The following is a 56,042-nucleotide window of genomic DNA, read 5'->3' as shown; positions in this document are numbered from 1 at the left end:
CGGCGCCATTGCGCAACGCCTGTCGGAGCCACGGGACCTGGTGGTGCAAGGCGAGCTCTACTGGCGCCTGGCAGACCACGTGCAAGTCACCGCCGGCAGCCTCAACGCCCGCGGCACGGTAGCCGGCTTGATGGCGCGCAAGACGTTGAGCGTCGAGCAGGCCGAGGGGATCGGCCTGTTTGCCTGGGAGTGGCCCCACGGCCCAACGAGCTTGCCGGCCCGTATCGCGGAGCTGGAAAAACTGGGTTTCGCCGGTACCGCGCAGTACACCCAGGCCATCAGTACATTGACCGAGGTCGAACGTTGGCGGGATCACTGGTATCGCTCGCCCCTGCCGTTTGCCAGCGACGGGATTGTCCTGCGCCAGGAGCAACGCCCGCCTGCCGAGCGCTGGCAGGCAAAAGCGCCGTACTGGGTCGTGGCCTGGAAATACCCCTTCGCCCAGACACTGGCCGAAGTGCGAAAGGTTCATTTCCAGATTGGCCGCACAGGACGGATCACCCCCGTGCTGGAGCTGATCCCGGTGACCCTCGATGACCAGCAGATCAAGCGCGTCAGCGTGAGTTCCCTGCAACGCTGGCAAACCCTGGACATTCGACCGGGCGACCAGGTTGCCATCAGCCTCGCCGGGCTGACCATTCCCAGGCTCGATGGCGTGGTGCTGCGCAGCACCGAACGCTCGCAAATGAATGTGCCGCTGGCGGCCGACTTCCATCCATTGAGCTGTTGGCAGCCGACCCCGGGATGCGAAGGCCAGTTCCTCGCGCGCCTGACCTGGCTCAGCGGCAAGCATGGATTGGCCCTGCCCCATGTCGGCCGCGGCACCTGGGAAAAACTTCTTGAAACAGGTCGCCTGAACAGCCTGTTGGATTGGATGACCCTCGATGCTCAAGAGCTTGCTAACATTGACGGTTTCGGCGAGCGCAGCGCTGCACGGCTGGCCAATAGTTTCGACAATGCCCGGCAACGCCCATTCGCCCGCTGGCTCAAAGCCTTGGGCATGCCACCGACCGGCCGGGCGCAGCTCGGTGATTCATGGCAGGAGTTGGCGCTACGAGACATCGAGCAATGGCAGGCCCAACCCGACATCGGACCAGGACGCGCGGCGCAGTTGAGCGCTTTTTTCCGGGATCCGCAGGTCCTGGCCCTGAGCGAAACACTGCGCCGGGCCGGCACGGACGGATTTTAGTCCTGGCCCCGGTGATGCCCGTGTGCCCGGGAACCCAATAGTCCCGATGGGCTCAAACATGCCATCGCTGCATCGACACGAATGCCTTTTCACCTGGAGCTTTTATGAAATTTCTTCCACCGCTGGTCCTGTTGACCCTTTGCAGCGTAATGGCCACTCCCTTGATGGCTGTCGAAGACGCCCCGGGCCTGACCGGCTGCGCGGCCAAGAAACAAGGCATCATCAATCAGATCGAATTGGCCAAAGCCCACGGCAATGCCGACCAGCAGGCCGGCCTGGAGAAGGCCCTGAGCGAAGTGAGCGCAAATTGCACCGATGCCTCGCTGAAGAAAGAACGGGAAAACAAGGTGCTCGACGCCAAGCACGAAGTCAGCAAGCGCCAGGCCGACCTCGACAAAGCCATGAAACAAGGCGACCCCGAGAAGATCAACAAGCGCAAGGACAAGCTCGCCGAGTCCCGCAAGGAATTGCAGGAAGCCGTGGATGAGCTGGATAAATAAACGCGCTTTTCAAGATCAAAGGATCGTCCGCGTGCGGACGCCCCTTAGCCATCAATGATCGCGAAATTCCTTATGGCACGCACTGCAGGCATCTTCGACCTTCTGTACCGCCGGCCCCAGGTTACTGGCCTTGTAGGGTTGAACCTGGCTGGCGATCACCAGTTCGCCGGTGGCGGCTTCCAGGCTGCGAGCCATCTGCTCAAAGCGTGCCTGCTTCTCCCAGACATCGCTCTTGGCGCTGGTGTGGTCTTCTTCACGCACCTGCGGAAAATGTTTCCACGGCTCATGGGACAGCGCATCGAGTTTCACCGCGCCCTCAGCGAATTTCGGGCCATCGAACGCAATACGGCCACGCAACATGCCGCCCAGGTCTTCACCGGTCTTGAGCATCTGCTTGAAAATGGCCTTGCGCTGACCGAGGGGCGAGTTGGGGTCGACGCCGCCACAGGCGCCAAGCGCCAGGCAGGCCAGCAATACAACAGAAATTCTTTTAAGAGTCATGGTGGCTTCAGGTCTCGGAAAACGTCGGCCAGTATCCTCGCGTCACCGGCAAACACCAATCCCCCTATTATCAATACGGGTTGCATGAGCGCACTCGACACTCAGGCAACCGGCAAAGGAATTACTTCATGAACAGCCGTTTCAAGGCCTGGTGTCACCCCCTGGCCTGGACGCTTCCAGTCGTAGCCGTGCTCGCGGGCTGCACCGGCGGTGAAGACAAACAACCGAAGACCCACGCCCTGGCCACCTATTCCAGCGCCACCTGGGAAGCGTTGCCGGCCGTCTCCGACACCGATCTCGTCGCCGGTTTCGGCTCCTGGCGCAGCGCCTGCACCCGACTCAAGGCCGACCCGGTCTGGGGCGGTACCTGCGCAGCGGCGGCCAACGTGCCGCAGAGCGCCAATGACATTCGCGGCTTCCTCAAGCAGAACCTGGACGTCTATGGCCTGCGTGCCGCCAACGACAACCCCAACGGATTGATCACTGGCTACTACGAACCGGTCTACCCCGGCAGCCTGACCCAAACCACAACGGCGAACATCCCGGTGTACGGCGTACCCGAAGACATGATCATCGTCTCGCTGGATAGCATCTACCCGGAACTCAAAGGCAAGCGCCTGCGCGGTCGACTTGAAGGCCGCGTGCTCAAGCCTTACGACGATGCGGCAACCATCGAGAGCAAAGGGGTCAAGGCGCCGGTAGTGGCCTGGTTGACCGATCCGATGAACCTGCAATTCCTGCAGATCCAGGGTTCGGGCCGAATCCAGCTCGACAGCGGCCGGCAACTTCGCATCGCCTACGCCGACCAGAACGGCCACCCCTACCGTCCGATAGGACGTTGGTTGGTGGAGCAAGGCGAGCTGAAGAAAGAAGACGTGACCATGGGCGCCATCAGCAGCTGGGCCAAGGCCAATCCTTCACGCATTCCTGAACTGCTCGGCAGCAACCCGAGCTATGTGTTTTTCACCAGGAACCCGGACAGCAACGAAGGGCCGCGCGGCTCGCTGAACGTACCGTTGACGGCGGGTTACAGCGCGGCGGTGGATCGCAAGGTGATTCCGCTGGGCAGCCTGTTGTGGTTGTCCACCACCAAGCCCGACGGCACCGCCCTGGTACGCCCGGTGGCGGCCCAGGACACCGGCGGCGCGATTGCCGGCGAGGTTCGTGCAGACCTGTTCTGGGGCACTGGCGAGGCGGCCGGGCAACTGGCGGGCGACATGAAGCAGCAAGGGCAGATCTGGATGCTGTGGCCCAAAGGCGCGGCGCTGCCACAAGTGCCGCAAGTCGCCGACAAGCTTTAAAAGTCAAAAGATCGCAGCTCCTACATGATCCCTGCAGGAGCTGCCGCAGGCTGCGATCTTTTGATCTTGCCTTTAAGCCGACACCACAAAAAAGCTGACGATCAACCCCATCCCCACAAACCACACCAACGACCGCAAAATCGCCCAGTCCGCCAGATAGCAAATGATGTACAGCAGCCGACTGGTGATAAACAACACCGACAGCACATTGAGCGTCACCAGCTCCGCATTGCCCACCAGGTGCGCGACGATCACTGCCGCCGCGAACGCCGGGGTCACTTCAAAACTGTTCAGTTGCGCCGCATGCGCGCGCCTGGCCAAGCCATTGAGCGACTCGAGAAAGTCACGGGGATCATGGTTGTCACTCAGACGATACCCGCCACTGGCCTTGGCGATGCCTGTACAGACATAAGGCAGAAAAATCGCGATCAAAATGCACCACAGAGCAACCGTCATAAAGCAGTCCCTTCTTCACGTTTCAGAACAGTCAGAATTTCATCACCAGCATGCCGACAAGCACCAGCCCGCAGGCCAGGAGCCGTGGCCCACCGAAAGGTTCCTTCAGGTATCGCATGCCGAACAGCACCACCAGAATCACGCTGATCTCGCGCAAGGCAGCTGCTTCGGCAATCGAGCCCAGCTGCATGGCCCACAGCACCAGAGCGTAGCTGAACAACACGCAGAATCCGACCGCCAGGCCCAGGCGCCACTGCTCGCGCCAAAACAACTTGAAAGCTGGCCGTTTGCGTACCCAGGCCAGCAACGGAAACGGCCAGGCACTGAGCAATGTGACCCAGACCAGGTAATCCAGCGGATGCGACCAGCGCCGCAGCGCTTGGCCGTCGATGAAGGTGTAGCAACCGATGCACAAGCCGATCAGCGCTACCACCGGCAGCATCGACCACGGCAAGCGCGCACCGCCTCCCCCCTGCCAGAGCAGGCAAAGCATGCCAAGCGGGATCAGCAGGATCCCGAAAATCTGCTGATGGGTCAGCACTTCCCCGGCAAAAATCAGCGTCAGCGCCAACACCACCAGCGGCGATAAACCGCGCATCAACGGATAGACCAGGCCGAGGTCACCGACCCGATAGGCCTGGATCAGCAAATAGCGGTAGAGCAACTCGAACGCGGCCGAGGCAAGAATCCACGGCCAGATTTCCACCGGAGGCAGCTCCACAAATGGCAGCATCAGCGCGACAAAAAGCAGCGCCACGCTGTCCATGCAGGCCACCACCAGCAAACGCTCCGCACTGAACTTGATCAGGGTATTCCACGCCGCATGCAGCAGCGCTGCCACCAATACCAACGCCGTCGCAAGCACGCCCCACTCCTTTCGTTATTTCCCCGCCCGTGTAGGAGCGAGCTTGCTCGCGAAAAACGTCAGGGCGACGCGTTTAACCGGCAAGCACGCGTCATCGTTGACGTCCATCGCGAGCAAGCTCGCTCCTACAAGGTCTTCATAGAGAATTGATTCGCCATATGTTTGGGTCTGTTTATACTGCAACCGACCACGCCGCATTCAGTTGCGCACATCTAATTCCAATAAAAATGCCCCTGCCCGCTCTCATCGAGATCGGTCTTTGGCATGCGTATGCCTGATCAGAGCGTCAAGACTACAGACAGAGACCTTGCGCATGCCACTCGCCTTGCTTGCCCTTGCTGTTGCCGCCTTCGGCATCGGCACCACTGAATTTGTCATCATGGGCTTGTTGCCCGATGTTGCCCGCGACCTCTCGGTGAGCATTCCCGACGCCGGCCTGCTGATTACCGGCTACGCCCTGGGCGTGGTGTTCGGCGCACCGATCCTCGCGGTCGGCACCGCCAACATGCCGCGCAAAGCGACACTGCTGGGCATGACGCTGATGTTCATCCTCGGCAACATGCTCTGCGCACTGGCCCCCAATTACGCCACGTTGATGGCCGCGCGGGTGATCACCGCGCTGTGCCACGGTGCGTTCTTCGGTATCGGTTCGGTAGTTGCCGCTGGACTGGTGGCACCGAACAAACGGGCCCAGGCAATTGCCATGATGTTCACCGGCCTGACCCTGGCGAATGTACTGGGCGTGCCTCTGGGCACCGCGCTTGGGCAGTACGCCGGCTGGCGCTCGACGTTCTGGGCGGTGTCGGTGATCGGTGTGATCGCGGCCATTGCGCAGTGGCTCTGGCTGCCGAAGTACATCGCGATGGATAAAGCCGACCTGGCGAGCGAGTTCAAAGTGCTGGGCAAGGCCAACGTGCTGCTGGCCTTGGGCATGAGCGTGCTGGCCTCGACCAGCCTGTTCAGCGTATTCACCTACATCGCGCCGATCCTGCAGGACATCACCGGCGTCAGCCCCCATGGCGTGACCATCATGCTGTTGCTGTTCGGCGTAGGCCTGACGGCGGGCAGCATGCTCGGCGGGCGCCTGGCTGACAGCCGCCTGCTGCCTTCGCTGGTCGGCATGGCGCTGGCCGTGGTGGTGGTATTGGCCGCATTCAGCCAGACCAGCCACTCGGTGATCCCGGCAGCAATTACCCTGGTGTTGTGGGGCATTTTCGCCTTCGCCTTGTGCCCGATCCTGCAACTGCTGATCATCGACCAGGCCCATGAAGCGCCCAATCTTGGCTCGACGCTGAACCAGAGCGCATTCAATCTCGGTAACGCGGCAGGTGCCTGGATCGGCGGGCTGGTGGTCGCCAGCGGTGCCGACCTCGCGGACCTGCCATGGACCGGCGCGGCGGTCAGTGGCCTGACCGTGCTGGCCGCGCTGTATTTCATCTACCTGCAACGGCGCGCTGGCGCTGCGGTGAACGTGCCGGGCTGATTATTTTTTGAGCTTCTGCGGATCGGATTCTCCAGCCTGATCCGCGGGTTCTTTTGGCGGTCCGCTCTCGCTGCGAATCTGCGCATGGCTGATCAACGCGAAGATGAAGCTGCCCCCCACGATGTTGCCCACCAGCGTCGGTCCGGCGAACACCAGCCAGAAATCCTTCCACGGCAGCTCGCCGGCAAACACCAGGTAACCGACCTCCAGCGAACCGACCACGATGTGGGTGAAATCCCCCAGCGCCATGAGGTAGGTGATGAGGATGATGATCCACATCTTGGCGCTCTCCATGGACGGGATCATCCAGACCATGGTGGCGATCATCCAGCCCGAGATGATGCCCTTGGCGAACATCTGGCTGACGTCGTTTTCCATGACCTTGCGGCCGATGTCGAGGAAGGCCACATCGGTCTTGCTGTCGAAAATCGGCAACTCCAGCATGACGTAGGCCACCAGCAAGGTGCCGCAAAGGTTGCCCACCAGCACCACCGACCACAGCCGCAGCAATCGGCCGAAGTTGCCGAGCGTAGGTTTGCTCATGATGGGCAACACGGCCGTCAGGGTGTTTTCGGTGAACAATTGCTGGCGGGCGAGGATCACCGCGAGAAAACCGGCGCAGTAGCCAAAACTCGCGATCACCTTGAAGCCCTCGCCGTCCGGCAGCCGGGAGTTGAGCAGCCCCATCCCCATCAGCGACAGGCCCATGGTCAGGCCGGCGGCCAGCGCCGACCACCACAGTGCGGCGACGCTGCGCTCCAGTTCCTGATTGCCCTGGGTGCGGATGATTTCGTGCAGGACCGCCGCACGTGGCGGCTGGTTTTTTTCGACCTCATGCTGTTCTTTGGCCGAGAGGTCGGGGGTCTTGCCGTCTTTTCGAGTGTCCATGGAACTCCTGAACCGCTGGCTGCAATGTAGTTACGACCCGCGCGGTTCAGATTCCGTTCGTCATCCTCAAATTATTCGACGGCGCCTTCGTCCTTGAACTGGTCTTTGACGTATTTGATCTCGGTCCGGCCGTGTGGCGCCGGCAGCCCGTCTTCACCCAGGTTGACGAACACGATCTTCTCAACCGTCAGGATGCTCTTGCGGGTGATCTTGTTACGCACTTCGCACTTGAGGGTGATCGAGGTGCGACCGAACTCGGTGGCGGTGATGCCCAGCTCGATAATGTCGCCCTGGCGCGAGGCGCTGACGAAGTTGATTTCGGAAATGTACTTGGTCACTACACGCTGGTTGCCCAGCTGGACGATGGCGTAGATCGCCGCTTCTTCGTCGAGCCAACGCAGCAGGCTGCCACCGAACAACGTGCCGTTGGGGTTGAGGTCTTCGGGTTTAACCCATTTGCGGGTGTGGAAATTCATGTTCACTCCTGAGCGTCTTGCCGAATGATGGGCGCTATCTTGGCAGACCCCGGGCCAGAGCTCTATTGAGCATCGACTATGGTCTCGATTACCGTTCGGACATTGACCAACAGAAACCCTTTGGAAGATCAGCATAGCCCGCTATAATCGCCCCCGTTTCAAAACGGTAATCTTCACTTGCTACCGTTTTCCCGCCACCTGTCCGAGGGGCGCTGCAGCAGGCTAGGCCTGTCAGGCTCGGATGGGGCGTTGCTTGGTCATCATCGACCAGACACTAAACGCACAACGGCGCCCATTCGCATACATTACGAATGGAGGCTCTTCATGAGCGCTGTTATCACGCCTGCAGATTTTAACGATTACAAAGTCGCCGACATGTCCCTGGCTGCCTGGGGTCGTCGCGAAACCATCATCGCCGAATCGGAAATGCCAGCCCTGATGGGTCTGCGTCGCAAGTACTCCGAAGAGCAACCGCTCAAGGGCGCGAAGATCCTCGGCTGCATCCACATGACCATCCAGACCGCCGTGCTGATCGAAACCCTGGTTGCCCTGGGTGCCGAAGTGCGCTGGTCGTCCTGCAACATTTTCTCGACTCAAGACCAGGCTGCTGCGTCCATCGCCGCTGCCGGCATCCCGGTTTTCGCCTGGAAAGGTGAAACCGAGCAAGAGTACGAGTGGTGCCTGGAGCAGACCATCCTCAAGGATGGCGCGCCTTGGGACGCCAACATGATCCTCGACGACGGCGGTGACCTGACCGAGCTGCTGCACAAGAAGTACCCACAGGTTCTGGATCGCGTTCACGGCGTGACCGAAGAAACCACCACCGGCGTACACCGCCTGCTGGACATGCTGGCCAAGGGCGAGCTGAAGATCCCGGCCATCAACGTCAATGACTCGGTGACCAAGAGCAAGAACGACAACAAGTACGGCTGCCGTCACAGCCTGAACGATGCGATCAAGCGTGGTACCGACCACCTGCTGTCCGGCAAGCAAGCGCTGGTCATCGGTTACGGTGACGTGGGCAAGGGCTCGGCCCAGTCCCTGCGTCAGGAAGGCATGATCGTTAAAGTCTCCGAAGTCGACCCGATCTGCGCCATGCAAGCCTGCATGGACGGTTTCGAACTGGTTTCGCCATTCATCGACGGTATCAACACCGGCACCGAAGACAGCATCGACAAAGCGCTGCTGGGCAAGATCGACCTGATCGTGACCACCACCGGTAACGTCAATGTTTGCGACGCAAACATGCTCAAGGCCCTGAAAAAGCGCGCTGTTGTCTGCAACATCGGTCACTTCGACAACGAAATCGACACCGCTTTCATGCGCAAGAACTGGGCATGGGAAGAAGTGAAGCCGCAGGTTCACAAGATCCACCGTACCGGCGCTGGCGATTTCGACCCACAGAACGACGACTACCTGATCCTGCTGGCTGAAGGCCGCCTGGTTAACCTGGGCAACGCCACTGGCCACCCAAGCCGCATCATGGACGGTTCGTTCGCCAACCAGGTACTGGCGCAGATCTTCCTGTTCGGCCAGAAGTACGCCGACCTGTCGCCAGCCCAGAAAGCCGAGCGCCTGACCGTTGAAGTACTGCCGAAGAAACTCGACGAGGAAGTGGCCCTGGAAATGGTCCGCGGTTTCGGCGGCGTCGTGACTCAACTGACCAAGACCCAGGCCGACTACATCGGCGTGACCGTCGAAGGTCCGTTCAAGCCGCACGCTTACCGCTACTGATAGCTTGACTGACAACGCGGTGTGCCTGTTGCACCGTGTTGCCTGGTTCGCTGGCAAGCCAGCTCCTGCAGGAGCCACACGAATTTTGTAGGAGCTGGCTTGCCAGCGAAGGCGTCTTAACGGACACACCGAGTTTCCAAGGATATGACCATGTCCCAAGATCGTCGCTACAGCTTCGAGTTCTTCCCTACCAAGACCGACGCTGGGCATGAAAAGCTGCTCGCCACTGCCCGTCAGCTGGCCACATACAACCCCGATTTCTTCTCCTGCACCTACGGCGCCGGCGGTTCGACCCGTGATCGTACGCTCAACACCGTGCTGCAGCTCGAGAGCGAAGTCAAAGTCCCGGCCGCACCGCACCTGTCCTGCGTCGGCGACAGCAAGGCCGACCTGCGCGGCCTGCTGAGCCAGTACAAGGCCGCCGGCATCCAGCGCATCGTCGCGTTGCGCGGTGACCTGCCTTCGGGCATGGGCATGGCCAGCGGCGAAATGCGCCACGCCAATGACCTGGTTGAATTCATCCGTGAAGAGACCGGCGATCATTTCCACATCGAAGTCGCCGCCTACCCGGAAATGCATCCACAGGCACGCAACTTCGAAGACGATATCAACAACTTCGTGCGAAAAGCCAACGCTGGCGCCGACAGTGCGATCACCCAGTACTTCTTCAACGCCGACAGCTACTTCTACTTCGTCGAGCGTGTGCGAGCCAAGGGTGTGAACATTCCGATCGTGCCGGGGATCATGCCGATCACCAACTACAGCAAACTGGCACGCTTCTCCGATGCCTGCGGTGCGGAAATCCCGCGCTGGATCCGCAAGCAACTGGAAGCCTACGGTGACGACACCCAGAGCATTCAGCGTTTCGGCGAGCAAGTCATCACCGAGATGTGCGAACGCCTGCTGCAGGGCGGCGCGCCAGGGCTGCACTTCTACACCCTGAACCAGGCTGAAGCGAGCCTGGCGGTGTGGAACAACCTGAAGTTGCCGCGTTAAGCATCAAGGCAAGATCAAAAGATCGCAGCCTGCGACAGCTCCTACAGGGGAAATGTGTAATCCCTGTAGGAGCTGCCGCAGGCTGCGATCTTTTGCTTTCAGGCACTTTTATTGTGCGCCAATCCACGGAGTTAGAGCATCTGCTGCCAGTTTCTGGCTCTTTCGCGTTTCTCGTCGTAATCTCAAGCCCATGCCTTTGATCACGCAGTTCATCGCCCTGCTTGTTATCACTTGCCTTAGCTTTGCCGCTAGGGGCGAGAAATTGCGCATTGTCACCGAACCCTGGGCACCGTACGTGTACGAGGAAAACGGCAAGGCCCTGGGGCTGGACTACGAAACCACCGCTATCGTCTTCAAGCGCCTGGGCATCGAAGTGGAATGGCAATTCCTGCCCTGGAAACGTTGCCTGTCGATGCTCGAGACCGGCCAGGCGGATGGCGCGCTGGACATTTTCCATAGCGATGAGCGCGACGCGACCCTGCTCTATCCCAGCGAACCGCTCTCGGAAGTCCAGTTCGTGATGTTCTACGCCAACGCCCGGCCCCACCCGTTTCGCACCCTCGACGAACTGCGCGGCCTGACCATCGGCATCTCTCCCGGCTACCTGTATAGCCAGGACTTCCGGGACTCGCCCCTGTTCACCCGGGAACCGGCACCCAGCCATGAAGCGAATTTCGGCAAACTGGTGCGCGGGCGGATCGACCTGCTGATCACCGACCGCAGGGTGGGCCAGCACCTGCTCGACGAACTGAACATCCGCAACAAGATCACCGAAAACCCCACCGTCATCAGTCAGCAGAGCCAGTTTCTGGCGGTGCGCCGCAATGCCGGCATGGACCTGCTGGTGCAGCGTTTCGGCGCCGAACTCAAACGCTTCAAGCGCGAACCGGCCTACGCCGAACTCAGCGCGCGCTATGGCGCCGCCCCGGCCAATACCGCCAACCCCGCACGAACCACGGCCAACACGGAAAAAACCGTTGAGCAGCAGGAAAGCGGCGCGCAGTGATTGCTCTGTTATACTCCGGCCTTCCCGCCAGGCTCACGCCCGGACGCTCGGAACCGTTCAAGGCATCTCGACCCCGCTACAGCGCAGCTTTTCAGCCCGCGCGAGCGCTCCAGACGAGCCTTCGTGACCGAAGCAGGACCGGACGGGATTGCGTTCCCCATAAACGCCATTCGCGCCAGGCAAGACTCCCATTGGGCCAAGCCCTAACTTAGAACAGGATTACTCATGTCCTTTGCTTCCCTCGGTCTCTCCGAGGCTTTAGTCCGCGCCATCGAGGCAGCGGGCTATACCGAGCCTACTCCGGTGCAACAGCGGGCCATTCCCGCCGTGTTGCAAGGTCGCGACCTGATGGTCGCGGCACAGACAGGTACTGGTAAAACCGGCGGTTTCGCCCTTCCGATCCTGGAGCGGTTATTCCCCAACGGTCACCCGGACAAATCCCAGCGTCACGGCCCGCGCCAACCGCGCGTATTGGTCCTGACCCCTACTCGCGAACTCGCCGCGCAAGTGCACGAAAGCTTCAAGGTCTACGCCCGTGACCTGAAGTTCGTCAGCGCCTGCATCTTCGGTGGCGTCGGCATGAACCCGCAGGTCCAGGCCATGTCCCGTGGCGTCGACGTGCTGGTGGCCTGCCCTGGCCGTCTGCTCGACCTCGCCGGCCAAGGCAGCGTCGACCTGTCCCACGTGGAAATCCTCGTGCTGGACGAAGCCGACCGCATGCTCGACATGGGCTTTGTCCATGACGTGAAGAAGGTCCTGGCCCGTTTGCCGGCCAAGCGCCAGAACCTGTTGTTCTCGGCAACCTTCTCCAAGGACATCACCGACCTTGCCGGCAAGTTGCTGCACAACCCGGAACGCATCGAAGTCACGCCGCCGAACACCACGGTCGAGCGCATCGAACAGCGCGTATTCCGCCTGCCGGCCAACCACAAGCGTTCGCTGCTGGCGCACCTGATCACCGCTGGCGCCTGGGAACAGGTCCTGGTGTTCACCCGCACCAAGCACGGCGCCAACCGCCTGGCCGAGTACCTGGACAAACACGGCCTGAGCGCCGTCGCGATCCACGGCAACAAGAGCCAGAACGCTCGCACCAAAGCCCTGGCCGACTTCAAGGCCGGTACCGTGCGTATCCTGGTTGCTACCGACATCGCGGCTCGTGGCCTGGACATCGACCAGTTGCCACATGTGGTCAACTTCGAACTGCCGAATGTCGATGAAGACTACGTGCACCGCATCGGCCGTACGGGCCGTGCCGGCCGTTCGGGCGAGGCGATCTCGCTGGTGGCTCCGGACGAAGAAAAACTGCTGAAAAGCATCGAGCGCATGACCAAGCAGAAAATCGCCGACGGCGACCTGATGGGCTTCGATATCAGCGCCGTGGAAGCCGAGAAACCCGAAACACGCGAGCGTCCGGACATGCGTAATCCACGCAATCCACGTGGCCCGCGCGGTGATGGTCCGAATGGCGGCGGTGGTGGTGGCGGTCGCAAGGACAAAGGCAAGGACAAGGGCAAGGAAAAACCTGCAGCTGAGCGCGGTGAGCGTCCGGCCCGCCAGCAAAAGCCACGCGAAGGCACCCCGGCCCGCGAACAGCGCCAGCCAAGCCAGGCGCCGCGCGCCGCTGCCGATCGTGCTCCGGACGAGTTCCTGGACGACGATATCGATAACTTCGGTAACCGCGTCGACTACGTGCCCCAGCAGAAACCTGCCCAGGGCCGCGGCCGTCGTCCGGGTGCCCCGGCACAAGGCACAGCCGCCGGTTCCGGCGCTCCACGTGGCGGCAAGCCACAGGGCGGTCGCCAGAACGGTCCGCGCAACAGCGATGGCGCCAGCACCGGTACCCCGCCAGCCAAGCGCAGCGGTCCACGCAGCGGCGCACCACGTGACGGCCAGGCCCGTCGCGAAGACTCGTCGCGCAACCGCCGCCCGGCCCGTGACGAGCAGCCACGTTCGGAACCCGCCGTGCAGAACCCTCGCGGTCCTGCGCCGAAGATCATGCACAAGGAGTCGAAGGCCGATCGCTTCCCGACTCCTGAGCAGCTGGATCAACTGCCAAGCCGTCCTCGCGGTGAAAAACCGGCGTTGCTGACCCGCAATCGCTGAGTTATCGCTGCAATAAAAAATGCCCCGAACCGAAAGGTCCGGGGCATTTTTTTGAGCAATACAAACTGTAGGAGCGAGCTTGCTCGCGATGGTCGTGAACGATAACGAAATAAACCAGATGCCCAGCGGCGCCTATGGGTTTTTCGCGAGCAAGCTCGCTCCTACAGGGGGATTGTGTACGGCAATAAAAAACGCCCGCGCTCGGGAGAGCAGCGGGCGTTTTTTGTCAGGCGCGAAAATTATTTCGCTTTCACACCTTCAAACGTCACGTACATTTCAACTGCATCGGACGATGGGCCCAGGTCTTTCTGCTTGCCGAAATCGGAACGCTTGAGGCTGAAAGTACCCTCGAAGCCTGCACGGTAGCCGCCCCATGGATCCTTGCCTTCACCCAGGAAAGTGGCCTTGACCACGATTGGCTTGGTCACACCGAGGATAGTCAAGTCGCCAGCCACGTCAGCAGTGTCCTTGCCAGCGGCGTTTTTGCCGGTGGCTTTGACGCTGGTGGAAACGAACGTGGCTTTGCTGGCGTTCAGGAAGTCTTTGCTGGAGATGTGCTTGTCACGCTCAGCATTGTTGGTGAACACGCTGGCGGTGTTCACGTTGAATTCGATCTTGCTGTCTTCAGGCTTGGCAGCGTCAAAGCTGAACTTGCCGTCGATGTCCTTGAAGGTACCGGTGATGTAGCTGTAGCCCAGGTGGCTGATCTTGAAGTCAACGAAGGCGTGCTGGCCTTCCTTGTCGACCACGTAGTCAGCGGCCATGACGTTACCGGCGGACAACAGGGCGGAACCGATTGCCAGAGCGGCCAGAGTCTTTTTCAACATACTTTGTTTTCCTTTGGAGTCGAGGTTGAACTTCAGGCTTTGCGACCCAGCATGCGCTTGAGGGTCACATCACGGTCGATAAAGTGGTGCTTCAATGCTGCCAACGCATGGAGACCGGAAAAAATTACCAGCACCCACGCCAGGTACAGGTGAATCACACCGGCGGTATCTGCCTGGTCCGGTAGCCCGGACACCAGCGCAGGCACTTCAAACAAACCAAACACCGGGATACCGACACCTTCTGCGGTGGAAATCAGGTAACCGGCAATCATCACAGCGAACAGACTGAGATACAGAAAGCCATGGCCGAACTTGGCGCCCAGGCGCGTCATGCGGCTATAGCTGGTCAAGGTCGGTGGCGGCGGACTGACGAAGCGCCAAAACACCCGCAGCACCATCACACCCAGCAACACCAGGCCGATGCTCTTGTGCAGGTCCGGCGCGTCTTTGCGCCAGGTGCTGTAGTAGTCGAGCCCGACCATCCACAGCCCCAACGCGAACAGGCCGACGACCGCCAGCGCCACACCCCAGTGCATCAAAATGCTGACCCAGCCGTAGCGGGAAGTAGAGTTTCGTAGCTGCATTTGCCTAGATCCCTGTAAGTGCTGGCCCAAGACTATCGATTTACCTATCGAATTAAAGCGGAAAATTTCGCTTTGAAATATCGAGAAATGCGATCAAGAGCCTGAATCACGCGGGTTAAGGAAAGATTAAAGTCGAAATTGTGAAAAAAAGTGAATACAAACCAGAGAACACCTGTATCAATATTTTTATTCGATTTCGGCTCTCGGTTTTTTTCAGGCATAAAAAAACGCAGCCTTGAGCCTAATGCCAGTCAGTTAAGCTGACTGGCATTAGGCCCTAGAGCCGCGCTTTTTTACGCCTGAACGTTATTGCGCCTTGGTGACCGTGGTCGCCGCTGGCTTCTTCGCTTGCTCAGTCTTTTTCACCGGGGCCTTGGCCGGGGCTTTTTTAGTCTCGGTTTTCTTCGCCGGCGCTTTGGCCGGAGCCTTCTTCGCAGGCTCGGCTTTCACCGGTGCCGCAGGCTTCGGCGCTTCGACCGGAGCAGGTGCAGGCGTCGGTGCCGCGGCGGGGGCAGGCGCCGGGGCAACGGGTTCTGGAGCCTTGACCGGTTCTGGCTTCTTCTCGTCATCCGAGCCGCCGAACAGGTTGGTGAAGAAGTTGCCCTTCTTCGCCGCCACCGCGCCGGCTGCAGCGGCGGCGGCTACTGGAGCGGCCTTCGGTTCAAACGATTTGCCCGCCGCCAGGTCTTCAACCTGACTGGCCGCACGCTGGCCGGTGCGCAGTGCGCCTTCCAGGGTGCCCGGGTACAAGGTGTCGGTGTGCTCGCCGGCAAAGGCTACGCGCTGGATCGGGCGTTCCCACAGGCGCCAGAACTTGCTGATCTGGCCTGGGCCGAACGCCAGGTACGCGCCGCCCATGGAAGGGTCGGTGCTGTAGCGGCGGATTTCATAACCGGTAAACGAACCGCGTGCCTGTGGATAAAACGCGTGCAGGCGAATCAGCACCTGATCAACCATCTGCTTGTCGCCGAACGCCTGCATGACCCGTGCGTTATCGCCGGACAGGTTGATCACCACGTTGGCGCCGCCCTTCAAGGCAGGCTCGACCCACAACATGCCGAGGCCAGCGTTGCTGTAAATCTCACCGGACATACGCGCCTTGGGTTCCCATACCGGCGTCTTGAACTTCAGCATGATCTGGTCGCGCCAGCCGTAGTTGGTGCCCTTGATCGCAGCCAGGTGCTGGGCGTCCAGCGCCGGGGTCATCTGGATCTTGTTCAGCGCGCGCAAAGGCACGGCCAGTACGACGTAGTCAGCCTGATAACCAACGCTGCCGACCTTGACGGTGACGCCGTCCTTGTCCTGGGTGATGGCCGAGACCGGGGAGCTGGTCTTGATGGTTTTCAGCTGCTTGACGAAGGCCTGGGCCAGCACCGGGCTGCCACCGACCAGACGCGAAGCACGCAGGTCACGGTCGGACACGCCACGGTAAACGCGGCTCTGCTGGGCGAAGTACAGCAGCGAGATACGCGAAGGTTCGTCATAACGGGTACGAATCTGCTGGTTCACCAACTGCCGGGCAGTGGCCGGCAGGCTCAGGCGATCAAGCCAGTTGGACACGTTGATCTGGTCCAGGGCGTGCAGCGTGTTGTTGGCCGACGGGTTTTGCGGGTCTTCGATCGAGCGCGCCAGGTCGTCAACGGTCTTTTCGTAGCGCTTGAGCGCTTCGGCCGTGGTCGGGTCCTTGGTGGCCAGGTCGGCAGCGGTGTAATACACGCCGTCGATCAGGTAGCTCGGGGTCCGCACGAATTCAGGTGCCGGCGTGGTGCTCAGCTTGAACTCCGAGACGTACTTGTTCAAAACCGGTTGGGCCTTGTCGTTGCCGATCCACTCGCTGGTGGCCATGCCGGAACGCCCGCCCGGGCTCGCCTTGGCTTCCAGCAGCGTGACCTGCCAGCCTTTGTTCTGCAGCTCGTAAGCAGCCGTGAGGCCCGAGACCCCGCCGCCGATCACGATCGCGGTTTTATCCTTTGCCAGCGCAGACACGCTGAACAGCCCCAACATCACCAGCGCACAGGCGCGCAGCCAACCGACAGACATTCAGCGAACTCCGGAAATTCAGGAAAAATAGCGGTTTTGCGAGCCAGACGACTCTAGAACCGCGAAGGATACGTCAGCCGTCAGACGCCCGCCAGCAACGTCTATCGCCCTATACAAAGTAGCTCAATCGACACAATGGGTTGTTCCCGAGGCACGCATTGCATAGGCTTGCGCGATTGTATGTCCGCGCATGTCACGGACCGCCTCGAGGAGACTGAACATGGGCCTGAATAATCAGTGGATGCAACGCGATCTCGCGGTGTTGTGGCATCCCTGCACCCAGATGAAAGATCACGAACAACTGCCATTGATTCCGATCAAGCGCGGTGAAGGCGTGTGGCTGGAAGATTTCGAAGGCAAGCGCTACCTCGACGCGGTGAGCTCCTGGTGGGTGAACGTGTTCGGTCACGCCAACCCGCGCATCAACCAGCGAATCAAGGACCAGGTCGATCAACTGGAACACGTGATCCTCGCCGGCTTCAGCCATCAGCCGGTGATCGAGCTGTCCGAGCGCCTGGTGAAGATGACGCCCGAAGGCCTGACGCGGTGCTTCTACGCCGATAACGGGTCGTCCTGCATAGAAGTCGCACTGAAAATGAGCTTTCACTACTGGCTCAACCGCGGTCAGCCGAACAAGAAGCGCTTCGTCACCCTGACCAACAGCTACCACGGCGAAACCATGGCGGCGATGTCGGTGGGCGACGTGCCACTGTTCACCGAAACCTACAAGGCGCTGCTGCTCGACACCATCAAGGTGCCAAGCCCGGATTGCTACCTGCGCCCGGAAGGCATGAGCTGGGAAGAACACTCGCGCAACATGTTCGCCGCCATGGAACAGACCCTGGCCGAAAACCACGACACCGTTGCGGCCGTAATCGTCGAGCCGCTGATCCAGGGCGCTGGCGGCATGCGCATGTACCACCCGGTGTACCTCAAGCTGCTGCGCGAAGCCTGTGATCGCTATGGCGTGCACCTGATCCACGACGAAATCGCCGTCGGCTTCGGTCGCACCGGGACGATGTTCGCCTGTGAACAGGCCGGCATCCGTCCGGACTTCCTCTGCCTGTCCAAGGCCCTGACCGGCGGCTACCTGCCGCTGGCGGCGTGCCTGACCACCGACGAGGTCTACAGCGCCTTCTACGATGATTACCCGACCCTGCGCGCCTTCCTGCACTCCCACAGCTACACCGGCAACCCGCTGGCGTGCGCGGCGGCCCTGGCGACGCTGGATATCTTCGAAGAAGACAACGTCATCGAGAACAACAAGGCTTTGGCCCAGCGCATGGCCTCGTCCACTGCGCATCTGGTCGATCACCCGAATGTCAGTGAAGTGCGCCAGACCGGCATGGTGCTGGCCATCGAGATGGTCAAGGACAAGGCGAGCAAAGAGGCTTACCCGTGGCAGGAACGCCGTGGCCTGAAGGTGTTCCAGCATGCGTTGGAGCGCGGCGCGCTGCTGCGGCCGTTGGGCAGCGTGGTGTATTTCCTGCCGCCGTACGTGATCACCCCGGAGCAGGTCGACTTCCTGGCCGAAGTGGCCAGTGAAGGGATCGACATCGCCACCCGCGAGAGCGTCAGCGTGGCGGTGCCGAAGGACTTTCATCCGGGGTTCCGTGATCCGGGCTGATTTGTTTCACCCCGGTTTCCGTGGTGTCTGGTCTGCCGCTATCGCTGGCAAGCCAGCTCCTACAGAATAGGTGGTTGCAGCAAAACCTCTGACCTGTAGGAGCTGGCTTGCCAGCGATAAGGTCGGCACGACCTTCAGACGCTTCACACCTTTTTTCAGAGATCCCGCATGAGACTGTCCCGCTTCTTCATCGACGCCCCCCTGAGCACCGGCGAGCACGAGTTGCCCGAGGCCCAGGCCCATTACATCGGTCGCGTGCTGCGCATGGCCGAGGGCGATGCGTTGCAACTGTTCGACGGCTCCGGCCATGAATTTCGCGGCACACTGGTGGAAGTCGGGAAAAAACGCGTAGTGGTACAGATCAACGAACAGTTTGCCGGCCTGGTGGAATCGCCGTTGCAGATCCACCTCGGCCAAGGCTTGTCCCGTGGCGAGCGCATGGACTGGGCGATCCAGAAAGCGACTGAACTGGGCGTGACTGAAATCACCCCGATCTTCAGTGAACGCTGCGAAGTACGGCTCAAGGACGAGCGCGCCGACAAACGCCTGCTGCACTGGCGCCAGGTGGCGATCAGCGCCTGCGAGCAATGCGGGCGCTCACGGGTGCCGGTGATTCATCCGCCGGTGCTGTTGGCGGATTGGATCAAACAGACTGAGGCCGACTTGAAATTGGTGCTGCATCCGGTGGCCGAGCCGTTGGTGAGCCACGCCAAGCCCGGGACGCTGGCGTTCTTGATTGGGCCGGAGGGTGGTTTGTCCGATGCGGAAGTGGACCAGGCCAAGGGCGTCGGTTTTCATGCGGCTCGCCTTGGGCCTCGGGTGTTGCGCACCGAGACCGCGCCGGTTGTGGCGTTGGCGGTGGCCCAGCAGTTGTGGGGTGACTTCTAAGACGCTATCGCCAGCAGGCTGGCTCCCACATTGAATTTTGGGTGTTCACCTATTTCATCTTTACTGGAGATCTCCTGTGGGAGCCAGCCTGCTGGCGATGGCCGCGACTCGGTTTAAAGGACGTAAAAGAAAATCGCCACAAAATGCAGCAGACTCCCGGCGATCACGAACAGATGCCAGATCCCGTGGGCATGCCGCAATCTATGGTCGACGGCAAAAAAGATAATCCCGACGGTATAAAAAATACCCCCCGACGCCAGCCAGGCAAACCCGGCAGTACCGAGTGCCGCCAGCAACGGCTTGACCGCCACCAGCACAATCCAGCCCATCACCGCGTAGATCACGATCGACAGGACCCGCGCCTCCGACCTCGGTTTGATTTCCTGCAGGATGCCGATCAGCGCCAGCCCCCAGACAATCCCGAACAAGGTCCAGCCCCACGCCCCGCGCAGGGTCACCAGGCAGAACGGCGTATAACTGCCGGCGATCAACAGGTAGATCGAGAAGTGATCGACCTTCTGCATGATCGCTTTCTTGCGGCCGCGCACGCTGTGGTACACGGTCGATGCGCTGTACAGCACCAGCAAGGTAAAGGCGTAGATCGCCATGCTGACGATCTTCCACGGACTGCCATCGAGGCTGGCGACCACGATCAGCCACACTCCGCCGACAAACGCCGCCACTGCCCCGACCAGATGCGTCCAGGCGTTCAATCTTTCCCCGTGATACATCGTTTACCCCACCTCGAAAATCAATAACGCGCAATATCGCGCGATCCGTACAATCGGGTTATTCCAAAAAGAGTCCACCCCATGCTGATCGATGAAGAGTTGACCCTGAAAAAACTCGAGGTGTTCCTGGCATTCATGCGCACCGGCAACCTGGCCCGCGCCGCTGCCGAATTGCAGACCAGTAACGTTAGCGTACATCGGGCCATCCACTCCCTGGAAAGCGCCCTGCGCTGCCCGTTGTTCAAGCACGAGGGGCGTAACCTGACGCCACTGGAAAGCGCCTACGTCCTCGAAGAGCGGGCGCAGAAGCTGATTTCGGACGTGGTGGAAACCGTGCGCCTGACCCGCGAAGCCGCCGGCTTTTCCGCCGAACGCTTCAAGCTGGGTTCGCTGTATTCACTGACGGTGAAGACCGTGCCGCAGCTGATCATGGGCCTGAAGATCCGCCGCAGCGAACTCAATATCGACCTGATCCTGGGCTCGAACTTCGACCTGCTGTACAAGCTCAAGAACATGGAAGTCGACGCGATCCTGGTGTCCCTGGACGACAGCATCAACGACCCGGATTGCGAGCAGATCCCGCTGTTTTCCGACGACATCTTCCTCGCTACGCCCGCCGATTCCAGGTTCGCCCAGCGCACTGAAGTCGACCTGGCCGAAGTCCGCGATGAAACCTTCATCACCCTGACCCAGGGCTTCGCCACGCATCAGGACGGTAAACGGGTATTCGAGCAGGCGGGGTTCGAGCCGAAAGTGGCGATGCAGGTCAACGACATCTTCACCCTGCTGAGCATGGTCAGCTCGGGCGTCGGCTATGCGTTGCTGCCGGGCAGGATTGCAGCGGTGTACGAGAACCGGGTGAAGCTGATTGCGTTGCAGGAGAAGTATCGGTTGCAACAGCACATTGGCGTGGTGTTCCTGAAGGCCAAGGAGCGCGATCCGAATCTGCTGGCGCTGCTGGCGGAGTGTCGGATGTATGCCAATCGCCAGGCCTGAAACCGAATCGCGCCCATCGCCAGCAGGCTGGCTCCCACAGTGGGAGGGCAAACCCTATTGCCCCTGTGGGAGCCAGCCTGCTGGCGATGGCTTCAGCCCAGACAACTCAATATCTGAAATCAGCCAACAATCCCCCGAACAATGAAGTACAACAACGAAGGCCCCAACAAGCACCCAAGCCCGGTATGGAAGGTCGCGGTCAGCGCGCCATAAGGCACCAGGCGCCGATCCGTTGCCGCCAAACCGGCGGTCACGCCACTGACAGTCCCGGCCAAACCGCCGAACACCATCGCCGAACGCGGGTTATCCAGGCCCATCCAGCGCGCTGCGTCCCTGTTATCGGCCGCTGCACTGCAATGAAAAAGTCTTCAACCTCGCATTCAAAATGATCCACAAACTAATTTAACGCGCTGCTTTTCTAGAAACGAAGTCGACACATTAACTTTCAACTCGCACCAAAACGGCAGACCCAAAAACCTACACCTACCTACTTGTAGGATAATTCCCTTAAAGTAGGATTCGACCTACAAAATCACAAATATCCTAGGAAATTTCGGAAATTTTGTTTTTTATTTGACTGCAATCTGATTCGATACTTATATGAAACCGTCACAGATAGCTATCCATCAGTGGCAGACGGTTAGATACTCGGCCGTGCACTGTCACATATCTGCCGAGCTCTAACTTCAACGTTGTCAAACCGGAGTTATCCTGTGACTTGACCGTCACATTTCAGAAGGAGAAAGGTATGAATGACGAAATAGTTTATGATGAAAATCACTTAGATGAATTAGCCTCCGATGTTGAGGTTATGACTCCTGTTCCAGATGGAACATATGACATGGTTGCTGGAAAAACAGCGCCAGAGTTCTGATGAACTAACCAGGGCATCGTTTAACGATGCCCACTTCTAAAATCCAAGGCTGCCATAACATGAGAGTTTCAATCAATGAAGGTGTTTTATGCTTAACAGAACTCGGATATTGTTTTTTCCACAATGGCACACACCTCCTGAAAATCCCGAAAAAAAAATTTATTGAAGCACTGGATTCCCATGAAAAATCCTTGGCGCTAACAGAGCGATATCCAGCTTTTTTCAACATGTCTAAGGCCAACGAGGCAAGGAGTGCGTATGAACGAAGCGAAGTGGAACTCACTAAATACTGACAGTGACATTTATGATCCTACTCGACTAGCATTAGTTTCGCTACCATACGGCGAAGGTCCGCAAAAAGTAATGCCTCTGGGGCTGCAGAACATATCAGCCTACGTAAAAAAACATGTAGCAAATGTAAAATGCAAAATATTTGATTATTCTGACTTATACACCTCTGACACTCACGAATTAAAAGACTTGATAGACTGGCAACCTGCACTGGTAGGAATATCTATTTATAGCAGCCATGTTCAAGCAGCAATCGCTTGGGGGCAATTAATTAAAAGCGCGCTACCTGAGACAGTTTTATTCTGCGGCGGCCCGCATATAAGCCTTGCAGCGAAAGATTTTTTACGTGTATCAAACGGCATTTTTGAACTAGCACTTTATGGTGAGGGAGAACACTCGACAACCATATTACTAAACTTATTCAATAAATCGCGCAAGGAAGCCCCATCCTCCCTGCCAACAAAAAGCATTAATAAAAGCCCTACACCAAAACAGATACTTATAGACAACCACTTACAAGACATACCAAATGCAGTTTGGATCTCCGCAACCGGGAAAACGTACGAAACCTATAAACAGAAGATCCAATTACCCGCAGCCGAGTGGGAAAATCCATTATTGGAATATTGTTCCGAGCGCTTACAGAATCTCTATTTCACGGACAGGAGAGATGGCAAGAAAAGAAGATCAATAGCTCTCACCAGTAGCCGTGGCTGCCCTTTAGCGTGCTCATTCTGCGCTATCGTTGCGGCAGATAAAGATGGCCCTAAGTGGCGTGCTGTCGACGCGACCACTCTAGTTAATTGGATCGTAGAGGCTCACAAACAATACCCTTTTGAACATATTTACATGATGGACGCTAATTTTTTTGTACGAAAAGACAGAGTACTGGAGTTCTCTGAAAAACTATACAAGCTGTTCGGCGGCGAGGTTACATGGAGCAGTTCTTCTACAGTAGGATACCTGCTTAAGTTACGCACAGAATTGCCAAAATTAGTTACGCAAGGATTAAGACTGGTCGAGATGGGTATTGAGTCTGGCTCGCAGACTCAGCTCGATTACATGAATAAGAGAGTCACAGTAAAGGACAATATAGACGCAATTAGGGCCTTACAGATCAATGGTATTGACGTCGGCCTCGACTTTATCATGTTTTATCATGACCAACAGAAAAGAGAAATTATAGAAAACCTAAGCTTTCTGCTCAACTCTGGAATGACTGAGCATGAGTCCTTTGATCATTATTTCAACATCATGATGATATATCCAGGAACACCTGTTAGGGATAACCTTGAAAGAAAAATGGGCATTAAGTTTAACTTGATCGACTTACCTAACAGCAGACAACTTATAGAAAATCAAGAGGTGAAAGAAATCTACGACGCTTATATAGATTATTTTGCAAAACCTTTTCTAAATTATTTAGAGAGCGCAATTTCTATAAATATAGAAAAAATCTCACAAAGCGCCTCGCTAGGAGAAATTGCACACTTATCCTTGCTCAATATTTACCTAAGACATATGCCATTCAAAATTCTGTGGGGGCTCTGTCAGCGGACAGGGAACCGGACGGTGATATTTACAGGAAAAGAGTTCCTAACATATACCTCCATCTTAAAAAAACCTTACAGGGCAAAAAACAAAATAAGTCGCCGAAACCAGTTGCTTTAGAAACCTTTACGCTTGGTGTTGGCGGGAGAAAGGGTGAGTTAATCGGAAAATCTGCATAATTATCGTACGAGCAGGTGAATTTTATGGACATCAATTCGATAAGACTAGGTGTGAGCGGCGATATAAATAAACTTAAACAGTTTATTTATTTACATACAAGCACCACTAGCGTTTATGGTGTTGCCCCGATCAAGCACTTCAGCCTGGGCGTGCGCCCCTGGGATAGGTTGGAGAACTCAATTATTGATTTTTGCGCAACTGCTGACTTCACTATTTCCGTACATCCAGTAGATATAAACTTCTCTGGAGTGATCGACATGGCAGATTTAGCAAATCTGAAAAAAATAATTGATACTCTCCCGGTAAGTTACATCGAGGAAGACATAGGCATATGGAGAAATGGCAATCTTTTTCTAGGCGCCCATCAGACCAATCCACCATTAAACAAAAAATCATTACAAGCAACAATAATTAACGCCAACATGGTGAAGCACTTTTTTGAACTACCTATACTTTTAGAGAACCCTCCTGTATACAGCGAGTTCGGAAGCATACCGTTTTGGGACTTCTATTTAGAGTTATGCGTTCAGGCTGGTTGCTCGATGGCCTTTGACATAGGACATTACTTGGGCTATTGCAAAAGCAAAGATCTTGCTTTCGCTATACCTGACGCCAAACATGAAATATGGAGCTTCATCAAGACGATACATATTTCAGGAATAAAATCCTGGATGTGGAATGGTATTCCCGTGTGGCTCGACCAACACTCAGACCCCTTCAATATTGAACTGATGGAAGCTTTCAAACCAACCATCACTCAGGCATACAACACCGAAAATATCTTATTGGAAATGGAGGGCTCGTCCATTGAAGTTGAGCAAAGCAACATTGACCTCGTAAAAAAATCGCTCGCAGAGGTATCAGAAAATGACAACTAAAAACATTGATACTATCGACTTGATTTTCACTGCAATATATAACTCTAAAAATATTCTCAACCCCCCAACCTCCGCGCACGATAAACATTTCACATTTGAATGCGTCAGACGATACTTAGACATATCCAGGCATTTAAATAGAAGATGGCCCTATACGATTAGATACCTACAATCAATCTATGGAGATAAAATTTTAACTAACGTTTTTGAACAAATTTATACAAGCGGGAGCACTTACAGAAACCTCAACGATGCAGCCTGTGGTATTTTTTTTAACAATACCGCTAAAAACCCTCATATTGATTTCGAGCTATTACTTTACGAAGACTTTAGAAACGGCAAAGCTGGAATTTCAGCATACACAACTAAGCAACCTTCAGAGAAATTCACTCTAATCCCTTACGATCTTGATTCAATTTATACAACACTGATGTTTTACGGTCGTGCATACGCGCCGTCCGCTCTATATGTAAACCTCATCCTTGAGCCCGGCAAAACTTATAGAGTAATCGAATGAAATGTGCACACACACTTATCGCTAGATCAGATGCCTTGTATGGTGGCGTTGCAATGGGTGCAACAATTCTCGAACTAGCCTTAATTGCAAGCAATCCAAATTTAGGCCAGTTTTCTTTGGAATTCTCGCTTGCAACGCAGCTAATTATTTCCTTAATTGTAGAGTTTTACATTGGACACTACTTTGTAGCTAAACTAGGAACTGCCAATACCACGATCTATGGCTTTATACTAAAACTGGCATGCGCTATTTTCCTGACATTAGGGTTCTTGGCTGCATTGCTTGAATATTGGTACACAGGCTGGAGTTTAATTCTAATCGCGTTCGTATGCGACTCAGCAGGGACAGGCTGTTTAAAAGCATCTTTCCGACCAGCTTATAATGCCTTACATATAAAAATGACCGGCAAGACAGCCGACTATATCAAAGCATTCAACCACTTTCTATATATTCGAATTGGAACTCCTTTTATTTTATTACTGATAGCCTCCCTTGTAATAAATTCTACCTCCTATTTATATTCCACAACAGCAATAATGTCGACGCTGTTATTACTCAGAACAGCGCAAATATACATATCAAACAGTGATCTTCGCGCTACCAACACAAACAAAACTTTTTTAATACATTCAACCCAGCATGCATACCTTAAGCATTTCGCTGTTGCCGCTAAATATCCAGTGCAAATAATTGGATATGTTGCGGGAAACGTATTTGAATCTCTGATACTTATGTACGCAATAGGTTTGCTCTATCGGCATAGCGACCTCTTGGGTTTAGCCCATCAATTTTCTTGGTTAGGAAGCTCAGCGATTGCGTACATTGTCTTTTTGGTATCGACTGTATTAGGGAGGTTTGTGATATCTAAATTTATCATCAACAAATCCAGCACCACACTCGCAACCTCCTGTTTGTTTGCGACTGTTACCACATCTCTATTGCTGGTGCTAACCAACAAAGACATTACGTTTTTTTTATCACTCGCGTTTTTTTGCCTATTAGGGGTCGTGATCGGAACAATATTTACCCGACTAACATCAAATGAAGTTCTTCATGACGCGAACGATAGCGATGCAGTATCTTTTTTTCTTGTCAGCGAACTCGCCACAACATTAACCATCATCCTGATCATTACTGCGAGCAGCTTCAGTTTTGATCCTGAGAGGGTAATTGATGGCCTGAGTTATGGCCTGGTTGCACTCATGATGGCATATTGCCTAGCCATAACTCTTATTCGAGCCACAAAAAAAACCTCCTAATGAAATCAAACAAACATTTCAACCTCCTCATATAATTTCAGCCACGCCAATCTGAGCCGCCTCCAGCCTTGTGAAAGTTACACTTGAATAACTTCACATTTCACCAAGCTGCTCATGAAACCCGGTAAATGTGGAGGCAACCATTAACAAACTCAGAAAATCTACCCAACAATCCCGCGAACAATGAAGTACAACAACGAAGGCCCCAACAAGCACCCAAGCCCGGTATGGAAGGTCGCCGTCAGCGCGCCATAAGGCACCAACCGCCGATCCGTCGCCGCCAGCCCCGCCGTCACCCCGCTCACGGTACCGGCCAGACCGCCAAACACCATCGCCGACCGCGGATTATCCAGGCCCATCCAGCGCGCCGCCATCGGGGTGCCGACCATCACCAGAATCGCCTTGATCAACCCGGTGGCAATCGACAGCGCCACCACATCCGAAGTCGCGCCAATCGCCGCACCGGTCACCGGCCCGACGATGTAGGTCACCGCCCCCGCGCCAATCGTCGTCATGCTCACCGCGTCGCGATAACCGAACACCCAGGCCAGGCACGCGCCGACAATGAACGGCAGCACCGTGCCCAGCAGCAGCGCGATCACGCCGATCAACCCGGCCTTTTTCGCTTCGGTGGCCTGCACTTCGAACGCCGTGGCGACAATCGCGAAGTCGCGCAGCATGGCGCCGCCCATCAGGCCGATGCCGGAGAACAGCGTCAAATCCGCCAGGCCTTTTTGCCCACCGGTCATGGTGCCGCCGACCCAGGCCAGGACCAGGCCGATGACGATCGCAATCGCCGAGCCATGGATGCGCCCGAAGGTCAGGCGCTTGGAGACGATGACAGACACCCACATGATCACGCCGACGAAGGCGAAGGCCGTGACCAGGCCGTTGTGTTCCAGGCCTTTCTCGATGAGATCCCACATATCAGCGACCTCCTACTGGCGTGCCGACGGGGGAAACTTCCGCCGGTTCGTCAGGCAAGGGTTCGCCCTTGTGGGTCCGGCTGATCAAGGCAATGGTGCAGCCGCAGACCACCACCGAGCCGATCGCCGCCAGCACCGCCACCGGACCGCCGTGCAAGGCCGTGACCACATTCTGTTGCGCGGCCATCGCCACCACCACCGGAATGTACATGGCACCCCAGAAGCCGACACCCATTTCGCAATCCTTGGTCATGCCACCGCGTTTTTGCATCCACAACCGCGCGCAGATCAACAGGATCATCGCGATCCCGACCCCGCCGACGTTGGATTTGACCCCCAGCAAGACACCGAGCATGTCACCCATGATCACCCCTGCCAGCGTACAGATCGCCAACAGCGCCACACCGTAAATAATCATTGTTGTCGTCCTCAAAGTGCATCGTCGAATGTTGTTCTTGTTGTTCGAAGCCTCAGGGTGTCTAGGGGTGGCGCAGTCCCTCCTCACGCAACAGCGCCTGCAGGGTATCGAGCCGGGCACCGTCGAAAGCGATCACGGTGCCCTGCTCGAACACCCGGCGCGCCAGCCCGGTCAGCACCGCACCGGGCGGCAGTTCGATCTGCAGGCGTACGCCGCGCTCATAAGCGCTTTGCACCGTGCCGCGCCAATCCACCACGCGGCACATGTTGAAGGCCAGGTCGTCGCGCAAAGCGTCGACCTTGATCACCGGACGCGCGCGACTGCCGCTCAGGTAACCGATCTTCGGCGTTTGCAGCGTCACATTGGCGAACGCCTCGGCCAGGGTTTGCGCCGGCGCATCCAGCAGCGGGCAGTGCGACGGCACACTCACCGCCAGACGCTTGGCCATCCCTGCCCCACGCGCTCTTGCCAATTCAGCCAGCGCTTTCATTCCAGTGTCACTGCCGGCAATCACCACCTGGTTGTCGGCGTTGATATTGGCCAGGTAAACCGGCGTATCGACGCTGTGAACCTGGGCCAGCAAGCCCTCCACCACCGCCAGTTCCAGGCCGATGATCGCGGTCATCCCGTAACCCTGTGGATACGCCCGCTGCATCAACTCACCACGCAGGCTGACCAGATGCAGCGCATCGCAAAAATCCAGGGCACCGGCGACTACCGCGGCCGGGTAGGCCCCGATGGAAAGCCCGGCGACGTAATCGGCCGGCAATGACAACTGCCGTGCAGCCGCCACACCGGCGATCAGCAGGCAGAGCTGCACTGCCCTGGTCGATTGCAACGCTTGGGCAGAGTCCAGCAACCGTACGTCTTCGCCCAACACATCGCTGGCTTCGCTCAGCGTTTCCCCAGGCAAACCCTGGAGCATGCCCGGCCGCTGCGCACCCTGGCCCGGGAACACCAGCAAGCTGCTCACGCTGCCTGCTCCTGTGGGTTCCATGGGTCGATCACCAGGCAGGCTGCCGTCGCATTCTTGAGCAGGACCCGAGTGGAAGAGCCCGCCCATTCACGCAAGGCAACGGCGCCAAACGCGGTCTGCAATTGCATGTCCACCACACAGGGCGCCGCATCGAGCAACGCCACCAGCTCCCGAGCCTGATTACGTGCCAGCGGTTGTGGCGTGCGCAGAATTAGGTCCAGATCGCTGGCCTCATGCAGCGCTGCAAAGCCGCTGGCCAACTCGAACCCGGCGCTGCCGCTGACACCCCAGACCCAGCCGCAGGCATCGAGTGCCGGGCGCAATTGAGCCAAGGCCTGAAGCGCCGGCAGGTCTCGGTGAATTTCGACGTGACAAAGCTCTTCTGGACTGACCCGACGCGTTATCGCCGCAATCGCCATCGAAGTCCCATAGCGCTGCTCACGCAGACGGCCACGCACGCCGACCGCAATCCGATCCGCCGTCGAAAGCGCACGTCGCACCACCACGGGCTGACCGGTGCCGATCGACTCGACCACCCAGGCAGGCGCATCCACGGGCAGCTGCTGCGGGGTCATGCCCCACAGCAAGTCGTGGGCCAGGAACCTGCTCACCACTGCTCTCTCAGCAATTGGCGGACCTTGCTCGAGGCCGCACGATTGGCCGCCCCGAGGCGACCGCTGAGATCAGTGCCATTGCGCGCAACATCGTCAATCGCCTGCGCCAGGCACTCGCTCACCCGCGCCAGATCCGCCGCGGTTGGCTGTTCGATCTGCTGCACCGCCAGGGTTTCCCAGAGCAGGCCGAGGCTGGCATAACTGTCGATGTCATAGGCCATCGGCGGCACGCTGGCGGCCAGGGTTTCCAGTTCTTCGACACTGCGCAAGGTCACCCGCGCCGCCGAGGCCTTGCCCATGGCGTGCACCATCACGCCCGGATCGCGCAGAGCGATCAGCCGGTTGGCCTGATAGCCATGGGCGAGAAAGGCCCCGGACATGGCCTTGCCCACCAGCAGACCGATCACGGCATGCCCAGCCAAACGGGCGCGAGCATAGCTGTCGGCGGCACCGGCCAGCGCCTGATGAATGCCGAGTGCTTCTTCACGGCGGCCATAGGCCTGGCTCGGCACATCGACGATGGCGATCAAGGCGCGTTTTTGCGATTGGCCCTGGTCGGCTGCGATGACTTCGTCCACCGCCTTGGCCAGGCCCCAGCCTTCGAGCAGACCGACTTCGCCATGACGGGCGCGGACAAAACGGTTGTCCGGATCGGCCACGACGGCGATAAACCGCACAGCTTGTTCACCTAGAAATCCATCCGCCACTTTCAGCGAGGCCGGCAGGCCGTCGACTGGCCGGGCATCGGCAGCCAAGGCGTTGAACCAGTTCAAGCCTCTGAGGGAATAGGCACTCATGAGCGCTCTCCTTGATACAGGTCGCGAACCGTAGCCGGCTCGATTTGCGGTTCGGCGTCCAGGCGCGCCAGCCGATGCAGAAACAGCTCGGCCTGAGAACTGCGTTGCTGGGCAGGCAACCCTTGCTTGAGCAGTTCGCCGACCTGCTGGCGAATCTGCGCCACGTCGTCCTCGGCATAGCGATCCACCAACCCCGTGGCAAAACGTTGCTCGCCTCCGGTCAAGCTCCAGATGAAGGGGCGATCCCGCGAATCGTATTCCTCGAGCCCCGCCTCCTGCTCGATGACCTGCGGGCCGTTCAGCCCGAGCCGCGCTTCCTGGGTCACCAGCAGGTAGCTGCACAGCCCGGCGGCAATCGACATGCCGCCAAAGCAACCGACGCTACCCGCCACCACGCCAACCACTGGCTGGTACCGGCGCAAATCGACAATCGCCGCATGAATATCGGCAATCGCCGCCAACCCGAGGTTGGCTTCCTGCAAACGCACGCCACCGGTTTCCAGCAGCAGCACGGCGCGGGTCGGGATGCCCTTGCGGTTATCCTCGGCGGCCAGTTCCAGTGCACCGGCAATTTTCGCCCCGCCGACTTCACCGAGGCTGCCGCCCTGGAAGGCCCCTTCGATGGCCGCGATTACCACTGGCAAACCCTCAAGGCTGCCCTTGGCGATGACCACGCCGTCATCGGCCTGCGGCACCACACCCTGGCGCGACAGCCATGGCGACATGACCCGCTGGAACGGGTCGAGCAATTCACGAAAGGTGCCGGCATCGAGCAAGGCTTTGGCCCGTTGCCGCGCGCCCAGTTCGACGAAACTGTGCTTGTGTAGAAGCGCTGTGCTGTCAGTCATGGCCGATCTCCTCGAAGCCCTGCTCCAGGCGCAGGCGGACTACGCCGGGTGTGGCGCCGAAATCGTGGATATCGATGTCCATTGCCGGCGGGGTCTGGCCGTCGAACATCCGTGCGAACAGGTGCTGCCAGCGTTGTTCGCTGCCATTGACCGAGGTCTGCACGGTGATGGTCAGCTTGCCGGCCTGACCCGGTTCGATCAGCACTTCCAGATCGCCCGAGCCGACACAACCCACCAGGGTGCGACCGCGCGGCGGCTGCCCGGCGGGGAATTCAAAGGATAAGGTTTCCATCAAAACGCTCCCTGGGTGATGTCGTCGCCGGACTCGATACGATCGATGAACAGGCAGGCTGCGAGCAAGTCGGCAGCACCACCGGGCGAGGCATTCAATGCGATTAATTGTTGGTCCAGCTCATGAAGTCGACGACGCCCGGCGAGGCTGGCGCTGCCGCCCGCGTCGAGCACGGCCTGGGCGCCGAGTTGCATGGTGTGCAGGCCCTCTTCACCGGCGCGATACAGCACGCAGGTGTCAGCCAAATTGGTCATGATCGCCAGCAACGCATCGAGCCGGGCGTTCTGTTCGCCATGGCCGGCCGCGCGGCTGCACTTGAGTTGCGGCAGCGCGCGCTGGGTCACCGCCGGGAAACCGAGCTGTGCTTCTTCACGGGCACCGCGCGCTCCGTAGCGTTGAGCGACCTGGGCGCCATGGCTCAGCGGACGCGGTGCGTAACGATCATCGAGCAAGGCCAGGCGTGCGGCGCGCAAGGCGACAGAGCCGGCGGCGCTGGATTGCGGCTCAAGCGCAACCGCGGCGACCAACAGGCCCAGCGCCCAGATCGCCCCGCGATGGGTATTCACGCCGTTGGTGGTGGCGAGCATCGCCTGTTCGCCTTCACGACCGATCAGGCCAATGGCCTCGCGCAGCGGCAAGCCGACCTCGCCAATCTCGATAGCGATTTGCGCCATTTCCTTGAACGCCGGCCACAAGGCCAGCGCCGAGGCGTGCATCAGACCCAGGTGCAAATCGGTATGGGCACCATTGCCGCGACGGTCGACCAGCGCCGGTTTCGGCGACAGGTCCGCTTCGTCGATCAGCGCGTCCACTGCCAGGTCCGCCAGTCGCTCGGCCAGGCTCAGGGTTTTCACTTGCAGGTTGAGTGCGTGCATTACCAGCTCCTGAACTTGGCGGGCGGGTTATAGAGGCCACCCGACCACTCCACCAGATCGGCCACGCTTTTGGCCGCGAGCAATTCGCGGGTGGCGTCGGTGCGGCGGATGCCGAGGTCTTCGGGCAAGGCGATCAAGCCTTCGCGGCGCATGCGCGCGGTGTCCTTGGGGTTGTGGCGCAGGCCGATGGCGGTCACCCCGGCCACGGCGGCGATCATGGCCCGGCGCTCTTCCAGCGAACGGGCCTTGTACAGGTAGGCGATGCCTTCTTCGGTCAGCAGGTGGGTGACGTCGTCGCCGTAGATCATGATCGGTGCCAGCGGCATGCCGCTTTTCCTGGCCACCTCCACCGCGTCGAGGGTTTCGACGAAGGTCGGTTTGCCGCCCTCCTGGAAGGTCTCGACCATTTGCACCACCAGCTTCTTGCCGCGTTCGAGCATCGGCTCGGCCGCATCGGCGTGGCGCATGTCGAGCCAGGCTGGCGTGCCGTGCCGGCGACCGCGCGGGTCGTGGCCCATGTTCGGCGCGCCACCGAAACCGGCCAGGCGACCGCGGGTCACGGTGGAAGAATGGCCATCGCCGTCGACTTGCAGGGTCGCACCGATGAACAGGTCCACCGCGTATTGCCCGGCCAGCTGGCTGTACATTCGGTTGGAGCGCAGAGAGCCGTCGCGCCCGGTGAAGAACACGTCCGGCCGAGCGGCGATGTAGTTTTCCATGCCCAGTTCGGTGCCGAAGCAATGCACGCTTTCGACCCAGCCACTTTCAATCGCCGGGATCAAAGTCGGGTGCGGGTTGAGCGTCCAGTTGCGGCAGATCTTGCCCTTGAGGCCGAGGGATTCGCCGTAGGTCGGCAGGATCAGCTCGATGGCGGCAGTGTTGAAGCCGATGCCGTGGTTGAGCGACTGCACGTTGTGTTTTTCATAGATCCCGCGAATCGCCATCATCGCCATCAGCACATGCACCGGCTTGATGTGCCGGGGGTCGCGGGTGAACAGCGGCTCGATGTAGAACGGCTTGTCCGCCACCACCACGAAATCGACCCAGGACGCGGGAATGTCGACCCGCGGCAAGTCGCTGACATCGTCCACCAATTGATTGACCTGGACGATGACGATGCCGTCGCTGAAGGCGGCCGGCTCGATCAGCGCCGGGGTGTCTTCGGTGCTCGGCCCGGTATAGATGTTGCCGGCGCGGTCGGCCATGAAGCCGGCGCTGAGCACCACGTTGGGAATCAGGTCGACCACCAGCCGCGCATAGAGCTCGATGTAGGTGTGGATCGCGCCGATTTCCAGCAGGCCGTCTTCGAGCAACTGGCTGATGCGCAGGCTCTGGGTGCCGGCGAAGGAGAAGTCGAGCTTGCGCGCAATCCCGCGTTCGAACAGGTCCAGGTGCTCGGAGCGACCGACGCTGGGCATGATCATGTGCAGGTCATGCAGCTTCGCGGGGTCGGCCTTGGCCAGGGAACGGGAAAGAAAATCCGCCTGCTTCTGGTTGTTGCCCTCCAGCACCACACGATCGCCGGGCAGGATCAACGCCTCCAGCGCCGCCACGATCTTGTCGGTGGGCAACACCACACCGTCGGCCAGGTCTCGCACCTGCGCAAGACGCCGCTGCTTTTCGCTGCGCCGCCGCGTCCATCGCGAGTCGGGGGATATTGTTGTTGTCATGACCACTCCACGGGTTCGCTGTCGTGGGGGACACAGTAGGAGCGTTGGGTGGGGGCATCAATCAAGCAGAGTGGTGGATTGTTACGCTCAGGTTAATGAACCGGGAAAATTGCGTTGTCAGGGCTGACGCCTTCGCGGGCAAGTCGAATCGTCGCACCGCCGCTCCTACAGTGTCCGTGTATTGCCAATCATCTGCGGCAACCTCAATACCTGTAGGAGCGGGCTTGCCCGCGAATGGGCCGCAATAGTCACAACTGCTTTCGATGGCCGGAATTAAATAGTCGAATAGTCCCAAAAAAGGACCGATCGGTCCCTTTTGGGGACTCTTGTACCTTGGAGACTCTTCGCCAGCCGATCGGGTTTTGTGTTTAAACATTTGTCCGCGAAAAGGATGGAAGGCTACAACGCCTGACATCGCTGCCTACAGAAATGCAGGAACGCGCTGACTGGTGCGCTTTTGCGTTGATCTTTATTGTTTGGAGTGTCGCTGCCAATTCAGCGACCGGGCCTGGAAACCCGAGGTGATAACGAGGCAAAAACGCCTTTCATAACGTATGCTTGCGCACCTTTATTGAGTGCACTCCGTTATGGCGGCTGTGCGCGGGAGACCTTTGGGTCTGCCGGGTTTTGTCCGTTTGCCCGGGTTTCCAGCCCGCGTACAGCTGCCACCCCTTCGCCTGGTAACCGAATGGAGCAGCTGAAACTCATTAAGCGGAGATTCAGCATGTTCAAAGTAACTCCCAATCCCCCAGACACAGATCCCCAAGCTTGCGTCGAAGACGAAAAACTCAAAGAAGCCGCCGACCGCGCCCTCTCCCATTACTTCCCGCCTGCTCACGAAAAACCGGCCAAGCGCCGAAAATTCCAGCTGTTCACCGTCTCTCCCGATATCGGCACCGAGGCGCTTCTGGCCAATGCCTCTGAAGACCTGCTGTCCATCAGTGCCATTGCGGCTGACCTGGCGGACGGGGTGGAAGGCTCGCGGCGTTCGGTAGCCCTGGCGCTCAGCCGGATGGCCGATGGCGTGCATTTGTTGGTGGAGCGGGCGTTGGATCACCATGAGGCGTTGGCGCAGGCCAAGGTTTAGCAGTCAGGTTTTCGGTGAATTGTAGGCCGCCTTCGCGAGCAAGCCCGCTCCCACATTGGAATGCGTACCCCTGTGGGAGCGAGCCTGCTCGCGAAGGGGCCTTTCAGACGAGCCCGGCACTCACCAACAACTCTTCAAGCGCCAGCAAATCCGGCACCTTCGCCACTTGGTCCGCCACCTGCACCGCCGCTTTCTCCAGCGAACACAACGGCACATCCACGTAGCTCAGCTGACTGTCGAGCTTGTACGAGCGCGGAATCCCCTGCACCAGTAGCGCGATGAATTTCAGCTCATGCCTTCCGCCGAGGGCATTGAGAATGACAATTCGCGCGCGCTCACCGATGACGATTTTCTGCCCGCAGGCCGACTCGAAACTGAGCAACGGAATCTGCCGGTCCCGCCAGGCGACCCGTCCCAGATACCAGGGCGGTGAGTCCAGGTCGAAGGCCGCGGGCTGGTAGTCGATCAGCTCGGCCACCGCGACGTTGGGCAGGATCAGGTTGCGGTCGGCCAGGGGCAGCAGCAGGCCGGTGAGCTGGCTTTCGCGCGAGTCGTGGCGACGCTCATGCATGGGTCTTGCTCCACAGGGCGATGCTCTCGAGCAATACCGATTCCTGGTACGGCTTGCCAAGGTAGTCGTTGACGCCGATGGCCATGGCCCGGTCGCGGTGTTTCTGACCGGTGCGTGAGGTGATCATGATGATCGGCAGGTGCCGCAGGCGCTCATCGTTGCGCACCTGGGTCGCGACTTCGAAGCCGTCCATGCGCGGCATTTCGATGTCCAGCAGCATCAGGTCCGGGCGGTGCTCTTCGAGCAGCAGCATGGCGTCGACCCCGTCCTTTGCAGTCAGCACGTTCATGCCGTGGCGTTCGAGCAAGCGGCTGGTGACCTTGCGCACGGTGACCGAGTCGTCGACCACCATCACCAGCAACGGTCGCTGCGGCTCGACCTCGACTTCGTGGCTAACCGGTCGCTGCGGCGTACGCGCTTGCATGGCGCGAACCGGCGCCAGCAGATCCAGGATCAGCACCACCCGGCCGTCCCCCAGAATCGTCGCCCCGGACACCCCTTGCACCGCCGCAAACTGCGGGCCGAGGCTTTTCACCACGATCTCGCGCGTGCCCGCCATGGCATCGACCTGCACCGCAATGTGCCGCTCGTTGCATTGCACCAGCAACACCGGCAGCGGCAGGCTCTGGCCCAACAGCCGTGGGCGCGGACTGGTTTTCAGCAGCTCGCCCAGGTAACACAATTCATAGCGCTGCCCGGCGTATTCATAGGTCGGCGGATCAAGACGCAAATGCCCTTCGAGTTCGTTGGGCAACACACGGACGATGCCATCGATGGTGTTCAGCGGGATCGCGTATTGATCGTCCGCGCATTGCACCATCAGCGCCCGGTTGACCGACACTGTGAACGGCAGGCGAATGCGAAAATGCACGCCCTGCCCCGGCACGGAGTCGATGCTCATGGTGCCGCCCAGTTGCCGCACTTCTTCGTGCACCACGTCCATGCCGACCCCACGCCCGGAGATCTGGGTGATTTTCTCGGCCGTGGAAAACCCCGGCTGCAGGATGAATTGCAGCACGTCGTGGTCGCTGATGACGCTGTCCGCGGCGAGCAGGCCGCGCTTGATCGCCTTGCGCCGCACCGCCTCCAGGGGCACGCCGGCACCGTCGTCGCGAATATCGAAAATGATGTCGCCACCCTCGCGCAACAGGTCCAGGGTGATCCGCCCTTGCGCCGGCTTGCCCGCCGCTATTCGCACACTGGCGGGCTCCAGGCCATGGTCGACGGCGTTGCGCAGCATATGCTCCAGCGGCGCCGCCATGCGTTCGAGCACGTTGCGATCCATTTCGCCTTCGGCATTGCCGACGATGAATTCGACGTCCTTGCCCAGCTCACTGGCCACCTGGCGGACAATGCGCTTCAAGCGCGGCAGCATCCGCTCGAACGGCACCATGCGCGAGCGCATCAGGCCTTCCTGCAATTCGGTGTTGATGCGGCCCTGCTGCTGCAACAGGTTTTCCGCGTCCTGGTTACGCCGGTCGAGGGTTTCCTTGAGGTCGAGCAAGTCGGAGGCGGATTCGAACAGGGCGCGCGACAGTTGCTGCAATTGCGAGTGACGGTCCATTTCCAGCGGATCGAATTCTTCGTAACCCAGGCGATCGGCGTCGACCTGCTGACGGCTGAGGATCCTGCCCTGGGTTTCGGTATCAAGCCTGCGCAACTGGTCGCGCATGCGCTCGATGGTGGTTTCCATCTCGTTGAGCGCCACCTGAGCGTCGTTGACCTGCTGTTCGATGCGACCACGAAAGATCGAGGTTTCAGCGGCCAGGTTGACCAGGTCATCGAGAAGCTCCGCCGAGACCTTGACCATGTCCGCCGCGGCATCGGGTTGCAGCAGCGGTGTCTCGGCTTTCGCGGAAACGGTGAGCGGCGCCGGGCTCCCAGGCAGTACCGGGTGACTGAAGTTCTGGATCGCGTCGATCAGCCGGTCGGCCGGCGGTAATGGCTCACCGGCACGCGCCGCGTCGAGCATCTGTGCCAGCCGGTCGTGGCTGCGCTGCAGCAGTTCGAACAGCGCCGGCGTGGGTTGCAGAACGCCGGTGGACAGACCTTCGTAGAGAAATTCCAGCTCATGGGCCAAATCGCCGATCGGGGCGATTTCCACCATGCGCGCACCGCCCTTGAGGGTGTGCAGGTCGCGCAGCAGGGTTTCCATTTCCTGGCGGCTGGACGGCTCGGCCTGCCAGCGCAGCAGGGCCGCGCCGGAGCTTTCGATGATGTCGAAGCCTTCCTCAAGGAAGATGTCCAGCAACTCGCTGTCATGGTGGGCCGAGTCGTTGCCGGCCGCCGCTTCGAGCACTTCGGCGTTGCTTGCGTGGCCTTGCCTGAACGCGCGAATAGCCTCGATCAGGTCACCGGGGTCGCCCAGGGCTTGATGGTCCTGCAGTTGTTCAAGCATCTGCGCGAGGCGGTCATGACTCTGTTGCAGCAACTGCGCCAGCGCTTCGCTGTGGCTGTAACGGCGATCCGCCAGGCCCTCATAGAGGCTTTCCAGTTCATGGGCCAGGTCACCGACCGGCTCGACCTCGGCCATCCGCGCGCCACCCTTGAGGGTGTGCAGATCGCGCTGCAACGACGACAAGGATGCGGCGTTCTGCGGGTCGCTGGGCCAGCGTTGCAGGGAATGGTTGGCACTTTCGAGGATATCCTCGGCTTCCTCAAGGAAGATCGAAACGATGTCGTTGTCCAGGCCGGTAGCGCGGCCCCCTGTAGGAGCTGGCTTGCCAGCGATGGACTCATAGGCGCCGCGTTTCTCCAATGACAATGCGTCATCGTTGACGTCCATCGCTGGCAAGCCAGCTCCTACAAGGGTTTGTGCCAGTTCTGCGGTGGCATCGCCCAGTTCGCGGATGCTCAAGGTGCGACTGCCGTCACTGCGAATCAGGCCCATGGCCGAGGGGTCGAGACTCTGGTCGAGCAAGCCGTGCAAGGCCCGAACCCGCTCCGGGCGTGGGCTGACTTCCTGGCCGGCCGCCAGCTCATCAAGCATGTTGATCAGCGCTTCGTGGGCGCCTTGGGCCTCATGGAAAAACGCTTCGCTGACCGCCAGGCTGCTCTCTTCCACCGCACCGTAGAGGTCGAGCAAGGCTTCGCAGAGTTCATCCACCGGGTGCAGGTCGGCCAGGTGCGCACCTTCGCCGAGGGTGGTCAACTCGTCCAGCAGGGCACTGAGTTCCTGACGCTCGCCCGGATGCTGCTGCCAACGCCGCAACAGGCTTTCGGCGTCCAGCAGGATGTCCATGCCCTGGGCCAGGAAGTTGTTGATCAGCTGCGGATCGCGCTTGATCCGCAGGCCGCTGCTGGGCGTGTTCGAGAGGGTTTGCAGGCGCTCGGCGAGCAGCGCCCGGGCACGCTCGATCAAGGCGCGGGCACCGGGGATTTCGGCCAGCGGATCGCTCTTGAGCTGGCGCAAGCCAAGACGGAACAGACCTTCGGCCTCCAGCAGCACTTCGACTTCGTCCAGATCGAGCGCGATCAGGTGGGCCTTGTACTCCCGGGCCAGTTGATCCAGCGGCGTCGCCAGCTCGGCAATCGGCAGGACCCCAGCCACCGAGGCACTGCCCTTGAGCGTGTGCAACGCACGTTGCAGCTCATCACTGGCCTGCAGCGGGAGGTGTTCGGCGGCCTGGTCGAGAAAACGGTTGAGGCTACCCAAATGGGTTTCGGCTTCCTTGCGGAAGATTTCCAGCAATAGCGGGTCGAGGGCCGCGACGTCCAGGGTGTCCTCGTCGGCTGCCGTAGCGTCGCCCTTGGCCAGGGCATGGGCACGGGCCGCCAGCTGGTCGACATCGTCACGCTGGCGCTGGGCATCGGCGGCGTATTCGGCCACCAACTGCGGGAGCAGATCGAGAACATCGCCGATTAGCTGGTGCACGCTGGCGCCAGGCTCCACGCTCTGTTCCAGCACGCGGTTGAGCAGGTTTTCCATGGCCCAGGCCAGTTCGCCCAGCACCAGGGCGCGCACCATCCGGCCACTGCCCTTGAGGGTATGGAAAGCGCGGCGCAGTTCGCTCAGGGCCGAGCGGTTGGCAGGATTGCCCGACCAGCGTGGCAAATACTCACGAAGAACCTCCAGCACTTCCTCGGTTTCCTCGAGGAACACTTCACGCAATTCCTCATCCACCGGCGCTTCGCCCGACGGCGGCGGCAGCAGGCTGCCCGGCGTGTCGACGGCGGGCGGATTCAGGGCCGAGACCGGGTTGGCCAGCACATCGGCCAGGCTCTGGACGATGGCCGGGGCCTCCCGTTCCTGCTGTTGCCGCAGGGATTGTGCCTGGGCTGGGCTCACGATATCCGCCAGCACCGGCACCTGTTGTTCGCTGGGGAAAACCCCAAGTGCAGCCAGGCTTCGCTGCGCCACGTCGAGCTGTTGTTCACCGGGCGCCTGGGGGTCGTCGCTGAGGCGCTCAAGGTAATACTCGATGCTGGTGATGGCGTCGGCCAGGCTGTCCAGCGCCTGCCAGCCGGGCTGCCCCGGTTCGAGCAGCAGGTGCTCGCGGATGAAATGATTACAGGCTTCGATCAAGCTCGCCGCCCGGCTCAGCGGTATCATCGCCAGGGCACCGCGCACCTGGGTCAGCAAGGCCGGCAGTGCCAGCAGGTGCTGTCGGTCCCAATCGGCGTCGATGTAGTCGACGATCATGTCCTTGGCCTGCTGCAGGCAGATGCGCGCTTCCTTGATGACGATCTGGTGGATCTGCGTCAGGTCGGTGGTGGGCAGGCGACTGTCTTCCTGGCTTTCCGGCTCCACGGTGCCGACCATGCCGGCCAGGGTCGCTTCGACGTAAAGCAGGGCCCCGGCCACGTCCATGAGGATTGCGTCATCGGGTGCGCGCTGGCCCTGGGCCAGGCTCAGCACCACGGCCAGCTGATCGATGATGACCTTGCGTGGCTGGCCGAAACCCAGCACCGCCAGGGTGTCGGCGATTTGCCGCAGGGGCGCCAGCAGGCTGTCGAGGTCCGAGGCGTGTTGGCGGTCGCTGCGCACGAACAGGTCGAGGCGCTCCTTGACCCGCACCAGTTCTTCGCACAAGGCCGCCAATACCGAGCGCATGGCGTCACGGTCGGGACCGGCCAACCTTGCGCGTTCTTCGTCGACCATCGCGCTGTCAGGCAATGCATCATCCAGTGCGTAGCGATCTTTCATGGTCAGCATCTGCCCGGTGGGATGTTCGGCCTTGGCAATATAGAACAGCAAACTCTTGAGCAGCTCGGGTGGCGGCGGCTGATTGATGCCCTGCATACCCTGTTCGAGCAGACGCTTGAGCTCCTTATCGGCCTCCTTGAACAGGCTGCGCAAGGCCGGGCTGTTGCCGATGGCGCCAGCGCGCATGCCTTCGACCAACGCCGAAGCGACCTGCCACAGCGGGCTCAGGGGTGCTGAATCGCACAGGCTTTCCAGACGGGTAAAGACCCTGGCCAGATATTCCAGGTGAGTGTCGTCGTCCTGTTCACGCAGCAAACCGACCAAGGCCATCTGCAGCATCTGCCGCAATTTTCGCAGCATGTTCGGCAAATCCGCCGGTACCAGTCGCGCCAGGGACGCTTCGACCAAGGGCACCAGGACGGGCAACTGCGGACTGAACAGGCTGGTTTCCGACAACAGGCTTTCGCCTCGGGCGCTGCGCAGGTCGTTGATCAGCGGCAACACCACCAACGGCAAATCGCGGCGGGCACCTTGCACGCGATCCAGGTAGATCGGCAACTGCCCCAGCGCTTGCAGCATCAGGTGCAACGCCTCGTCGCGATGATGGACGCGATTGTGTTGCAAGGCGGTGACCAGTTGCTCCATTTCTTCGGCGAGCAAGGCCGCGCCGTAGAACTCGACCATCTGCAGGCTGCCGTGAACCTGATGGATGCACGCCAGGCATTCGCTCAGGGCGTGCGTCGCCTGCGGGTCATCAAGCTGGGTTTCGATCGCGTGATGAGCCTGCTTCAGCGTTTCGGCAATTTCGCCTTTGACCCATTCGAGGGCCACATAGTCGTGCCGATCACCCATAACCACTCCAATCCCCACTTCAATCAAGATAGCCATGCCCGGGGGCAGTTCAAGCTTTGTCCGTGACCTGTGCCTTGGTGGCCGGCAAGGTGAACCCGGACACCGAACGCCGCAACTGGCTGGCCATTTTTGCCAGGTTGCCGATGCTCTCGGCGGTGGCGGTAGAGCCGGACGAGGTTTGCGTGGTGATCTGCTGGATCACGTTCATCGTCAGGGAAATCTGGCCGGCAGACGACGTCTGTTGTTGCGCGGCGTTGGAAATGCTCTGGATCAGCGCCGCCAGGGTCTTGGATACCCCTTCGATTTCTTCCAGGGCCACTCCGGCATCCTGCGCCAGACGCGCGCCGCGCACCACTTCGGTGGTGGTCTGCTCCATGGAAATGACCGCTTCGTTGGTGTCGGCCTGGATCGCCCGCACCAGGGTCTCGATCTGTCGCGTCGCGGCTGAAGAGCGTTCCGCCAGGCGCTGTACCTCGTCGGCGACCACCGCGAAACCACGCCCGGCGTCACCGGCCATGGACGCCTGGATCGCCGCGTTGAGGGCGAGGATATTGGTCTGGTCGGCAATGTCATCGATCAGGCTGACAATATCGCCGATTTCCTGGGACGACTCGCCCAGGCGCTTGATTCGCTTGGCGGTGTCCTGGATCTGCTCGCGGATGTTGTCCATGCCGTGGATAGTGTTGTGCACCACCTCGTTGCCCTTGTTGGCGATTTCCACCGAACGCTCGGCCACTGCCGAGGATTCGGCGGCGTTGGCCGACACCTGGTCGATGGACTCGGCCATGTCGTTGATCGCGGTGGAGGCTTCGGAAATCTGTTGGGCCTGGTGTTCCGAGGCCTGGGCCAGGTGCATCGCGGTGGCCTGGGTCTCCTGCACGGCGGCAGCGACCTGGCCGGCCGTGAGGTTGATCGTGGCCACCAGGTCGCGCAGTTGGTCCACGGAATAGTTGATCGAGTCGGCAATGGTCCCGGTGAAGTCTTCGGTCACCGTGGCGGTCACGGTCAGGTCGCCGTCGGCCAGGTCTTCGATTTCGTCGAGCAGACGCAGGATCGCGTTCTGGTTGCGTTCGTTCTTCTCGGCGGTTTCGCGCAGCTGGCGATTGGTTTCACGCACCATTACCAGGCCGATGAGGATGATCGACATCAACGCCGCCAAGCCCAGGACATAACCGCCGATGGTGTCGGTGTCACGTCCCCCGGCGAGATTTTCAAAACCGCTGGCCAGGTGGGAGGCTTCGTCGAGCAGGGTTTGCGACAGGCTGAAGATATTGGTCGCCGATTCACGGACCTTGAGCAGCTCCGGTGAGGTTTCGAGGATTTCGTCCACGGAGCCGGAAACGAACTCGAACAGCTCTGAAATTTCCATCAGCCGGGCGCGCGCATCATGGTCCTCGACCTGGCTGACCCGCAGCGCTGTATTGCCCTGGAGCATGCCGTTGAGCACCTGGCCGAAACGCGCCGCGTCGCGGCCGAACGCATCGGCGGCCTGCTGTGAGTTTTCGTCGCCGGACAACACGGTATTGACCGCGCCTAGAATTCGTTCGGCCAACAGTGATTGACGCTGGGCCATCGCCACCTGCGCAGCCGGGGCGCCGCGTTGCAGCAGGGTTTCCACCACTTTTTCGTATTCGACCTGCAACTGCGGCACGGTTTCGGCCAGGGTCGCGGCGACCTGATGCAGCGACAACACCGTCTGCTCGCTGGACAGGATGGCGTCGGTGTTTTTCAGCAGGCGTTCCCAGTCCAGCTGCACGGCGCGCATTTCCGGGCGCACGCTGGCCGGTGCCGGTGGCAGGCCGGTGGCGGGGTCGCCTTTCTTCAGATAGCTCCAGCGCCGGGCAAAATCATTGCGCGCATCGCTAAGTAACTTGAACGCGGCGGCCTTTCCGGCAGCGGCTTCGGTGGCGTTCTTGGCAATGCGCTGGGACAGCACGCGCAGTTCACCGGCGTGGCCGATGTACTGTTTGTCGTAGGTGGCCTGGGTGTTGAGGTACGCGAAGTTGGCGAACAACAACATGATGAAGATGATCAGGGCGATGAACAGCGCGATGATCTGCGATCGACTGCGCGACGCCTCCATTGGCTTGCCTGCTTTTGCTTTTGTCATCGGTCTTCGCCTGTTAACCCACACCCTTCAATACTCGCCGAAGAACCTGTGGGAGCGAGCCTGCTCGCGATTCAGGCGCCGCGGTATCCGAGGAACACCGCGTTATCGTTCAATCGCGAGCAGGCTCGCTCCCACATGGGTCCGCGTTTACAGCGCTACGTTCATGAATCCCTGCGACCGCGCCAGCGCAAACAGGCTGAACACCTGCCAGGTCTGTTCTCGCTGAAACCGGCCCGTGATGAACGGTGAAATCGGGCTGCTCACCGTGTCTGCCGGCTCCAGGCTGTCCCGGGCAAAGTGCTGCAAACCAAAGACTTCATCGACCAACAACCCGGCAAACACCTCGTCATGCTCCACCACCAACACTCGCCGCTGCTTGCGCGCCGCCGAGGTTTCGTGGCCGAAAAAACCGGCCAGATCCATGATCGGCAACAGGCGCCCGCGCAGATTGGCCACGCCCTTGACCCACGGCTTGACCCCCGGCACCTGGGTAAAACGCGGCTCGTGCAACACCTCACCGACTTCGCCCATGGGCGCGACGTACCCGTGTTCGCCCAGGCGAAAACCGATGCCGCTCCAGCTGTCCTGCCGGGTCGGCTGGGACGGCAGGTCCGCCGCCAGCAAGCGACAGCGCCGGTCGATCTGCAGCAGCAGTTCGAAGGCGGTCAGTGATTCGTTCATGGCCGCTGAATCAACCGGCCAACACGTTGTTCAGGGTCTTGATCAGGGTGTCTTCGTCGACCGGCTTGGTCAGGTAGTCCCTGGCGCCCTGGCGCGTGCCCCAGACCTTGTCGGTTTCCTGATCCTTGGTGGTGATGATGATCACCGGGATATGCCCGGTGTCGGGATCCTTGGTCAACTGGCGCGTCGCCTGGAAACCGTTGAGGCCGGGCATGACGATGTCCATCAGCACCGCGTCAGGTTTTTCCTGGCGGGCCAGGGCCACGCCGTCTGCGCCGTTTTCGGCCTTCAATACTTCATGACCGTGCTTTTCCAGCATGCCGGTCAGTTTGTACATTTCAGTCGGCGAATCATCGACGATCAGGATACGTGCCATGGTCTTCCCCATTCTTGTCGGCGCAGGGCCCAATGGCCGAGCGTCTCTGTAGGTGTCTTACTGCGGCAAAACAGCGGCAAACCCCGGAACATGGGCCTGGATCGCGTTCAGCAGTTCTTCCTTGCTGAAAGGTTTGGTCAGGAACTGGTCGGAGCCGACGATGCGCCCCTTGGCCTTGTCGAACAGCCCGTCCTTGGACGACAGCATAATCACTGGCGTGGACTTGAAGGCACTGTTGTTCTTGATTAAAGCGCAGGTCTGATAGCCATCCAGGCGCGGCATCATGATGTCGACAAAGATGATCCCGGGGTGGTGATCGGCGATCTTGGCCAGGGCATCGAACCCGTCGATGGCCGTGATGACCTCACAACCCACGTTCTTGAGCAGTGTTTCGGCGGTGCGGCGAATCGTCTTCGAATCGTCGATCACCATGACCTTCAAGGCGCTGGGTTGCTGCTGCATAGTGGCTCCACCGTCGCCTTTACGAATCTATTTGTCCCTCTGCGGGCCGTCGAACCCTCGAAAGCCTTGATGTTCAAGGCCCGGCACGACATGGCAGCCTTTTTAGCACAGTCTCCAAATCCAATCTATCGGTCGGCCCTGGCAGTGGTTTTTCCTTGACCGGGAACACACTCAGCGCCACTCTGACGCCACTTTTATACGCTGATCCTCTGTAGGAGCGAGCTCGCTCGCGATGGTCGTCAACGATAATGCGTGCTGTCAGGATGAACGCGTTGCCCTTGAGTTTTTCGCGAGCATGCTCGCTCCTACAGGGGATCGACACTGCCCCCAAATTTCGAGGAATAACCCATGAGCGTTCGTGTCGGGATTGTCATGGATCCTATCGCCAGCATCTCCTATAAAAAGGATAGCTCGCTGGCCATGCTGCTGGCCGCACAGAAACGCGGCTGGGAACTGTTCTACATGGAGCAGCGCGACCTGTACCAGGCCGAAGGTCAGGCTCGGGCGCGGATGCGTCCGTTGAAAGTGTTCGCCAACCCGGAAAAATGGTTCGAGCTGGAAGCCGAGCAGGACAACCTGCTGAGCGACCTGGACGTGATCCTGATGCGCAAGGATCCGCCTTTCGACATGGAGTTCGTCTATTCCACTTATCTGCTGGAACAGGCCGAGAGCGCCGGCGTGCTGGTGGTCAACAAGCCGCAGAGCCTGCGCGACTGCAACGAAAAGCTGTTCGCCACGCTGTTCCCGCAGTGCACGCCACCGACCATCGTCAGCCGTCGCCCGGACGTATTGCGCGAATTCGCCGACCATCATGGCGATGTGATTCTCAAGCCCCTGGACGGCATGGGCGGGTCCTCCATCTTCCGTCACACCGCCGGCCACCCGAACCTCTCGGTGATCCTCGAAACCCTGACCCTGCACGGCCAGCAGCAGATCATGATCCAGGGCTACCTGCCGGCCATCGTCGATGGCGACAAACGCATCCTGATGATCGACGGCGAGCCGGTGGACTACTGCCTGGCGCGCATCCCCGCTGCCGGCGAAACCCGTGGCAACCTCGCCGCCGGTGGCCGCGGCGAAGCCCGCCCATTGACCGAGAAGGATCGCTGGATCGCGGCGCAAGTCGGCCCGACCCTGCGCGAAAAAGGCCTGTTGTTCGTTGGCCTCGATGTGATCGGCGAGCACCTGACTGAAATCAACGTCACCAGCCCGACTTGCATCCGCGAAATCGACAACGCGTTCGGTACCGATATTGGCGGCATGTTGATGGATGCCATCGATCAGAAGCTCAAGGCCCGTTGAAAAGCCAAACCAACATTGCGTTATCATGCGCGGCCTGTGAAAACGCGATGTTGGTTTCCTTGTCATGACCCTCCCGTCCGATCTGCCTCCCGAACTCGCCCATTACGGCGTGCGCCCGGCTGATCGCCTCGGTTTTACCCTGTTCCTGGCGGCACTGATCCACCTGGCATTGCTGCTGGGTGTCGGGTTCACGATGGTGGAGCCCAAGCAGATCAGCAAAACCCTGGAAATCACCCTCGCCACCTTCAAGAGCGAAAAGAAGCCGGAAAAGGCCGATTTCCTCGCCCAGGAAAACCAGCAAGGCAGCGGCACCCTGGACAAGAAGGCAATCCCCAAGACCACCGAGATCGCGCCCTTCCAGGACAACAAGGTGCAGAAAGTCACACCGCCACCCGCCGCCAAGCCTGAAGTCCAGGAAGCCGCGCCCAAGGCTGCCGTGACCACCGTCGCGCCGAAGCCGAAAAAAGCTGCCGCAAAAACCGAAGAGCCCAAGCCCGTCACCAAACCCGCCGTGGCCGCACCGACCTTCGACAGTGAACAACTGTCCAGCGACATCGCCAGCCTCGAAGCCGAGCTGGCCAACGAACAACAGTTGTACGCCAAGCGCCCGCGCATCCATCGCCTGAGCGCCGCCTCAACGATGAAAGACAAGGGCGCCTGGTACAAGGACGAATGGCGCAAGAAGGTCGAGCGCATCGGTAACCTCAATTACCCCGACGAAGCCCGACGCAAGCAGATCTACGGCAATTTGCGCCTGATGGTCTCGATCAACCGCGATGGCTCGCTGTATGAGGTGCTGGTGCTGGAGTCGTCCGGGCAACCGCTGCTGGATCAGGCGGCCCAGCGCATCGTGCGCCTGGCGGCGCCGTTTGCGCCGTTTACCGGGGACTTGTCGGACATCGATCGGCTGGAAATCATCCGCACCTGGAAATTCGCCCGCGGCGATCGCCTCTCAAGCAACTGACCAGTACAAATCCCCCTATAGGAGCGAGCTTGCTCGCGAAAAACTGGAGAACACCGCGCAGTGTCAATCAGGCAGCGTTATCGTTGACGAGCATCGCGAGCAAGCTCGCTCCTACAGGGATTGCGTCGCCAGCAGCGATTTTGGGCATTTCCTGCACATCCCCAGCTTGTCAGTTCGCCCCTCCAACGCCACACTAGCGCTCATGAAAAACGTCAGCCCCAGCTACCTCAAGCATCACTTCCTGATCGCCATGCCGCACATGGTCGACCCGAACTTTGCGCACACCTTGACCTACATCGTCGAGCACACGGCCAATGGTGCCATGGGGCTGGTGGTCAACCGTCCGCAGGATCTGAACCTGGCCGATATCCTCGAGCAATTGCGCCCGGACATCGAACCACCAGCGCTCTGCCAGCACGTGCCGATCTTCATCGGCGGCCCGGTGCAGACCGATCGCGGTTTTGTCCTGCACCCCACGGGCCAGAGTTTTCAAGCGACCGTTGATCTGGAAGGCGAACTGTCCCTGTCGACCTCCCAGGACGTGCTGTTCGCCATCGCCGATGGCGTCGGCCCGGCAAAAAGCGTGATCACCCTGGGTTATGCCGGCTGGGAAGCCGGGCAACTGGAGGCCGAACTGGCGCAGAACGCCTGGCTGACCTGCCCGTACGCTGCCGACATCCTGTTCAACACCAGCAGCGAGCAGCGCCTGGAAGCGGCGGCCAAGCACCTGGGTGTCAACCTCAGCCTGCTGACCAGCCAGGCGGGGCACGCCTGATGGCCCTGCGGTTGATTCTGGGATTCGACTACGGCACCAAACAGATCGGCGTCGCGGTTGGCCAGGTGATTACCGGCCAGGCCCGCGAGCTGTGCACCTTGAAGGCACAAAACGGCATTCCCGACTGGGATCAGGTCGAAGCGCTGATCAAGGAGTGGAAACCCGACGCCGTGGTAGTCGGCCTGCCACTGAACATGGACGGCACGCCCAGCGACATGTGCGCCCGCGCGGAAAAATTCGCCCGACGCCTGAACGGTCGCTTCAACCTGCCCTTTTATACCCACGATGAACGCCTGACCACCTACGAGGCCAAGGGCGAACGCCTGGCCCGTGGCGGGCAGAAAGGCAGCTACCGTGACAATCCGGTCGACGCCATCGCCGCCGCCCTGCTGCTGCAAGGCTGGCTCGACGAGAACGGCGCATTGTTCCAATCCTAATCCTGAAGAGCCGTCACCCGTCTCTTTTAGCTACAACCCGAGCCACCTCCGGCAACGACCCGGCTCGGGCCCAAGAAGGAGCAACCATGAGCCTGCCCAATCCCGCCGAACTGATCAGCCAGATGGCGACTGATCTCAAGGCACACCTGGAACACCGTGGCATCAGCGAACCGCGCTACATCGGCATTCGTACCGGTGGCGTGTGGGTTGCCCAGGCCCTGCTCAAGGAGCTGGGCAGCGCCGAACCGCTTGGCACACTCGACGTGTCCTTCTACCGCGACGACTTCAGCCAGAACGGCCTGCACCCGCAAGTGCGCCCGTCAGCCCTGCCGTTCGAAATCGAAGGCCAGCACCTGGTACTGATCGACGACGTACTGATGAGCGGGCGGACCATCCGCGCCGCCTTGAACGAATTGTTCGACTACGGTCGCCCGGCCAGCGTGACGCTGGTGTGCCTGCTGGACCTGGACGCCGGGGAACTGCCGATCCGCCCGAACGTAGTGGGCGCGACCCTGTCCCTGGCAGCCCACGAGCGGGTGAAGCTGTCGGGCCCGGAGCTCGAGCTCGAACTGCAAGACCTCGCCCTTTAATTCGCCCTATTGAGAGTCCCCCTTGCGATGACGCCTCCAGATACCAAGCGCCCGCTGCAGCTCAATGACCAGGGCCAGCTGCGCCACTTCCTCTCGCTCGACGGCTTGCGCCGCGAGCTGCTGACGGAAATCCTCGACACCGCCGACTCGTTCCTCGAAGTCGGCGCCCGGGCGGTGAAGAAAGTCCCGTTGCTGCGCGGCAAGACCGTGTGCAACGTGTTCTTCGAGAACTCCACCCGCACCCGCACCACTTTCGAACTGGCGGCCCAACGGCTGTCGGCGGACGTGATCACCCTGAACGTGTCGACATCGTCGGCGAGCAAGGGGGAAACCCTGCTCGACACCCTGCGCAACCTGGAAGCCATGGCCGCCGACATGTTCGTCGTGCGCCACGGTGATTCCGGCGCCGCCCACTTCATCGCCGAACATGTTTGCCCGCAAGTGGCGATCATCAACGGTGGCGACGGCCGTCATGCGCATCCGACCCAAGGCATGCTCGACATGCTGACCATCCGCCGGCACAAGGGCGGTTTCGAAAACCTGTCGGTGGCCATCGTCGGCGACATCCTGCACTCGCGGGTGGCGCGCTCGAACATGCTGGCCCTGAAAACCCTGGGCTGCCCGGACATCCGCGTGATCGCGCCGAAGACCCTGCTGCCGATCGGCATCGAGCAGTACGGCGTGAAGGTCTACACCGACATGACCGAAGGCCTGAAAGACGTCGACGTGGTGATCATGCTGCGCCTGCAGCGTGAACGCATGACCGGCGGCCTGTTGCCGAGCGAGGGCGAGTTCTATCGCCTGTTCGGCCTGACCACCGCGCGCCTGGCCGGCGCCAAGCCCGATGCCATCGTCATGCACCCGGGGCCGATCAACCGTGGCGTGGAAATCGAATCGGCGGTGGCCGATGGCCCGCACTCGGTGATCCTCAACCAGGTGACCTATGGCATCGCGATTCGTATGGCGGTGCTGTCCATGGCCATGAGCGGACAGACTGCGCAGCGCCAATTCGAGCAGGAGAACGCCCAGTGAAGCTCAGCATTCTTGGCGCACGCGTTATCGATCCGGCCAGCGGCCTGGATCAAGTGACTGATATCCACATTGAAGCCTGCAAGATCGTCGCCCTCGGCGCCGCTCCCGCCGGTTTCGTTGCAGTAGACACCCTCGACGCCAAAGGCCTGGTAGCTGCCCCTGGCCTGGTCGACCTCAACGTCGCCCTGCGCGAGCCGGGTTACAGCCGTAAAGGCTCGATCGCCAGCGAAACCCGCGCCGCTGCTGCCGGCGGCGTCACCAGCCTGTGCTGCCCGCCGAAAACCAAACCGGTGCTGGACACCTCGGCCGTCGCCGAACTGATCCTCGACCGCGCCCGCGAGGCCGGCAACACCAAAGTTTTCCCGATCGGTGCCCTGAGCAAAGGCCTGGACGGCGAACAACTGGCCGAACTGGTTGCCTTGCGCGATGCCGGCTGCGTGGCCTTCGGCAACGGCCTCGAGAGCTTTCGCAACACGCGCACCCTGTGCCGGGCACTGGATTATGCGGCGACCTTCGACCTCACGGTGATCTTCAACTCCCAGGACCACGACCTGGCAGAAGGCGGCCTGGCCCATGAAGGCCCGACCGCGAGCTTCCTCGGCCTGCCGGGCATTCCGGAAACCGCCGAAACCGTGGCCCTGGCCAGGGATCTGCTGCTGGTCGAACAAACCGGCGTGCGTGCGCACTTCAGCCAGCTCACCAGCGCCCGAGGTGTCGCCCTGATCGCCCAGGCCCAGCAGCGCGGCCTGAAGGTCACGGCGGATGTCGCCCTGTATCAGTTGATATTGACCGACGAAGCGCTGATCGATTTCAGCAGCCTCTATTACGTGCAGCCACCGCTGCGCACCCGCGCCGACCGCGATGGCCTGCGTGCCGCCGTGAAGTCAGGCGTGGTCTCGGCCATTTCCAGCCATCACCAGCCTCACGAACGGGACGCCAAGCTGGCGCCGTTCGGGGCCACCGAACCAGGCATCAGCAGTGTCGAACTGCTGCTGCCGCTGGCGATGACTCTGGTGGAAGACGGTTTGCTGGACCTGCCAACGCTGCTGGCGCGCCTAAGTGCCGGCCCTGCCGAGGCCTTGCGCCTGCCGGCGGGCAAGCTGGCGGTGGGTGGGGCGGCGGATATCGTGCTGTTCGACCCGGCGGCCTCGACCGTGGCCGGTGAGACCTGGTTGTCCAAGGGCGAGAATTGCCCGTTCATTGGGCACAGCTTGCCAGGTGTGGTGCGCTACACGCTGGTGGATGGCCGGATCAGCCACCAGGCGTAAACCGCGGCGCCTCAATCGCCAGCACGCTAGCTCCCACAGGATATGTGAACGACACAAATCCACTGTGGGAGCCAGCCTGCTGGCGATAACTTACTTGAAGGCACCTCTGTTTTGCGCGTTACGCACGGAAACCTGGTCATTCAGTGTCCAGAAGTCATACAGCACCCCCAGAAAGAACAACCCGCCCGTCACCAGGTACAGCAACCCGCTGATCCACTTCCCCTGATACATCCGGTGCACACCGAACACCCCGAGAAACGTCAGCAGTATCCACGCCACGTTGTATTCGATGGGTCCAGCGCTAAACCGCAGGTCCGCTTCACGGTCCATGGCCGGAATCAGGAACAGGTCGATCAACCAGCCAATCCCCAGCAAACCGAAGGTGAAGAACCAGATCGTCCCGGTCACCGGCTTGCCGTAATAGAAGCGATGAGCGCCGGTAAAGCCAAAAATCCACAGCAGGTAACCGATCACTTTGCTGTGGGTGTCTTGATGCGGGACAGGCGCTTGATAGCTGTTCATGGAGGACCTCGATTCACACGATAGATAAATATTCTTTAAATCTTTGTGACTTTTTTACGAGCAGCCGACGTATGGCAAGTGCTACCTTCTCTCGCGCCAAACCCTTATGGCACCGGGCCTCTGTCCGACAATTGCGTCCATTTGCCGCTTATTTGGTTCCGTTGACCCCAAGGTTTATCGACCAACGGCCCCGGAATAGACAAAAAAGCTGTTATAAAGTTGCGCGCCAACACATACGAGCCCTGCCTAATGCGTCCATTTTTCAAGACATGGCTAACCATTTGCCTATTATTGCCACTGGCCGCCCACGCCACCAATCGTGAGCAACGTCTTCCGAACGTTAATGGTTACACCCCAAAATCCCATGCTTCCGCTCCTTCGAGCAAAAGCAAATCGGTCAAACAAGGTCCACAGCTGGTCAGCAACAGCAGCCTGGTACCGCCAATGGCGACCCGCGAAAGCAGCAACGTGCTGAGCCGCGCCGTCAATGTCCTCGGTACGCCGTACCGCTGGGGCGGCAGCAGCCCGAGCAAAGGCTTCGACTGCAGCGGCCTGGTGAAATACGCGTTCAACGACGCCACGTTTGACCTGCCACGGACCTCCAATGCCATGGCCAGCGGTCACGGCGAGAAAGTCGATCGCAACGATTTGAAACCGGGCGACCTGATTTTCTTCAATATCAAGAGCCGTCGAGTCAATCACGTTGCCATCTACCTGGGCAACGACCGCTTCATCCACGCACCACGCCGTGGCAAGTCGGTGAGCATCGACACCTTGAAGAAGCCGTATTGGGAAAAACACTACGTAGTGGCCAAGCGGGTTCTGCCAAAAGAACAGAATGCGATGCGGGTTGTGCAACGCTGATTCGCCGCAATATCAAAAAGATCGCAGCCCTGCAGGAGCTGCCGCAGGCTGCGATCTTTTGCTTTTCCCCCCATCAAAAACTATCCGGCGACCGCGCCTTCTCCCGCGCCTGATCGCGACTGACCAACCCTCTGGTCACCAGATCCTTCAAGCTCATATCCAGCGTCTGCATCCCCAGCGACCCGCCCGACTGAATCGACGAATACATCTGCGCCACCTTGTCTTCCCGGATCAGGTTACGGATCGCCGACGTTCCGAGCATGATCTCGTGGGCCGCCACCCGCCCTCCCCCAATCTTCTTGACCAGGGTCTGGGACACCACCGCCAGCAACGATTCGGACAGCATCGAACGCACCATCGACTTCTCATCCCCGGGAAATACGTCGATGACCCGGTCGATGGTTTTCGCCGCCGAGGTCGTGTGCAGCGTACCGAACACCAGGTGGCCGGTCTCGGCAGCGGTCAATGCCAGGCGGATTGTCTCCAGGTCACGCAGCTCCCCCACCAGGATCACGTCCGGGTCTTCGCGCAGGGCCGATCGCAAGGCTGTGGCGAAACTGCGGGTATCGCGGTGGACTTCACGCTGATTGATCAGGCATTTGCGCGATTCGTGGACGAACTCGATAGGGTCTTCAATCGTCAGGATGTGGTGATGACGATGGCTGTTCAGGTAATCGATCATCGCTGCCAGGGTGGTGGATTTGCCCGAGCCCGTAGGACCCGTCACCAATACCAGGCCGCGGGGTGCGTCAGTCATCTTGTGAAACACTTCCCCCATGCCCAGCTCTTCCATGCTCTGGACCCTGGACGGGATGGTGCGAAACACCGCGCCGGCACCGCGACTCTGGTTGAAGGCATTGACCCGGAATCGTGCGATGCCGGGCACCTCGAAGGAAAAGTCGGTTTCCAGGTGCTGTTCGAACGCCACCCGCTGGGCGTCGTTCATGATGTCGTAGATCAGCGCCTGCACCTCCTTGTGGTCCAGAGCCGGCAAGTTGATGCGCCGCACATCGCCATCGACGCGGATCATCGGTGGCAGGCCGGCCGACAGATGCAGGTCGGATGCGCCCTGTTTAGCGCTGAATGCCAGCAACTCAGTGATATCCATAGCGCCCCTCAATTCCAGTAGAATGCCGCCAACCTCAGACCGCTGGCGCCTCTTGAATGTCCACGATAGCAGACAACATTGAACGGGTTGGTTCACGCATCCGTGCCGCCGCCCTCGCCGCCCACCGCGATGAAAACAGCGTCCAGCTGCTGGCCGTGAGCAAGACCAAACCCGCCCAGGTGCTGCGTGAAGCCCATGCCGCGGGCCTGCGTGACTTTGGCGAGAACTACCTGCAGGAAGCCCTGGGCAAACAGGCTGAACTGACCGACCTGCCCTTGATCTGGCACTTCATCGGCCCCATTCAATCGAACAAGACTCGTGCAATCGCCGAGCACTTCTCCTGGGTGCACTCCGTGGATCGCCTGAAAATCGCACAACGCCTGTCCGAACAACGTCCTGCCGATCTGCCACCGTTGAACATCTGCATCCAGGTCAACGTCAGTGGTGAAGCCAGCAAATCCGGCTGCACCCCGGCGGACCTCCCGGCCCTGGCCAACGCCATCAACGCCTTGCCGCGCCTGAAGTTGCGCGGGCTCATGGCGATTCCCGAGCCGACCGAAGATCGCGCCGCCCAGGATGCCGCTTTCGCTGCCGTGCAAAGCCTGCAGGCCAGCCTGAATCTGCCGCTGGACACACTTTCCATGGGCATGAGCCACGACCTCGAGTCGGCCATTGCCCAGGGCGCCACCTGGGTCCGTATCGGTACGGCCCTGTTTGGCGCCAGAGATTACGGTCAACCGTGACCCCATTTATAAGGACCTGACATGAGCAAGACACGTATTGCCTTTATCGGTGCCGGCAACATGGCCGCCAGCCTGATCGGCGGCCTGCGGGCCAAAGGCCTGGAAGCGGCGCAGATCCGCGCCAGCGATCCGGGCGAAGAAACCCGTGCCCGCGTGAGCGCCGAACACGGCATCGAAGTATTCGCCGACAACGCCGACGCCATCCAGGGAGCGGACGTGATCGTGCTCGCGGTCAAACCCCAGGCGATGAAGGTCGTCTGCGAAGCCATTCGCCCAAGCCTGAAACCCGAGCAACTGGTGGTGTCGATCGCCGCTGGCATCACCTGCGCCAGCATGAACAACTGGCTTGGCGCCCAGCCGATCGTGCGCTGCATGCCCAACACCCCGGCGCTATTGCGCCAGGGCGTGAGCGGCTTGTTCGCCACCGCCCAGGTGAGCGCCGAGCAGCGCCAGCAAGCCCAGGAGCTGCTGTCGGCCGTCGGCGTCGCCCTGTGGCTGGATGAGGAACAGCAACTGGATGCGGTCACCGCCGTTTCCGGCTCGGGCCCTGCGTACTTCTTCCTGCTGATCGAAGCCATGACCGCCGCTGGCGTCAAACTCGGCCTGCCGGCAGACATCGCCGCCCAACTGACCTTGCAGACCGCCCTGGGCGCCGCCCACATGGCGGTGTCCAGTGACGTCGATGCCGCCGAACTGCGCCGCCGCGTCACTTCGCCTGCCGGCACCACGGAAGCCGCGATCAAATCGTTCCAGGCCAATGGCTTCGAAGCACTGGTAGAAAAAGCCCTGGGCGCCGCCGCGCACCGCTCCGCCGAGATGGCTGAGCAACTCGGTCGCTAATCAGCACTTAATAAGGAATCAACAATGCTCGGACTCAATGACGCTGCCATTTTTGTGATCCAGACCCTGGGCAGCCTGTATCTCTTGATCGTGTTGCTGCGTTTCATCCTGCAACTGGTGCGTGCGAACTTCTACAACCCGCTCTGCCAATTCGC

Annotated in this window: 54 protein-coding genes, 1 pseudogene and 1 riboswitch (2 of these 56 only partly in view); of the genes and pseudogenes, 28 read left to right on the top strand and 27 right to left on the bottom strand. The window is 59.8% G+C overall.

The features are described 5' to 3' along the window. Positions 1 to 1,189, top strand: the 3' portion of a protein-coding gene (gene ligB, locus ACYP2Q_RS11010) for an NAD-dependent DNA ligase LigB (protein ID WP_459730461.1). 485 nt of this gene lie to the left of the window's left edge; the window shows 1,189 of its 1,674 coding nt (coding positions 486-1,674); the start codon falls outside the window, past its left edge; it ends in the stop codon at positions 1,187 to 1,189. A 104-nt stretch (positions 1,190 to 1,293) separates the two neighbouring features. Further along, complete coding sequence (locus ACYP2Q_RS11005; RefSeq protein ID WP_459730460.1) at positions 1,294 to 1,689, top strand: DUF1090 domain-containing protein; 396 nt, start codon at positions 1,294 to 1,296, stop codon at positions 1,687 to 1,689. A gap of 51 nt (positions 1,690 to 1,740) precedes the next feature. Here the strand turns inward: ACYP2Q_RS11005 and ACYP2Q_RS11000 are convergent, their stop codons facing one another. Then, a complete protein-coding gene (locus tag ACYP2Q_RS11000; RefSeq protein WP_459730459.1) occupies positions 1,741 to 2,190 on the bottom strand; it encodes a c-type cytochrome in 450 nt (149 codons plus the stop codon). Positions 2,191 to 2,318: 128 nt separating this feature from the next. Here ACYP2Q_RS11000 and mltA point away from each other — a divergent pair, with 128 nt between their 5' ends. Next, a complete protein-coding gene (mltA, locus tag ACYP2Q_RS10995) occupies positions 2,319 to 3,491 on the top strand; it encodes a murein transglycosylase A (protein ID WP_459730458.1) in 1,173 nt (390 codons plus the stop codon). 72 nt (positions 3,492 to 3,563) lie between these two features. Here mltA and ACYP2Q_RS10990 read toward each other — a convergent pair whose 3' ends face one another. Beyond that, positions 3,564 to 3,947, bottom strand: a complete 384-nt coding sequence (locus tag ACYP2Q_RS10990) for an MAPEG family protein (RefSeq protein WP_459730457.1) — start codon at positions 3,945 to 3,947, stop codon at positions 3,564 to 3,566. Positions 3,948 to 3,978: 31 nt separating this feature from the next. Further along, positions 3,979 to 4,812, bottom strand: a complete 834-nt coding sequence (locus ACYP2Q_RS10985) for an EamA family transporter (protein ID WP_459730456.1) — start codon at positions 4,810 to 4,812, stop codon at positions 3,979 to 3,981. Positions 4,813 to 5,125: 313 nt separating this feature from the next. Between ACYP2Q_RS10985 and ACYP2Q_RS10980 the strand changes: the two genes are divergently transcribed. Further along, complete coding sequence (locus tag ACYP2Q_RS10980; protein WP_459730455.1) at positions 5,126 to 6,295, top strand: MFS transporter; 1,170 nt, start codon at positions 5,126 to 5,128, stop codon at positions 6,293 to 6,295. Here ACYP2Q_RS10980 and ACYP2Q_RS10975 read toward each other — a convergent pair whose 3' ends face one another. Both ACYP2Q_RS10975 and ACYP2Q_RS10970 read right to left on the bottom strand, forming a co-directional pair. After that, positions 6,296 to 7,183 (bottom strand): formate/nitrite transporter family protein, encoded by an 888-nt coding sequence (locus ACYP2Q_RS10975; RefSeq protein ID WP_459730454.1) that lies wholly within the window; start codon positions 7,181 to 7,183, stop codon positions 6,296 to 6,298. Positions 7,184 to 7,254: 71 nt separating this feature from the next. Next, entirely contained in the window at positions 7,255 to 7,659 is a 405-nt protein-coding gene (locus ACYP2Q_RS10970) for an acyl-CoA thioesterase (protein ID WP_008057039.1), read from the bottom strand. A 198-nt stretch (positions 7,660 to 7,857) separates the two neighbouring features. Continuing rightward, a riboswitch (S-adenosyl-L-homocysteine riboswitch) is annotated at positions 7,858 to 7,960 on the top strand. Positions 7,961 to 7,983: 23 nt separating this feature from the next. Between ACYP2Q_RS10970 and ahcY the strand changes: the two genes are divergently transcribed. The 4 genes from ahcY to ACYP2Q_RS10950 all read left to right on the top strand — a co-directional run bounded on the left by ahcY (position 7,984) and on the right by ACYP2Q_RS10950 (position 13,498). Continuing rightward, a complete protein-coding gene (gene ahcY, locus ACYP2Q_RS10965) occupies positions 7,984 to 9,393 on the top strand; it encodes an adenosylhomocysteinase (RefSeq protein ID WP_459730453.1) in 1,410 nt (469 codons plus the stop codon). Between the two features lie 150 nt (positions 9,394 to 9,543). After that, on the top strand, positions 9,544 to 10,389 hold the full coding sequence (metF, locus tag ACYP2Q_RS10960; protein WP_008057037.1) for a methylenetetrahydrofolate reductase [NAD(P)H]: 846 nt from the start codon (positions 9,544 to 9,546) through the stop codon (positions 10,387 to 10,389). A 190-nt stretch (positions 10,390 to 10,579) separates the two neighbouring features. Beyond that, on the top strand, positions 10,580 to 11,395 hold the full coding sequence (locus tag ACYP2Q_RS10955) for a substrate-binding periplasmic protein (protein ID WP_459730452.1): 816 nt from the start codon (positions 10,580 to 10,582) through the stop codon (positions 11,393 to 11,395). Between the two features lie 225 nt (positions 11,396 to 11,620). Then, complete coding sequence (locus ACYP2Q_RS10950) at positions 11,621 to 13,498, top strand: DEAD/DEAH box helicase (protein WP_459730451.1); 1,878 nt, start codon at positions 11,621 to 11,623, stop codon at positions 13,496 to 13,498. A gap of 239 nt (positions 13,499 to 13,737) precedes the next feature. Here ACYP2Q_RS10950 and ACYP2Q_RS10945 read toward each other — a convergent pair whose 3' ends face one another. From ACYP2Q_RS10945 to ACYP2Q_RS10935, 3 genes are all read right to left on the bottom strand, one after another. Further along, on the bottom strand, positions 13,738 to 14,325 hold the full coding sequence (locus ACYP2Q_RS10945; protein WP_459730450.1) for a YceI family protein: 588 nt from the start codon (positions 14,323 to 14,325) through the stop codon (positions 13,738 to 13,740). A gap of 32 nt (positions 14,326 to 14,357) precedes the next feature. Beyond that, a complete protein-coding gene (locus ACYP2Q_RS10940) occupies positions 14,358 to 14,909 on the bottom strand; it encodes a cytochrome b (RefSeq protein WP_459730449.1) in 552 nt (183 codons plus the stop codon). A 306-nt stretch (positions 14,910 to 15,215) separates the two neighbouring features. Further along, the gene (locus tag ACYP2Q_RS10935; RefSeq protein WP_459730448.1) at positions 15,216 to 16,949 is read right to left on the bottom strand and encodes a flavin monoamine oxidase family protein; all 1,734 of its coding nucleotides are present in this window, start codon (positions 16,947 to 16,949) and stop codon (positions 15,216 to 15,218) included. A 220-nt stretch (positions 16,950 to 17,169) separates the two neighbouring features. Between ACYP2Q_RS10935 and ACYP2Q_RS10930 the strand changes: the two genes are divergently transcribed. Further along, positions 17,170 to 18,576, top strand: coding sequence for an adenosylmethionine--8-amino-7-oxononanoate transaminase (locus tag ACYP2Q_RS10930; protein WP_459730447.1), 1,407 nt, complete (start codon positions 17,170 to 17,172; stop codon positions 18,574 to 18,576). 168 nt (positions 18,577 to 18,744) lie between these two features. Beyond that, positions 18,745 to 19,464: a 16S rRNA (uracil(1498)-N(3))-methyltransferase gene (locus ACYP2Q_RS10925; protein ID WP_459730446.1), complete on the top strand. Its 720-nt coding sequence runs from the start codon at positions 18,745 to 18,747 to the stop codon at positions 19,462 to 19,464. A 113-nt stretch (positions 19,465 to 19,577) separates the two neighbouring features. Here the strand turns inward: ACYP2Q_RS10925 and trhA are convergent, their stop codons facing one another. Continuing rightward, positions 19,578 to 20,195, bottom strand: a complete 618-nt coding sequence (gene trhA, locus ACYP2Q_RS10920; RefSeq protein ID WP_459730445.1) for a PAQR family membrane homeostasis protein TrhA — start codon at positions 20,193 to 20,195, stop codon at positions 19,578 to 19,580. Between the two features lie 81 nt (positions 20,196 to 20,276). Here trhA and ACYP2Q_RS10915 point away from each other — a divergent pair, with 81 nt between their 5' ends. Further along, positions 20,277 to 21,191: a LysR family transcriptional regulator gene (locus ACYP2Q_RS10915; RefSeq protein WP_459730444.1), complete on the top strand. Its 915-nt coding sequence runs from the start codon at positions 20,277 to 20,279 to the stop codon at positions 21,189 to 21,191. Positions 21,192 to 21,310: 119 nt separating this feature from the next. Here the strand turns inward: ACYP2Q_RS10915 and ACYP2Q_RS10910 are convergent. Beyond that, positions 21,311 to 21,520 (bottom strand): annotated as a pseudogene (locus tag ACYP2Q_RS10910) (malonate transporter subunit MadM); the annotation flags it as partial. Between the two features lie 419 nt (positions 21,521 to 21,939). Here ACYP2Q_RS10910 and ACYP2Q_RS10905 point away from each other — a divergent pair. The 5 genes from ACYP2Q_RS10905 (at position 21,940) to ACYP2Q_RS10885 (ending at position 26,741) form a co-directional block, all read left to right on the top strand. Continuing rightward, the gene (locus ACYP2Q_RS10905; RefSeq protein WP_459730443.1) at positions 21,940 to 22,065 is read left to right on the top strand and encodes a hypothetical protein; all 126 of its coding nucleotides are present in this window, start codon (positions 21,940 to 21,942) and stop codon (positions 22,063 to 22,065) included. A gap of 258 nt (positions 22,066 to 22,323) precedes the next feature. Next, positions 22,324 to 24,027: a B12-binding domain-containing radical SAM protein gene (locus ACYP2Q_RS10900; protein WP_459730442.1), complete on the top strand. Its 1,704-nt coding sequence runs from the start codon at positions 22,324 to 22,326 to the stop codon at positions 24,025 to 24,027. An 83-nt stretch (positions 24,028 to 24,110) separates the two neighbouring features. After that, on the top strand, positions 24,111 to 24,965 hold the full coding sequence (locus tag ACYP2Q_RS10895) for a multinuclear nonheme iron-dependent oxidase (RefSeq protein WP_459730441.1): 855 nt from the start codon (positions 24,111 to 24,113) through the stop codon (positions 24,963 to 24,965). After that, positions 24,955 to 25,482, top strand: coding sequence for a hypothetical protein (locus ACYP2Q_RS10890; RefSeq protein WP_459730440.1), 528 nt, complete (start codon positions 24,955 to 24,957; stop codon positions 25,480 to 25,482). The genes ACYP2Q_RS10895 and ACYP2Q_RS10890 overlap by 11 nt, the downstream gene beginning before the upstream one ends. Further along, positions 25,479 to 26,741 carry a hypothetical protein gene (locus ACYP2Q_RS10885; protein WP_459730439.1) on the top strand — a complete coding sequence of 421 codons (1,263 nt, stop codon included), beginning with the start codon at positions 25,479 to 25,481 and terminating at the stop codon, positions 26,739 to 26,741. Before ACYP2Q_RS10890 ends, ACYP2Q_RS10885 begins: the two co-directional genes overlap by 4 nt. A 161-nt stretch (positions 26,742 to 26,902) precedes the next feature. Here ACYP2Q_RS10885 and madM read toward each other — a convergent pair whose 3' ends face one another. The 9 genes from madM to mdcA all read right to left on the bottom strand — a co-directional run bounded on the left by madM (position 26,903) and on the right by mdcA (position 34,157). Further along, positions 26,903 to 27,667, bottom strand: coding sequence for a malonate transporter subunit MadM (gene madM / locus ACYP2Q_RS10880; RefSeq protein ID WP_459730438.1), 765 nt, complete (start codon positions 27,665 to 27,667; stop codon positions 26,903 to 26,905). A 1-nt stretch (position 27,668) separates the two neighbouring features. Beyond that, positions 27,669 to 28,085 carry a malonate transporter subunit MadL gene (gene madL, locus ACYP2Q_RS10875; protein ID WP_408599217.1) on the bottom strand — a complete coding sequence of 139 codons (417 nt, stop codon included), beginning with the start codon at positions 28,083 to 28,085 and terminating at the stop codon, positions 27,669 to 27,671. 61 nt (positions 28,086 to 28,146) lie between these two features. After that, on the bottom strand, positions 28,147 to 29,058 hold the full coding sequence (gene mdcH, locus ACYP2Q_RS10870; RefSeq protein ID WP_459730437.1) for a malonate decarboxylase subunit epsilon: 912 nt from the start codon (positions 29,056 to 29,058) through the stop codon (positions 28,147 to 28,149). Further along, positions 29,055 to 29,675 carry a malonate decarboxylase holo-ACP synthase gene (locus tag ACYP2Q_RS10865; RefSeq protein WP_459730436.1) on the bottom strand — a complete coding sequence of 207 codons (621 nt, stop codon included), beginning with the start codon at positions 29,673 to 29,675 and terminating at the stop codon, positions 29,055 to 29,057. The genes mdcH and ACYP2Q_RS10865 overlap by 4 nt, the downstream gene beginning before the upstream one ends. Then, on the bottom strand, positions 29,669 to 30,472 hold the full coding sequence (mdcE, locus tag ACYP2Q_RS10860; protein ID WP_459730435.1) for a biotin-independent malonate decarboxylase subunit gamma: 804 nt from the start codon (positions 30,470 to 30,472) through the stop codon (positions 29,669 to 29,671). The genes ACYP2Q_RS10865 and mdcE overlap by 7 nt, the downstream gene beginning before the upstream one ends. Then, a complete protein-coding gene (locus ACYP2Q_RS10855) occupies positions 30,469 to 31,320 on the bottom strand; it encodes a biotin-independent malonate decarboxylase subunit beta (RefSeq protein WP_459730434.1) in 852 nt (283 codons plus the stop codon). Before ACYP2Q_RS10855 ends, mdcE begins: the two co-directional genes overlap by 4 nt. Continuing rightward, positions 31,313 to 31,612, bottom strand: a complete 300-nt coding sequence (locus ACYP2Q_RS10850; RefSeq protein WP_034147532.1) for a malonate decarboxylase subunit delta — start codon at positions 31,610 to 31,612, stop codon at positions 31,313 to 31,315. Before ACYP2Q_RS10850 ends, ACYP2Q_RS10855 begins: the two co-directional genes overlap by 8 nt. Then, positions 31,612 to 32,487, bottom strand: coding sequence for a triphosphoribosyl-dephospho-CoA synthase (locus ACYP2Q_RS10845; RefSeq protein ID WP_459730433.1), 876 nt, complete (start codon positions 32,485 to 32,487; stop codon positions 31,612 to 31,614). Before ACYP2Q_RS10845 ends, ACYP2Q_RS10850 begins: the two co-directional genes overlap by 1 nt. Then, positions 32,487 to 34,157, bottom strand: coding sequence for a malonate decarboxylase subunit alpha (mdcA, locus tag ACYP2Q_RS10840; RefSeq protein WP_459730432.1), 1,671 nt, complete (start codon positions 34,155 to 34,157; stop codon positions 32,487 to 32,489). Before mdcA ends, ACYP2Q_RS10845 begins: the two co-directional genes overlap by 1 nt. Positions 34,158 to 34,881: 724 nt before the next feature. Between mdcA and ACYP2Q_RS10835 the strand changes: the two genes are divergently transcribed. Then, on the top strand, positions 34,882 to 35,244 hold the full coding sequence (locus ACYP2Q_RS10835) for a DUF6124 family protein (protein WP_459730431.1): 363 nt from the start codon (positions 34,882 to 34,884) through the stop codon (positions 35,242 to 35,244). A gap of 103 nt (positions 35,245 to 35,347) precedes the next feature. Here the strand turns inward: ACYP2Q_RS10835 and ACYP2Q_RS10830 are convergent, their stop codons facing one another. The 6 genes from ACYP2Q_RS10830 to pilG all read right to left on the bottom strand — a co-directional run bounded on the left by ACYP2Q_RS10830 (position 35,348) and on the right by pilG (position 45,442). Then, on the bottom strand, positions 35,348 to 35,815 hold the full coding sequence (locus tag ACYP2Q_RS10830) for a chemotaxis protein CheW (protein ID WP_459730430.1): 468 nt from the start codon (positions 35,813 to 35,815) through the stop codon (positions 35,348 to 35,350). Beyond that, positions 35,808 to 41,813: an Hpt domain-containing protein gene (locus ACYP2Q_RS10825; protein ID WP_459730429.1), complete on the bottom strand. Its 6,006-nt coding sequence runs from the start codon at positions 41,811 to 41,813 to the stop codon at positions 35,808 to 35,810. The genes ACYP2Q_RS10830 and ACYP2Q_RS10825 overlap by 8 nt, the downstream gene beginning before the upstream one ends. 49 nt (positions 41,814 to 41,862) lie before the next feature. Continuing rightward, the gene (locus ACYP2Q_RS10820; RefSeq protein WP_459730428.1) at positions 41,863 to 43,923 is read right to left on the bottom strand and encodes a methyl-accepting chemotaxis protein; all 2,061 of its coding nucleotides are present in this window, start codon (positions 43,921 to 43,923) and stop codon (positions 41,863 to 41,865) included. Positions 43,924 to 44,070: 147 nt separating this feature from the next. Continuing rightward, entirely contained in the window at positions 44,071 to 44,604 is a 534-nt protein-coding gene (locus tag ACYP2Q_RS10815; protein ID WP_459730427.1) for a chemotaxis protein CheW, read from the bottom strand. 10 nt (positions 44,605 to 44,614) lie between these two features. Continuing rightward, on the bottom strand, positions 44,615 to 44,980 hold the full coding sequence (pilH, locus tag ACYP2Q_RS10810; RefSeq protein WP_085716385.1) for a twitching motility response regulator PilH: 366 nt from the start codon (positions 44,978 to 44,980) through the stop codon (positions 44,615 to 44,617). A 57-nt stretch (positions 44,981 to 45,037) separates the two neighbouring features. Beyond that, positions 45,038 to 45,442, bottom strand: a complete 405-nt coding sequence (pilG, locus tag ACYP2Q_RS10805) for a twitching motility response regulator PilG (protein WP_459730426.1) — start codon at positions 45,440 to 45,442, stop codon at positions 45,038 to 45,040. Between the two features lie 348 nt (positions 45,443 to 45,790). On the opposite strand from pilG, the gene gshB reads away from it, so the two are divergent. From gshB to ACYP2Q_RS10770, 7 genes are all read left to right on the top strand, one after another. Continuing rightward, a complete protein-coding gene (gene gshB, locus ACYP2Q_RS10800) occupies positions 45,791 to 46,744 on the top strand; it encodes a glutathione synthase (RefSeq protein ID WP_008063478.1) in 954 nt (317 codons plus the stop codon). A gap of 64 nt (positions 46,745 to 46,808) precedes the next feature. After that, positions 46,809 to 47,708 (top strand): energy transducer TonB, encoded by a 900-nt coding sequence (locus ACYP2Q_RS10795; RefSeq protein WP_459730425.1) that lies wholly within the window; start codon positions 46,809 to 46,811, stop codon positions 47,706 to 47,708. A 202-nt stretch (positions 47,709 to 47,910) separates the two neighbouring features. Further along, the gene (locus ACYP2Q_RS10790) at positions 47,911 to 48,483 is read left to right on the top strand and encodes a YqgE/AlgH family protein (RefSeq protein WP_459730424.1); all 573 of its coding nucleotides are present in this window, start codon (positions 47,911 to 47,913) and stop codon (positions 48,481 to 48,483) included. Next, the gene (gene ruvX / locus ACYP2Q_RS10785) at positions 48,483 to 48,920 is read left to right on the top strand and encodes a Holliday junction resolvase RuvX (RefSeq protein ID WP_408599230.1); all 438 of its coding nucleotides are present in this window, start codon (positions 48,483 to 48,485) and stop codon (positions 48,918 to 48,920) included. Before ACYP2Q_RS10790 ends, ruvX begins: the two co-directional genes overlap by 1 nt. A gap of 86 nt (positions 48,921 to 49,006) precedes the next feature. Then, positions 49,007 to 49,510, top strand: a complete 504-nt coding sequence (gene pyrR / locus ACYP2Q_RS10780) for a bifunctional pyr operon transcriptional regulator/uracil phosphoribosyltransferase PyrR (RefSeq protein WP_459730423.1) — start codon at positions 49,007 to 49,009, stop codon at positions 49,508 to 49,510. A 27-nt stretch (positions 49,511 to 49,537) separates the two neighbouring features. Beyond that, positions 49,538 to 50,542, top strand: coding sequence for an aspartate carbamoyltransferase catalytic subunit (locus tag ACYP2Q_RS10775; RefSeq protein WP_419117583.1), 1,005 nt, complete (start codon positions 49,538 to 49,540; stop codon positions 50,540 to 50,542). Continuing rightward, entirely contained in the window at positions 50,539 to 51,810 is a 1,272-nt protein-coding gene (locus ACYP2Q_RS10770) for a dihydroorotase (RefSeq protein ID WP_459730422.1), read from the top strand. Before ACYP2Q_RS10775 ends, ACYP2Q_RS10770 begins: the two co-directional genes overlap by 4 nt. Positions 51,811 to 51,900: 90 nt before the next feature. Here the strand turns inward: ACYP2Q_RS10770 and ACYP2Q_RS10765 are convergent, their stop codons facing one another. Then, on the bottom strand, positions 51,901 to 52,332 hold the full coding sequence (locus ACYP2Q_RS10765; RefSeq protein WP_459730421.1) for an NINE protein: 432 nt from the start codon (positions 52,330 to 52,332) through the stop codon (positions 51,901 to 51,903). 249 nt (positions 52,333 to 52,581) lie between these two features. Between ACYP2Q_RS10765 and ACYP2Q_RS10760 the strand changes: the two genes are divergently transcribed. Beyond that, on the top strand, positions 52,582 to 53,196 hold the full coding sequence (locus tag ACYP2Q_RS10760) for a C40 family peptidase (RefSeq protein ID WP_459730420.1): 615 nt from the start codon (positions 52,582 to 52,584) through the stop codon (positions 53,194 to 53,196). Positions 53,197 to 53,269: 73 nt separating this feature from the next. Here ACYP2Q_RS10760 and ACYP2Q_RS10755 read toward each other — a convergent pair whose 3' ends face one another. Continuing rightward, positions 53,270 to 54,304: a type IV pilus twitching motility protein PilT gene (locus ACYP2Q_RS10755; protein ID WP_459730419.1), complete on the bottom strand. Its 1,035-nt coding sequence runs from the start codon at positions 54,302 to 54,304 to the stop codon at positions 53,270 to 53,272. Between the two features lie 56 nt (positions 54,305 to 54,360). Between ACYP2Q_RS10755 and ACYP2Q_RS10750 the strand changes: the two genes are divergently transcribed. The 3 genes in view from ACYP2Q_RS10750 to ACYP2Q_RS10740 are tightly spaced (at most 24 nt apart) and all read left to right on the top strand, a layout consistent with a single transcriptional unit that may run on beyond the window. After that, on the top strand, positions 54,361 to 55,047 hold the full coding sequence (locus tag ACYP2Q_RS10750) for a YggS family pyridoxal phosphate-dependent enzyme (protein ID WP_459730418.1): 687 nt from the start codon (positions 54,361 to 54,363) through the stop codon (positions 55,045 to 55,047). 21 nt (positions 55,048 to 55,068) lie between these two features. Then, entirely contained in the window at positions 55,069 to 55,887 is an 819-nt protein-coding gene (proC, locus tag ACYP2Q_RS10745) for a pyrroline-5-carboxylate reductase (RefSeq protein WP_459730417.1), read from the top strand. 24 nt (positions 55,888 to 55,911) lie between these two features. Then, positions 55,912 to 56,042 carry the beginning of a YggT family protein gene (locus tag ACYP2Q_RS10740; RefSeq protein ID WP_274075651.1) on the top strand. The gene runs 457 nt beyond the window's last position, so 131 of the gene's 588 nt are visible here — the first part of the coding sequence; the start codon lies at positions 55,912 to 55,914; its stop codon lies beyond the right edge, outside the window.

The organism is Pseudomonas sp. MHK4, from assembly GCF_054600775.1.
The sequence above is the reverse complement of the archived record's forward strand: the minus strand, read 5'-3'. Positions and strand labels throughout refer to the sequence as shown.

Coding starts and splice junctions, on each gene's coding strand:
- ACYP2Q_RS11005 (WP_459730460.1), top strand. CDS start 1,294: ATGAAATTTCTTCCACCGCTGGTCCTGTTGACCCTTTGCAGCGTAATG.
- ACYP2Q_RS11000 (WP_459730459.1), bottom strand. CDS start 2,190: ATGACTCTTAAAAGAATTTCTGTTGTATTGCTGGCCTGCCTGGCGCTT.
- mltA (WP_459730458.1), top strand. CDS start 2,319: ATGAACAGCCGTTTCAAGGCCTGGTGTCACCCCCTGGCCTGGACGCTT.
- ACYP2Q_RS10990 (WP_459730457.1), bottom strand. CDS start 3,947: ATGACGGTTGCTCTGTGGTGCATTTTGATCGCGATTTTTCTGCCTTAT.
- ACYP2Q_RS10980 (WP_459730455.1), top strand. CDS start 5,126: ATGCCACTCGCCTTGCTTGCCCTTGCTGTTGCCGCCTTCGGCATCGGC.
- ACYP2Q_RS10975 (WP_459730454.1), bottom strand. CDS start 7,183: ATGGACACTCGAAAAGACGGCAAGACCCCCGACCTCTCGGCCAAAGAA.
- ACYP2Q_RS10970 (WP_008057039.1), bottom strand. CDS start 7,659: ATGAATTTCCACACCCGCAAATGGGTTAAACCCGAAGACCTCAACCCC.
- ahcY (WP_459730453.1), top strand. CDS start 7,984: ATGAGCGCTGTTATCACGCCTGCAGATTTTAACGATTACAAAGTCGCC.
- metF (WP_008057037.1), top strand. CDS start 9,544: ATGTCCCAAGATCGTCGCTACAGCTTCGAGTTCTTCCCTACCAAGACC.
- ACYP2Q_RS10955 (WP_459730452.1), top strand. CDS start 10,580: ATGCCTTTGATCACGCAGTTCATCGCCCTGCTTGTTATCACTTGCCTT.
- ACYP2Q_RS10950 (WP_459730451.1), top strand. CDS start 11,621: ATGTCCTTTGCTTCCCTCGGTCTCTCCGAGGCTTTAGTCCGCGCCATC.
- ACYP2Q_RS10945 (WP_459730450.1), bottom strand. CDS start 14,325: ATGTTGAAAAAGACTCTGGCCGCTCTGGCAATCGGTTCCGCCCTGTTG.
- ACYP2Q_RS10940 (WP_459730449.1), bottom strand. CDS start 14,909: ATGCAGCTACGAAACTCTACTTCCCGCTACGGCTGGGTCAGCATTTTG.
- ACYP2Q_RS10935 (WP_459730448.1), bottom strand. CDS start 16,949: ATGTCTGTCGGTTGGCTGCGCGCCTGTGCGCTGGTGATGTTGGGGCTG.
- ACYP2Q_RS10930 (WP_459730447.1), top strand. CDS start 17,170: ATGGGCCTGAATAATCAGTGGATGCAACGCGATCTCGCGGTGTTGTGG.
- ACYP2Q_RS10925 (WP_459730446.1), top strand. CDS start 18,745: ATGAGACTGTCCCGCTTCTTCATCGACGCCCCCCTGAGCACCGGCGAG.
- trhA (WP_459730445.1), bottom strand. CDS start 20,195: ATGTATCACGGGGAAAGATTGAACGCCTGGACGCATCTGGTCGGGGCA.
- ACYP2Q_RS10915 (WP_459730444.1), top strand. CDS start 20,277: ATGCTGATCGATGAAGAGTTGACCCTGAAAAAACTCGAGGTGTTCCTG.
- ACYP2Q_RS10905 (WP_459730443.1), top strand. CDS start 21,940: ATGAATGACGAAATAGTTTATGATGAAAATCACTTAGATGAATTAGCC.
- ACYP2Q_RS10900 (WP_459730442.1), top strand. CDS start 22,324: ATGAACGAAGCGAAGTGGAACTCACTAAATACTGACAGTGACATTTAT.
- ACYP2Q_RS10895 (WP_459730441.1), top strand. CDS start 24,111: ATGGACATCAATTCGATAAGACTAGGTGTGAGCGGCGATATAAATAAA.
- ACYP2Q_RS10890 (WP_459730440.1), top strand. CDS start 24,955: ATGACAACTAAAAACATTGATACTATCGACTTGATTTTCACTGCAATA.
- ACYP2Q_RS10885 (WP_459730439.1), top strand. CDS start 25,479: ATGAAATGTGCACACACACTTATCGCTAGATCAGATGCCTTGTATGGT.
- madM (WP_459730438.1), bottom strand. CDS start 27,667: ATGTGGGATCTCATCGAGAAAGGCCTGGAACACAACGGCCTGGTCACG.
- madL (WP_408599217.1), bottom strand. CDS start 28,085: ATGATTATTTACGGTGTGGCGCTGTTGGCGATCTGTACGCTGGCAGGG.
- mdcE (WP_459730435.1), bottom strand. CDS start 30,472: ATGAGTGCCTATTCCCTCAGAGGCTTGAACTGGTTCAACGCCTTGGCT.
- ACYP2Q_RS10855 (WP_459730434.1), bottom strand. CDS start 31,320: ATGACTGACAGCACAGCGCTTCTACACAAGCACAGTTTCGTCGAACTG.
- ACYP2Q_RS10850 (WP_034147532.1), bottom strand. CDS start 31,612: ATGGAAACCTTATCCTTTGAATTCCCCGCCGGGCAGCCGCCGCGCGGT.
- ACYP2Q_RS10845 (WP_459730433.1), bottom strand. CDS start 32,487: ATGCACGCACTCAACCTGCAAGTGAAAACCCTGAGCCTGGCCGAGCGA.
- mdcA (WP_459730432.1), bottom strand. CDS start 34,157: ATGACAACAACAATATCCCCCGACTCGCGATGGACGCGGCGGCGCAGC.
- ACYP2Q_RS10835 (WP_459730431.1), top strand. CDS start 34,882: ATGTTCAAAGTAACTCCCAATCCCCCAGACACAGATCCCCAAGCTTGC.
- ACYP2Q_RS10830 (WP_459730430.1), bottom strand. CDS start 35,815: ATGCATGAGCGTCGCCACGACTCGCGCGAAAGCCAGCTCACCGGCCTG.
- ACYP2Q_RS10825 (WP_459730429.1), bottom strand. CDS start 41,813: ATGGGTGATCGGCACGACTATGTGGCCCTCGAATGGGTCAAAGGCGAA.
- ACYP2Q_RS10820 (WP_459730428.1), bottom strand. CDS start 43,923: ATGACAAAAGCAAAAGCAGGCAAGCCAATGGAGGCGTCGCGCAGTCGA.
- ACYP2Q_RS10815 (WP_459730427.1), bottom strand. CDS start 44,604: ATGAACGAATCACTGACCGCCTTCGAACTGCTGCTGCAGATCGACCGG.
- pilH (WP_085716385.1), bottom strand. CDS start 44,980: ATGGCACGTATCCTGATCGTCGATGATTCGCCGACTGAAATGTACAAA.
- pilG (WP_459730426.1), bottom strand. CDS start 45,442: ATGCAGCAGCAACCCAGCGCCTTGAAGGTCATGGTGATCGACGATTCG.
- gshB (WP_008063478.1), top strand. CDS start 45,791: ATGAGCGTTCGTGTCGGGATTGTCATGGATCCTATCGCCAGCATCTCC.
- ACYP2Q_RS10795 (WP_459730425.1), top strand. CDS start 46,809: ATGACCCTCCCGTCCGATCTGCCTCCCGAACTCGCCCATTACGGCGTG.
- ACYP2Q_RS10790 (WP_459730424.1), top strand. CDS start 47,911: ATGAAAAACGTCAGCCCCAGCTACCTCAAGCATCACTTCCTGATCGCC.
- ruvX (WP_408599230.1), top strand. CDS start 48,483: ATGGCCCTGCGGTTGATTCTGGGATTCGACTACGGCACCAAACAGATC.
- pyrR (WP_459730423.1), top strand. CDS start 49,007: ATGAGCCTGCCCAATCCCGCCGAACTGATCAGCCAGATGGCGACTGAT.
- ACYP2Q_RS10775 (WP_419117583.1), top strand. CDS start 49,538: ATGACGCCTCCAGATACCAAGCGCCCGCTGCAGCTCAATGACCAGGGC.
- ACYP2Q_RS10765 (WP_459730421.1), bottom strand. CDS start 52,332: ATGAACAGCTATCAAGCGCCTGTCCCGCATCAAGACACCCACAGCAAA.
- ACYP2Q_RS10760 (WP_459730420.1), top strand. CDS start 52,582: ATGCGTCCATTTTTCAAGACATGGCTAACCATTTGCCTATTATTGCCA.
- ACYP2Q_RS10755 (WP_459730419.1), bottom strand. CDS start 54,304: ATGGATATCACTGAGTTGCTGGCATTCAGCGCTAAACAGGGCGCATCC.
- ACYP2Q_RS10750 (WP_459730418.1), top strand. CDS start 54,361: ATGTCCACGATAGCAGACAACATTGAACGGGTTGGTTCACGCATCCGT.
- proC (WP_459730417.1), top strand. CDS start 55,069: ATGAGCAAGACACGTATTGCCTTTATCGGTGCCGGCAACATGGCCGCC.